Source organism: Acinetobacter sp. AOR14_HL (genome assembly GCF_027855175.1).
Lineage (GTDB): Bacteria > Pseudomonadota > Gammaproteobacteria > Pseudomonadales > Moraxellaceae > Acinetobacter > Acinetobacter calcoaceticus.
The window spans coordinates 115,343-173,013 of the sequence record NZ_JAKTII010000015.1 but is presented as its reverse complement, the minus strand read 5'-3'; the positions used below and the strand labels follow the sequence as shown (position 1 = coordinate 173,013).

Here is a 57,671-nt window from a genome sequence, read left to right as displayed (position 1 = left end):
TAGCTTGTGAATTAGGCATATTTTCTCACTTCGCCACGACCAGTGACGTTCACAATACAACGACCACATAAACCAGGATGATCGGCATGTGTATTTACATCTGGAAGGACATGCCAGCAACGTGCACATTTTTCACCTTCAGCTGCAGATATTTGTACACGTAAGCCTTCCATTTCAGTTGCTTCACCTTGTTCAGCAAATGGATGTACTACTACTTCTGAAGTAATAAGAACAAAACGGAGTTCATCAGCCAGTTGGTTTAAAACTGTTTGTAATGATTCATTTGCCCAAAGTTCAACTTTGGCTGAAAGATTACTACCAACGAGTTTAGCGTTACGCGCTGCTTCAATCTGTTTATTTACTGCAGATTTTACGCTAATCAATGTTTGCCAATCTTCTTCAGAAAGCAAGTTTGCTTTTGATGAAACCGGTAGGTCATACCATTCTGAAGTAAATACATACTTTTCAGTTTGTTCTGGAATCAATGGCCATGCTTCTTGAGCGGTAAAGCTTAAGATTGGGCTCATCCAACGGATAAATGCTTGGACAATATGGTAAAGCGCTGTTTGTGCAGAACGGCGTGCCTGTGAATCCGCTTTAGTGGTGTACTGACGATCTTTGATAATGTCTAGGTAGAAACCACCTAAATCATTAATACAGAAGCTTGTTAACGCACTACACACCACATGGAAGTTCATTTCTTCATAGGCAGTGATAATCGTTTGTTGTACTTCATTCGCACGCTGCAAGATGTATTGGTCGAGAGCGATGAGGTCATCTACTGCCAAAGCATCTGTGCTTGGTTTGAAACCATTTAAGTTAGCAAGCAAGAAACGTAATGTATTACGAATACGACGGTAGCTATCACTTACACGGCTAAAGATTTCTTTAGATGCCGCGATTTCATAGCGATAGTCGCTAGAAGCTACATATAAGCGTAAACCATCAGCACCAAGCTGTTTGATGATTTCTTCAAGCGGAATATAGTTGCCTAAAGATTTTGATAACTTGCGGCCATTTTCATCAACCGTAAAGCCATGGGTTAACAATGCTTTGTATGGTGCACGATTGTGAATTGCCATAGAAGTTAATAAAGAAGACTGGAACCAACCACGGTGCTGGTCTGAACCTTCTAAATATAAATCGGCAGGACTTTCTAGATCTTCACGTTGTTCAAGTACAGCGTAATGCGTTGTACCAGAATCGAACCATACATCGAGGGTATCGCGAATAGCGTTATATTGTTCAGCATCTTCACCAATGAAGTCTTTCGCATCACGTTTGAACCATGCTTCGATACCTTCTTGTTCGATAAGTTTAGCAACTTCTTCGATTAATTCAGGTGTACGCGGGTGTAATTTGTTCGTATCTTTATGAACGAAGAATGGAATTGGCACACCCCAAGTACGTTGACGTGAGATACACCAGTCCGGACGTCCTTCAATCATTGATTCGATACGGTTTTTACCCCAGTTCGGTACAAACTCGATATCATTTTCAATTGCATTAATGGCACCTTCACGTAAACCCTTTTGATCCATGCTAATAAACCATTGCGGGGTTGCACGGAAAATAATAGGGGTTTTATGGCGCCAGCAGTGTGGGTAACTGTGTTTGATTGGTTGATGCGCCCATAAACGGCCTACAGCACCCAAAGCTTCGATAATCTTTGGATTGGCTTTATAGATGTGCTCACCAGCATAGATAGGGGCAGTTGGTAAATAAACACCATTACCACCGACTGGGTTATCTACTGTAAGGTTATATTGAAGACCTACTTTATAGTCGTCTGCACCATGGCCAGGAGCTGTATGTACTGCACCTGTACCGCTTGTTGCGATAACGTGTTCACCTAAAATTACCGGAACTTGACGATCGGTAAGTAAAGGATGTTGTAGTGTAAGGTTTTCAAGCTTGTTACCAGTAAAGTCCGCTAGAACTACTGGATTTTCAAGTTTATAGCGTTCAATTGCTGAAGCAACAAGATCTTTAGCAAGAATGAAGTTTTGCTTACCACGCTCAGTAGTCACTTGTACCAATTGATATTCAATTTCGGCGTGCAAAGCAACGGCTTGGTTCGCAGGCAATGTCCATGGTGTAGTGGTCCAGATCACGATATCAGTTGGATCTTGAACTTCTACGCTTAAACGAGCACTTAAATCTTTTAGATCGACAACGCCAAAACCAACATCAATTGCATCTGATTTTTTATCTTCGTATTCAACTTCAGCTTCAGCAAGCGCAGAACCACAGTCCATACACCAGTTCACTGGCTTTAAGCCTGGCTGGATATGACCATTTTTTTGAATTAAACCTAAAGCACGAACGATATCGGCTTCTTGTTTATAGTTCATGGTGAGATAAGGATTATCCCAGTCGCCTAAAATACCTAGACGCTTAAAGTCATTACGCTGTAAATCAATTTGTTTTAGTGCGTATTCACGACAAAGTTTACGGAAAGTAGCAGCGTCAACTTTTTCGCCAACTTTACCTACTTTTTCTTCAACTTTTAGCTCGATTGGCAAACCATGACAGTCCCAGCCCGGTACATAAGGCGCATCGAAACCTGACAGAGTGCGGCTTTTTACAATAACGTCTTTGAGTACTTTGTTGACCGCATGGCCTAAGTGAATTGTACCGTTCGCATATGGAGGGCCATCATGCAAAATATATTTTTTCTTGCCAATACGCGATGCACGAATCTGCTGATAAATGTTGTCGGTATACCACTCTTCTAACCATTTCACTTCACGTACTGCCAAATTTGCTTTCATTGCAAATTGAGTATCCGGCAGGTTTAGCGTGGCTTTGTAGTCCACTGCATTCTCAGGAGTTTGCTTATCGCTCATGCAAGTTTTCATCCAGTTTAATCAGCTTGGGAGCCGACATGTTTTACAATCAAAATTCGAATTAAAAAGGAAATTGTGTCGTGTCGTTACGATATTGTCGTAACTGATGCACGTCATTATCAATTCCTGCCTTAAGTGCTTCAAGCGAAGGGTAGTTCAATTCACCATGAAGATAGTGAAGAAAAGTCACCCGCATAAATAAGCCATACAGATTAGCAGAAACATCAGGGAAATGTACTTCTAATCTCCACTCTGGATGTTCTTGCTGAATGGCTGGACGTGTACCAACATGACCCGCGCCATACAGGCTGTTTTCATGATATCCGGCAATTCCCGGTTTTTCAGGTGCGTCCTGAAGTACTTTTTGAGTTAACGAAGTTGTTTCGCAAATGACTTCAACCCCATAAATGCCATTTAAACAAGGTTTATGGCGGTTGAGGCGAACGTTAATGGTTGGAAAATCGAGAGTTCGTCCAATCTGGTCGCCATATTGAACACGTCCAGTAATACTGTATGGACGGCCTAATAATTTAGCGGCTAAGGCAAGATTTCCTGCCTGAAGTACCTGACGAATACGAGTTGAACTTACGCGTTCACCTTCGAGTTCAATGGTATGTAAGTTGGTGACCCCAAATCCGTAATCTTTTAAAAATTCGCTATTGCCTTGACGGTCTTTGCCGAAATGGAAATCATCACCTAAAACCAAAGCTTTTGCGTTTAATTTGTCTTTTAATAAATCGGCAAATTCAGTAGCACTCATGCTTCGAAAGTGTTGATCAAATTTAGCAACCGCAATGTAATCTACCTCAAGTTCGGCTAGATATTCGACTTTTTCCCGTAATGAATTAATACGAGGAGGAGCATCGTAGCCTTGAAAGAACTCAAGAGGTTGTGGCTCAAAAATCATGACCAATGTTTTTAAGCCTTGTGCTGCAGCAATTTTTTTGAGTTGAGCAATCATCGCTTGGTGACCTAAATGGACACCATCAAAATTACCAATAGTTACCGCTGTTGGTGGTAACTGAAAATTGGGCGATAACGCATTAAGACGAAGCAGTTTCATGAACTTAAAATATGGCTATTTTTGCAAGGGCTATATATTGCCATAATCTCACAGATTCGTCTTGTTGTTGTGTTTTTACTCAGTTATTTTTCAATATGAATATTCTTTATATTTAAAATATTGATGAATTAAATAAAAATAAATCAATTTTTCTTATTAATTATTTACTCTACTATATTTTCATCCACTCTTTGATTAGAGAATTAAGATGAAAAAACCCTTTTACCAATTAAATCAAAGCAAAGATGTTATACGACATTTTACCCCAAATTGGTTTACAGCGACTATGGGTACTGGTGTGGTAAGTATGATTTTAATTCAGCTTCCTTTTGCTCAATCATTTTTATTCATGCTAGCAACCTTGTTATGGCAATTTAATATTGTCCTATTTAGTGTTTTTTCAGGTCTCTATTTATTACGGTGGTTGCTTTTCCCTCATGAAGCGAAGCAAATATTTAAGCATCCTAATATGAGCTTGTTTTTAGGTGCTATTCCGATGGGGTTAGCTACCATACTAAATGGTTTCTTAAGCTTTGGTGTTGGGCTTTACGGTGAAGTGGCAATCCATATTGCACAAGCTTTATGGTACATCGATGTCTTTTTAGCTCTAGCAATTGCGTGGATTGTACCGTTTTGCATGTTTAGCCGTCAGAACCATCAACTACATACCATGACTGCAATCTGGCTTTTACCTGTAGTTGCATGTGAGGTGGCTGCAAGCTCTGCAGGGATGTTAGTAGCTCATTTACCAGCAGATTTGCATAGCTTTCATTTATTACTGGCTGGTTATGTACTCTGGGGAATTTCTGTTTTACCGGCATTCGCTATTTTGACAATTTTAATGTTGCGTATGGCTTTGCATCAATTACCTGAAAAAGAAGTCGCTATTTCTAGCTGGCTCTCTTTAGGCCCAATTGGTACAGGTGCTTTAGGATTATTGTTGCTAGGGGAGCAGGCGCAAAGAGTGGCGCCAAATGTAGGATTTGACCAATTCGCGAATGTCTTTCAAGCTTTAGGAATCGTGGGCAGTCTGGTGCTTTTAGGTTTCGGGTTATGGTGGCTTGGTCTAGCAATCTTAACAACGCTTCGTCATGCAAAGACAGGTATTCCATTCAACTTAGGTTGGTGGGGCTTAACTTTTCCATTAGGTGTATTTATTCTGGCGCTATTTAATTTAGGACATCAGGTTGAAATTGTATTTTTACAATACGTTGCTGTGGCATTGAGTCTTTTATTATTGGCAATGTGGGGCGTTGTAATGAAGAAAACGCTAGCAGGAGCATATAGTGGTCAACTGTTCTTCTCTCCATGCTTAATCGCCTTACAACAAAAAATGCAGTGATCATGAAAAGGTGCAAAAAGCTTTTGCACCTGATTTATACTTATTTTCTAATTTTATTTAATTTTGATTTGAGCTTTTTGAATGAACACTGATATTGCTTTAATTATGGCACTTCCTAATGAATCTAAAGGTTTATTTGAACAGGCAGGTGTTGAAGTCCATTACAGTGGTATTGGCAAGATTAATGCTGCTTTTAAAGCATTTGAGGTTATTCAAAAAACAGGGTGTAAAACTTTAATTAATTTGGGTACAGCAGGAAGCTCTGCGTTTAATCGCCATGATTTGGTCGAGGTGAAGACTTTTGTACAACGTGATATGGATGTTTCACCGTTAGGGTTTGAAGTAGGTGTAACGCCGTTAGATGATCACTTGCCAGCTGAAATTCACCTTCAACCACATTTTGCTGATTTACCAAAGGGGATTTGTGGTACTGGCGATTCATTTGAAACAGGCCAGCCAAAGGTAGCTTGCGATGTGGTGGATATGGAAGGTTATGCTTTAGCCAAAGTCTGCCATAAGTTAGGAGTTCGCTTGATTTCGGTGAAGTATATTACTGATGGAGCAGATGACACTGCACATCTGGATTGGGAAGAAAATTTATTATTAGGCGCCCAAAAACTTTTGGCCCTTTATCAAAATCATTTCTAAAAAAAGATCGGCAAGTTTGCCGATCTTTTTTTTGGTTTTAACGAGGCAATACACCGTAGAGCATCAGGTGTACTGTGTGCTCAATTGAGCGTTGGAACATGCTTCGGTTACGAAGAGTTTTTCCAGTCACCATTTCCATTTGGGTTGCAAAATCTGCATAGTTTTGCGTAAGGCCCCAAATGTTTAAAATTAATAATTCTGGATCGATATCTGGTGAAATCTTTCCTTCTTCTTGCCAAGTCTGAATGACTTTAGCTTTACGCTTAAATAGTTTTTTTAATGGTCCTTTGAGAATAGGTAAAATATGCGGAGCGCCTTGAATTATTTCTAATGCAAACAATCTAGATGCTTTCGGTTGGCTACGAGACAGTTCGATTTTTTGTATTAAATAGTGAGATAGGGCTTCGGCTGGTTCTAATTCAGATTCTAATGTTTGTAAGGGGGCCAACCATTTTTGTAAAACAGTTGTGAGCACTTCTACATATAAAGACTCTTTATTTTCGTAGTAATAGAAAATATTCGACTTATGCATGTCGGCGAGTTGGGCAATTTCATCCAGACTTGCGCCAGTGAACCCATAGACCGAAAATACGTCAAGGGCGGCAGCAAGAAGCTGATTGCGCTTTTGGGTACTCTTTTTTTGTTCCATCTGCTGCATAATTAAAAAAATAATATTCCCATTGTAAGGGAAATTGTTTGATTTGTGCACAGGTGTCTTGCTTTTTTAATCAAAAAACGGCTAGTTATTTGCGTAATAGATATACTATTGTGCAAAAAATAAAGAATTTAACTAGTTTATTGTTATTCTTAAAAATATTTTTAAAATTTCGCCCTAAAAAAGAGCAATAAAACAGCAGCTTTATTGCTCGTAAATTGGGCATTTTTCGATTGAACGGTTCTTATTACTCATTGCAAACCTAAGTTGCCAAAACAGCATCGAGTACTTGTTGCTCAAGTTGGGCAAAACTAATGCTCTTTTTGCGTGGGCGTGGCAAATTAACTTGGAAACTTTGAGCAATCTGACCTTTATCTAATAAGATAATACGGTCAGCTAATTGCACTGCTTCACTTACGTCATGTGTGACTAAAATGGCGGTAAAGCCTTGTTCTTTCCACAAGCGTTCGATGAGGCTTTGCATTTCAAGACGGGTGAGGGCATCTAATGCACCCAAAGGTTCATCTAACAACAAAATGCGTGGCGTATGTGACAGTGCGCGTGCTAAAGCTGTACGTTGTCGCTGGCCGCCAGAGAGTTGTGAAGGCCATTGTCCTGATTTTTCTTTTAAACCAACTTTTTCTAGTAACTCTTCAGCTAAAGCATGTTGCGATTTTGGTAGTCCAAGTTGAACATTTTGAAGAATATTTCTCCAAGGAAGTAAACGAGGATCTTGGAACATGACTCGAATATCATCATTGGTAATACCTTCACGCAAATGGCGAGCAGACTTAAATTTAATTTCACCAAAACTGGCTTTTTCAAGTTGGGCAATTAAACGTAGTAACGTGCTTTTACCACAGCCACTTCGACCAACAATTGCTAAAAATTCACCAGGTTGGATGTGTAAGTCAAGATCTTCAAGAACCTTAACCTCGCCATAAAATTTATACAGCTGCTCAATCAGAATCTCTGCGCCTAATGTAGGTTCTTGTGATTCTGTTGGCTCTTCAGGAATGAGCTGCACGTCATTCTGATTAATATTTAAATTCAGATTTGTCATGTTTTAAGCTCCCTTATTTCTGATATCCAGAGTGCCAACGTAGTAAATAGCGCTCTAAAATCTGTGCTAAGACATCTGCCAGTTTGCCTAGTAAGGCATAAAGAAGAATACCGACCAGTACCACATCTGTTTGTAAAAACTCACGTGCATTCATGGTCATATAACCAATACCAGCTTGAGCAGAAATGGTTTCAGCAACGATGAGCAATACCCAAACCAAACCTAAAGCAAAGCGTAAACCGACTAAAATAGAAGGCATCGCACCTGGAAGAATAATTTCTTTGTAAAGTTGCCAACGTGAAAGTCCGTAGCTTTTACCCATCTCAATCAATTGAGGATCAACTGACCGAATCCCGTGATAGGTATTGATATAAATTGGGAAAAAAACACCTACTGCGACTAAAAATAATTTTGCTGTTTCATCAATACCGAACCACAAGATGACGAGTGGAATAAGTGCTAATGCTGGAATGTTACGAATCATTTGCAAGGTCGTATCGAGTAGGGTAGAGGCAAATCGCGAAGAGCCATTAAGTAAACCCAATAGCAAACCCAATCCGCCCCCAATTAAAAGCCCAAGCAAAGCGCGACCTGCACTGACCTTAACGTGATGCCATAATTCTCCGCTAACGAGTAAGTGCCAAAAAGCGGAAATGACTGCCGTGGGTGCCGGCAAAATACGGCTTTCTAAAAGACCAGAACTCGATGCAATTTGCCAGACAATCAATAGGATGATCGGGAAAATCCAAGGCAGCAAATGCTGCCCGATTTGTTTTGTTCCACGTGAAACAATACTTTCATCTTTACTCATGCAGGCTCCTTGACGGAACTATTTTGCTTCTTCTCGTCGGGAACATAGTTGTTGGCAATAATTTCACCGAATGGACCGGTTAAATTTGGCTGAGCAAGTTTCGCTCGGGTTTCGATTGGTAGTAGAGGGAATACTAACTCTGCAAAACGGATTGACTCTTCAAGGTGCGGATAGCCCGAGAAAATAAAGGTATCGATACCTAAGTCAGCATATTCCTGAATACGGGCTGCGACTGTTTCAGGGTCACCTACAAGTGCTGTACCCGCACCACCACGGACTAGGCCAATACCTGCCCAGAGATTTGGAGACACCTCAAGCTTGTCGCGATTACCGCCGTGGAGAGCTGCCATACGTTGTTGACCGACAGAGTCCATTTGTGCAAATTTTTTCTGTGCGGCAGCAATGGTCGCATCATCAAGATATTGGATAAGTTCGTTAGCTGCTGCCCATGCTTGTTCATTTGTTTCGCGAACAATGACATGTAAGCGAATACCATAAGTTAATTTACGGCCTTTAGCCTCAGCTTTGGCACGAACATGTTCGATCTTTTGTTTGACTGCTTCTGGTGGCTCACCCCACGTGAGGTACGTATCGACTTGCTCAGCGGCCAAGTCGACAGCGACGTCTGAAGAACCGCCGAACCAAAGTGGTGGGTAAGGCTTTTGAACAGGTGGATAAAGCAGTTTTGCATCATCAACTTGTAAACGCTCGCCGTGAAAGGTAAATGCTTCACCCGTATGTGAGCGCGTCAAAATCTCACGCCAGATTTTCACATATTCGTTGGCTGTTTGATAACGCGTTGAGTGATCTTCATATAATCCATCACCACGTAGTTCGGCTTCATCGCCACCAGTGACTAAGTTGAGTAACACACGGCCATTCGACAAGCGGTCAAATGTTGCAGCCATACGTGCTGCCAAAGCTGGTGTGGTTACACCCGGACGTAATGCGACTAAAAACTTAAGGTGTTGTGTTGCATCAATTAGGCTAGCCGCTGTAATCCAAGGATCTTCACATGAACGACCCGTTGGAATAAGTACACCTTCATAACCTAAATTATCTACTGCCACAGCAATTTGCTTCATATAGGCATGGTCAACCTGACGAGCGCCTTTACTTGTACCTAAATAGCGACTATCACCGTGGGTAGGAATAAACCAGAAAATTTTCATGTGCATTACCTATATGTCTATTGAAATTACTTGGCAATCCAAACAGCTTGTTTGATGCTGATTGGTTTTGGAATGATGCCTTGTTGGGTAAAAATGTCTGCGAGCTGCTGTTGCTCAGCAATAACTTTGCTGTTGAGTGGCGCTGCCGATGATGGACGTGGACGACGTTTAATGAATAAGTCACTAGTCGCAGGCTTAAGGCCTGTGCTTTGCCCAATGGCACTTGCCGTTTCTGCTTGATGGCTTTGAACCCATTTGTCGGCTTGATTGATTTGTTTGATGAGTCCAGAAACCGCTTTAGGATATTGTTTAACAAAATCTGGAGCGGCTAAGTAAAATGTATAGTTCGGACTTAAGCCTTTACCTGATGCAAGAATACGGGCTTGATCTTCTAATTGTGCTGAAGCGAAGTAAGGGTCCCAAATTGCCCATGCATCAACGGCACCTTTTTGGAATGCAGCACGAGCATCGGCAGGAGTAAGCCAAATTGGAGTAATGTCGCTCCAGTTTAGGCCTGCTTTACGTACGGCTTGTACAAGTAAATAATGAGAGCTGGAACCTTTTTGCAGTGCAATACGTTTGCCTTTCAGGTCTTTAAGCTGTTTCAGTTGTGAGTTTTTTGGAACTAAAATTGCCGATGCCAGCGGTTTAGCCGCTTCATAAGCAATGTAATATAAAGGCTTGCCAGCTGCTTGTGCGTAGACTGGTGGGGTATCTCCAGTGACTCCAACATCAAGTGAACCGACAGCTAAAGCTTCTAAAATTTGTGGGCCAGCAGGGAACTCATTCCAAGTAACTTTGGCATTTGGAAATTCTTGTTCAAATAATTTTTGCTGTTTGGCAATCGCAAAATTAATAGAGCTTTTTTGAAAACCAATACGAAGTTCTTTCACAGTTGGATCAATTGCCCAAGCTGGCGCTGCAATTGTTAAACCTAGTACAGTGACTGCGCTAATACGTTTAACTAACTGTACCCACTGACTCTTATTGAAAAATAATTGATGTTGCATATCGATATCCTTGTTCCCCTTGAGGCAAGGCACAGCATTTATATGATTATTTAAGCCGTGCCTATGCTGGGTTTATTTCAGTTTTAAAATGGCGTCTTGAATGGTGAGTTTGTTTGGAATGAGCTTTTGCGCATAAAAGGCATCAGCTACTTGTTGTTGTTCTTTCGCCACCTTGTCAGAGATTGGCTGAACTCCAAAACCCATACGTGAAATGGAAGTTTTGAGTACATCAAACTCAAGTGCTGTAGGTTTTTCGAGTAGCTTGGCAGCTTCATCCTGATGTGTGCTGACCCATTCAGTTGTCTGGTTAAGGGTTTGCACGACTGTGTTGAGAACTTTCGGATTATTTTCTGCAAACTTACGGTCAGCTAAATAGAACTGATGATTGCTTACCAAATTTTCACCTGTTGCTAAAACTCGTGCCTGAATTTGATGTTCAGCCGCTGCAAAGAACGGGTCCCAAATCACCCATGCATCTACCGCACCTTTTTCAAAGGCCGCACGTGCATCTGATGGCGGTAAATAAACAGGTTGAATATCGCTTAAGCTTAAGTTGTTGGCTTCTAGAACTTTCAATAACAGGTAATGAACATTCGAGCCTTTATTAAGAGCAACACGTTTGCCTTTTAAATCTTGAATAGAGTGGATTGGAGAATCTTTTTGTACCAATAGCGCTTCTGCTTTTGGCGCAGCGGGTTGGTTTGCGACATAGACTAAATTTGGATTGGCAGCTTGAGCAAAGATTGGGGGAGCTTCACCTGCTTCACCAAGTGAAACGCTCCCTACATTCAAGCCTTCAAGCAATTGAGGGCCAGCAGGAAACTCAACCCATTTTACTTGTACACCTTGATCTTTTAGTACTTTTTCTAGGTCACCACGGGCCTTTAAAATAGGAAGGATGCCATATTTTTGATAGCCAATATTTAAAGTTGTGGTGGCTTGTTCCTCTTTTTTGGCACAACCACTTAGCATCATCACTCCTGCTAGGCTGGCCGCGATGACTGAATATTTTGCCCATGAAGTGGTGTTGAAAAGTGCCATGAGGTTTCGTGCTCCCCGAAAGAGAAAAGAAAAAATAATTGGGTGAGCAGATACCCTAAAGGGATTTTTATTTCAGAAAAAATAAGTATTCGGTCTTTATTTATGCAAAAAAAAGCTAAACACAATAGGCTATAAACTTATGCAAAAAAATGATTTATCTAAAAGAAATATGTTTAATGAATTGTGATTAAGTTGATGTAAATAAAATAAAAAATATTAAAACATTAAAAACAGAGATTTAAAAAAAGTACAACCATAAATTAATAGCATTTATGGTTGTACTTTTTTAACTAAGCTTATCTGAAATAAGAATATCTTAAAAAGAGCAAAGGCTAAGGGAGCAGCTTTTTAAACACTAAAGAATTCCTTTGGTAGTTATAGAGCGCTTGACGAGCATTGGGCAACTCATCAACACTGACCTGATGAAAACCATGTTCTAAAAACCAGTGAGCGGTACGCGTTGTTAAAACGAATAATTGATGAATACCTTGTTCTTTGGCTTTTTCTTCAAGGAATTGCAGAATTTGGCTACCACGGTTTGATTTACGATAACTTGGATGCACGGCAACACAGGCAATTTCTGCAGAACGAGTTTCGTTAAACTCAGTCGGAATTGGATAAAGTGCAGCACACGCTAGAATCATACCGTCGCGTTCAATGACAGCAAACTGGCTGATTTCTTGCTCTAAACGTTCTCGTGAACGATAAACCAAGATGCCTTCTTCTTCTAAAGGTCGTAATAAATTCATTAAACCACCCACATCTTGAATATGGGCTGTGCGAACTTCTTCATAATGTGCATCGGTAATCATGGTCCCTATACCATCTCGAGTAAATAACTCTTGAAGAAGGGCGCCATCATAGGCGTATGAAATGAGATGTACGCGATGTACGCCAGATAAAGAGGCTTTTTTGGCTTGTTGCAAATGTAAAGTGAGTGTCGGACTAATAGTTTGGTATTGTTGAATATAGTAGTCGAGCTGATGTGGGCTTAACTCACGTAATATTTGTTCATCCTCATTAAGAAGCCCTTGTTGTTCCCCAAGAAAAATGAGTTTATCTGCTTTTAAATAAGTTGCAGTTTTGGTCGCAACTTCTTCTGCTCTTAAGTTAAATACTTCGCCTGTAGTGGAATAACCTGTTGGCCCCAGTAGCACAATATTATGATTATCGAGGTGTCGATCAATCGCATCGGTATCAATAGAACGAACTTCACCTGTGAGTTGGAAATCCATTCCATCACGAATGCCATAAGGTTTAGCAGTCACAAAATTACCCGATATCACATCTATTCGAGCGCCGTACATTGGAGAGTTCGCTAAGCCCATAGAAAGCAATGCTTCAATTTCTAGGCGAATGGAGCCTACGGCACTCATGACACAGCTTAAAGATTCACGTGTAGTAATGCGGCAGTTGTCATAAAAAGGGGTTTCAATTCCTTTTTCTTTAAGATTTTGATTAATTTGCGGACGTGCGCCATGAACTAAGATTAAACGGATACCAAGAGAGTGTAATAAAGCAATATCGTGAATGATATGTTCGAAATTAGGATGACGGACTGCTTCACCACCAAACATCAATACGAATGTTTTATCGCGGTGAGCATTAATGTAGGGTGCTGAGTGTCGAAACCAGTGTACATAATGCTGGGTGTTATTATGCGACTTTTCTAAAGACTTGCTTGGCATACCGATCTCGAATCAACAGCAAAAAGATATAGAGATGATTCTAAACAAAAAAGATTAAAGTCGCATGTTTTAGATAAAAAAACACCCAAATCAGAGTTTGGGTGTTTAAAGAATTTTAGAATTAGTGAACAACTCTAATGATTTTGTGGCTTTGTTCATTTACCAGCACATAATTTCCGTTCACCTTGTACCATTTCTGGTAGCGACCCGGTTTAGTTAATTTTTGATGCTGACGATAGTCAATCACGTAACGTGAGTGTTGATATTCACGGGGTACAACTTGACCTGCTCGCCAAACATTACGATGGTCATCTTTTTTAATTACTTTAACGGTTTTTACTTCATGGTTTTGGTAATTGCCATGGTGATTATGATCGTTAGGTGCTGCCATTGCTGTTGTTGCAACTAAACCACTGAGTGAAAGAACAATTGCTGTTGTTAGTTTTTTCATTGTAAACCTCGAATGATGAATTAAATTTCAATAACTAAAGATTAGTGAACAATTACAGATAAATCGTGGAGGCTACGAAGAATAAATGTGAAAACTAACTATGAAATAAGAAGAAATTAAGAAAATACGAAGTGTAAGATTATAAAAAATCTTTTTATTTTTAAAATATATAAGTAATAAAAAAGGATAAAACCCAGAGGCTTTATCCTTTTTTATTCAGCGATAGCGAGGATCTATCGTTTTAAAAACCACGAATACTAACAATACTATTAGAATCAGTGTCGACTAAAATATAGTCATTATTGATTTTGTACCATTGTTGACTGCGGCCTGGTTTCGGCAAGTTACTGTCTTTATAGTCGACTTTGTAGCCATTACCACGATAGTGCTGTGGCATGACATAGCCAGGCTGCCAGCGATGCTGTTTAAGCCTTTCAAAACCACGTTCTTCGCGCATACGGCGTTCGTCACGGACACGATCTTCATCATGATCACGTCCAAATCCTGGCCCACGATCGTTCCATTCACCGCGTGGTCCTCCTCCTTTAGGACCTTTGTGGCCATGGCCTCGGTCAAAAGGAGGATCAGCAAAGCTCGCCATACTTGTAGTGAGTACGGCTATGGAAAGGGTTAAGATTGTGAACAACTTTTTCATGATGCATCCTCGTTTACATCTGATGTCTCTCATGTTGAATACTCTACGCGCAAAATGCAGAGAAACTGTGAAGATCATTTAATGGTTCAATTAAAATTACGGATAGATCAAGAGTTTTTATCAATAATAAAAAAGGCTTGTATATATCTTTTCAGGTATAGGCAAGCCAGATTTGATGATCGGCTGTAATTTTCTTTAGCTTTTCATCTTTAACTTTTTAATCCTGTGCATCGATACTTTGACCATTGAGCGCCAAGCTATCTTCACCCATTAAATAGAGATAAGCAGGCAAGATCGACTCTGGTGTAGGTAGTGTTTTCGGATCTTCTTGTGGATAGGCTTTGGCACGCATTGCGGTACGTGTCGCGCCTGGATTAATGCAGTTAAAGCGGATATTTGGATAAGTATTCTCCGCTGCAAAAATTTTGCTGACCGCTTCAATTGCAATTTTTGAGACAGAATATGCACCCCATAAGGCACGTGCTTCGCGACCTACGCCAGAGCTGGTAAAGACGACAGAGGCATTTTCTGATTTTTGCAAAAGTGGTAATAACGCTTGAGTCAAAGCAAAAGGGGCGCGCAAGTTAACTGCCATGACATCATCCCATACTTCCGATGGATAATGTGCCAGCTCAACGCGTTCACCTAAAATACCAGCATTATGCAAAATACCGTCAAGACGCCCAAACTGCTTTTCGAGCGTATCGACTAAAAAGTCATAATCACGGTCAGAAGCGCTCGAAAGCTGTAACGGTAAAATTGCCGGTTGCGGTGCACCTAGACTTTCAATTTCATCATAAATAACTTCAAGTTTATTTAAGGTTCTACCATGCAGTACAACGGTTGCGCCATGTAGGGCATAAGTCAGAGCTGCAGCTCGCCCAATTCCATCGCCAGCACCGGTAATTAAAATGATTCGATCTTTGAGTAGATCTGGACGAGGTTGGTATTCTGAATATTTCATTGGTAAACCTCCTTCTTTTTATATTGATAAAACGAATAACTGTTAAAAAAGCCTATAAAACTCTTATGTTAACTTATCATACGCTGATTTTCCTGTAGAGCAGGAAGCTTTTGACGTAACATATCGTGTAATTCTGTCACCGTATTTACAATCGAATCGGCCTGCCATGCAGTGAGATCATCACGGTGTTCGATTGGTAAATAGCCATATGCAGCTAAAATAGTATACATATTGGCATTGCGACCAGCATCAATATCACGTGGGTGGTCACCCACATAAATAATTTCATTTGCTGGGATATTTAACTGTTTAGCAGCCAAATACATTGGTTCAGGGTCTGGTTTAGTTTTACTAACATCCTCAGGACATACCAAAACCGCGCAGCGTTCAGTCAGATTTAACTTCTCTAAGAGAGACTCGCTTAAACCACGAGGTTTATTGGTCACAATACCCCACGGAATTTCTTTAGCTTCTAAAGTTTCTAGAAGCGGATACATGCCTTCAAACAGGTCTGTATCGACCACAATGTTATTGCCGTAAATGTCTAAAAAGTTTTGGCGATGTGCCAAGAAAATCGGATTGGTCACATCCAGCTCTGGATAGACCAATTTAACCATCGCACGTGCACCCTCAGAAACCTGAGTACGAATTAGATCGGCATCAACAACCGGACGTCTTTCATCACGGCACATTTGCTGAATAATACGAATGAAGTCGGCAGCCGTATCGATAAGAGTACCGTCTAAATCAAATAAAACAGCTTTCATCATGCACCTGTATTGATCGTGTGAACCATATAATTAACGTCGACATTTGGCGCTAACCAGTAATGCTTGGTAAGCGGATTGTAGTGCAGTCCAGTCATTTCTTTTAAGGTAAGGCCTGCATTACGAATGTCATGTGCCATTTCAGATGGGCGAATAAATTTATGATAATCATGTGTACCTTTTGGCAACATGCGTAGTACGTATTCTGCGCCAATAATGGCAAATAAATAAGATTTTGGGTTACGGTTAATGGTTGAGAAGAACACATGGCCACCCGGTTTAACCAAAGCCTGACAAGCTCTTACAATAGATGCTGGATCTGGAACGTGTTCCATCATTTCCATGCAAGTGACTACATCGTATTGACCGGCTTGTTCTTGTGCTAATTCTTCTACAGGAATTTGGCGATATTCAATATTTTGAACATTGTCTTGCTGAGCATGCAAACGGCCAACAGCTAGCGGTGCTTCACCCATATCAATACCAAGTACATCTGCTCCTCGACGTGCCATGCTCTCAGCCAAAATACCGCCACCACAGCCGACATCAAGTACTTTTTTTCCAGCAAGTCCGCCTACGCGTTCATCAATCCAATTTAAACGTAGTGGATTAATTTGATGAAGTGGGCGAAATTCAGAATGTTGATCCCACCATTTGGCAGCAAGTGCTTCAAACTTTGCGATTTCTTGTAAATCAACATTCAATTGCGACATGGTGCTACCTCTAAACTTGAGTTATCTTTTTGGATATAGTTCGCCGTTAGTGTAGCGATTATTGGGAAAAAAGCGATAAACCCAATAAAAAACTTCACAGAAGCAAAACGAATTTAGCATATTTGTTTTATATTTAGGGCATAAGCTAATGCATAACAACTTAGAGGAAAAGCTGTAGCAATGAAAAAATTGGTTTTGGGTGGTTTGAGTGCAGCAATTATGGCCGTATCGGGTAGTGCAATGGCAGCAGATTTTGTTGCTGGTAAAGACTACACCGTGATTGCCAATCCAGGCAAAGTGGAAGTTCCGGGGAAAATCGAAGTTCGAGAGTTCTTTTGGTACGGATGCCCACACTGTTTTAAACTTGAACCGCATATGCAAACGTGGTTAAAACAGATTCCTAAAGATGTGCGTTTTGTACGTACACCAGCTGCAATGAATAAAATGTGGGAACAAGGGGCGCGTACCTATTATACATCTGAGGCATTAGGTGTACGTAAACGCACGCATTTACCATTATTCCATGCGATTCAGGTAAACGGTCAGCAAATTTTTGATCAGGCTTCTGCGGCTAAGTTCTTCACACGTTATGGCGTGCCTGAACAGAAATTTAATAGCACTTACAACTCATTTGCTGTGACTGCAAAAGTTGCTGAATCAAATAAACTTGCTCAACAGTACCAATTAACAGGCGTACCTGCAGTTGTTGTGAATGGTAAATATGTTGTGCAGGGTGAAGATGGTAAAGTCACTCAAGTTCTTAATTATTTAATTGAGAAAGAACGTAAAGCAAAATAAGTTGTTTAGGCTTTACTTCAAAAATGGGCTTCATCTGAAGCCCATTTTTATTCACTTAAAATTTATATCGATGTTTAATTTTTTGTTAATTATCACGAAATATTTCAATTAATTTTTTGAGTTTTCATCTTCAATTTGAAAATTTAAAACATCAAAATTAACTGTTTGGGTTGGTAGCGATAAGGCCTGATTAATATATAAATTAATTAATTTTTGGCGAGAACCAATAGAACGCTGGTAATACGTAGAATTTAAAAGTAATGATGCGCCATAAGTGAGTGACCAGATGTAAGACAAATAATCACGAATCGACATATCATAATTTAATGATTTTAAATAATTTTCCGTAATATCTTTAATAGCTAAAATGCGCTGTTGGCGGATTTCATAAAGTTCTTCGAAAAGATGCTTCAACTTAGACTCTGTCATCGTCAGATTTTCTTCAAGTTGATGCAATAGAATCGTTTTTCCAGGCGTAAGCAAATGGTGAAGCATGTAATGAGGAGCATACTCTTTGAAATCTGTATTATATTTTTTAGAAATTTCTAAAATTTGCTTTTCATTTTGAATAATTAACTCAAGTAGAAGCTCATTTTTGCTTCTAAAATGCTTATAAAGTGTGCCTTTAGCAATATCCAGCTCGGCCACTAACTCATCTAGAGTAATTTCCTGATTGTTTTCTAGTAACAATTTTTCTGCCACGCTTAGAATTTTTTCTTTGCGCATCAAAAACTGTGTATGACGATCAAGATTCATAGGTATTCCCACACCAGTTTGGCCTAACTAATAATTTACTTCCTGTAAAAAGAAAAAGACTTTTCTCGAAATTTTTAGCCTTTTTCTTTCTCTCTTTACGTATTACCACATAACCTGTTTTTTGTCATTTGCCGCTTTTACCGTTCCCAGTTTGCAATCCCTCTAAAGAGTAAGCGAACTTGTGTAGAGGCATTTTCGATAAAGGCAGTTTGTTGCTGTTTGAGCTGCTCGTCTTGATATTGTTTAGATAGGTTGAGCCACGTCATTGCCCACGTAAATGACATGTTTGTCAAAATAGTAGACAAGACATTTAAGTCTTGAGGTTGTTGAATATGTTTGAAATTTTCGAGTTTGGTGAGATCTGTAGTCAAATCTTCAATCAGAAATTCGATTTCTCGGGCAATTGCTGAACGAACCGTTTCTGAACCTCCCCAACGTTCGGAAATCATAAATTGCCACTGCTTAGGGCTATGATTTACCGCCTGAACAAATAGCTCAATGCTGGTCTGAGTTTTCGTAGATTTATGTTGTAAATAACTTTGACCCAATTGATGTAAAACACTTTTTAAGTGTAGTGCGACTTGATCAACCAGTTCTTTACCAAGTTCATCCATGTCTTGAAAATGACGATAGAACGCTGTCGGCACCAAACCAACTTCACGTGCAACTTCACGCAAACTGATACTACTGAACGAACGCCCAGACGTGCTCAGATGCAAGGCTGCATCAAGGAGTGCCTGACGACTTTGCTGTTTTCGTTCATCCCGTATCGACATTAAAAGAACCTATTTAAACCGTGAGCCAGAGTCTAACAAAAAAGAGCAAACTTTCATAAAAAAAATAGTGAACAAGTGTTGACTGAGTGAACAGTTATAAATATAGTGTACATATGTTCACTATACGAACATGTGTTCACTCAAATAAATAGCCAGATACAAAAGAGGAACGTATGAACGCAACACTTAGTTATCAGCCACATTTGGTTCGAGAAGATTTCGTTGATTTTGTTTTGCAGAAAATTAACGTGACTTGGGCTTGGAAACGCGTACTTGCAGAAGTTACCGCAGTTCAGTCTCTACATACCGATATGGTGCTTATCAAGCTAAAACCGAATCGTAATTTTAAATTCGATCAGGTATGTGCTGGACAAAGTATTTTATTGACCCTACTTATAGATGGGGTTTACCACCAGCGTAGTTATTCAATTATTGATGTAACGAATGAAGGTGAAATCTCTTTAGGTATTAAAGTACAGGGCTTAGTGTCTAGTGCAGCTCAACTATTACATGTTGGAGAGTGCATTGAGATTTCACAGCCACAAGGTGAATTCACACTACATTCAGGTCAACAGCCAGCTATTTTAATTGCGTCAGGTAGTGGCATTACTGCAATTTATTCACTTTTGCAGCAAGCTTTGAAACAGCAGCTCGAACAGATTCATGTCATTTACTTTAATCGCGCAGAAATTTTTCATGCTGAATTAAAAGCTTTGGCAGAAAAGCATCCAGAGCTTCAATATCATTTTTTTAATACCACTGAGCAAAAGCAGCATTTAGATGCGAAATTGTTGACGAAACTGGTCCCGAACTTTAAAGACCTACAAATGTATGCATGTGGTCATCACGGCATGATGCGTCAGGCACAAGATATTTATAAGCAACATGATGCGTTGGAAAACTTCCATCAAGAGTTTTTCATGCCTGTTCAAATCGAACAATCTAATGAAGCACAACCAATCATATTCCGTCGTTCGCAACAAAACTTTCTTGCCACGACAACGTTATTAAGCAGTGCAGAGCAAGCTGGTTTACGTCCACAGCATGGTTGTCGTATGGGTGTATGCAACCAATGTACGTGTACCAAAGTCAGTGGTGTCACCCAGAATATATTAACAGGTGAAATTGACGATCAACCAAATCGTGCAATTAAGTTATGCGTGAACCAAGCCCTTAGCCCAGTCACGATTGATCTATAAAAACAAACATAAAAGAGATTTGAGGATACCCTTATGAATATGGCAGTGGAACTTAAAGCAACATCAAAATCGGCACATTTAACCCCAGAGCAAACAGAAGCTTTTGGTCGCCGTATTGAAGAAATTCGTCTTGAAGTGATGAAAGATCTCGGGGAAGAAGATTCAAAATATATTTACAAAGTACGTAATTTTGTACGCTACACCGAAATTGCATCACGTGGCATGTTGATGTTTGGTGGTTGGATTCCACCAGTATGGTTGTTGGGTACGGCTATGTTAGGCGTATCTAAAATCGTTGAAAACATGGAACTCGGTCATAATGTGATGCATGGTCAGTTTGACTGGTTAAATGATCCAACGCTTAACGGTGCAACCTATGACTGGGATACGGTGTGTACGGGTGAAGACTGGAAATATACCCATAACTATAAGCATCATACCTATACCAATGTGTTTGGCATGGATCATGATATTAGCGGTTATGGTGTGATGCGCATGAGCCGTGAGCAAAAGTGGGAACCTCGTTTTTTATTCAACGTGCCAATGGGTTTTGTATTGTCAACGGGTTTTGAATGGTTACTGGCTTTGCAACGTCTAGAGATGGAAAAAGTATTGTTTGATGGCACCAAAACTTGGAAAGAAGTGTATGTAGAATCTAAAAATCTACGTAAAAAAATGGTACGTCAGTTTGGTAAAGATTATGTGCTATTCCCACTAATTGCAGGACCAATGTTCTTACCAGTATTGGCTGGTAACTTTTTTGCTAACTTGATCCGTAACTACTGGGCATCGACCGTGATTTATTGTGGCCATTTCACAGAAGACTCTGAAATTATCACTGACAATATTGATAATGAAACCAAAGCAGAGTGGTACTTGCGTCAGATCCGTGGTTCAGCAAACTTTACTGGCGGTAAAATCATGCATTTCTTGAGTGGCAACTTGAGTCATCAAATCGAACATCACTTATTTCCTGATGTGCCTGCCAACCGCTATCAAGAGATGGCACCTAAAGTACGTGAAGTTTGTGCAGAGTTCGGTCAACAGTACAATACCGCGCCCTTTGGATCTCAAATTTTGAGTGTGTATAAACGCCTGGCTGTTCACTCTTTGCCTGACAATGTGGTTGATCGTTTAGTGGCGACCAAGCGGACCTTTGTTGAGGCGGTAAAAGGCATGTTTGGCAAAACTGCTTAATAAAGATAGAGCATTGTTTAAGGTATTCCAAATAGCTCCTTTTAAGGGGCTATTTTTATTTTTGAGTCATTAAAAGTGCAGACTTACATTTGAAAGTAGGGAATAAACTCAACCTGTCAAAATCCTTTGCTATACTATGCCCAGATTTGTATTTAAGAGAAGTTAGGAAGGATTATGCGTATTGACCAACGTGAATTAGACCAGTTACGTGAAGTAAAAATCACACGTAACTATACCCGTTACGCAGAAGGTTCAGTTCTGGTTGAGTTTGGTCACACCAAAGTCCTTTGTACTGCAAGTATCGATAATTCGGTTCCACGGTTTTTAAAAGGAAAAGGACAGGGCTGGGTCACTGCTGAATATGGCATGTTACCGCGCTCAACACACTCACGTTGTGACCGTGAAGCAGCGCGTGGTAAACAGTCGGGCCGGACACAGGAAATCCAACGTCTGATTGGTCGTAGCTTACGTGCTATGGTCGATTTGAAAAAGCTTGGCGAAAATACCATTACTATCGACTGTGATGTGATTCAGGCAGATGGTGGTACGCGTACAGCTTCAATTACTGGTGCTGCTGTAGCATTGGTTGATGCTATGAATGTTTTATTATCTCAAAAGAAAATTAAGCATGATCCGCTTAAAGGATTAGTTGCTGCAATTTCTGTGGGTATGTATCAAGATGAAGTATTGCTTGATCTTTGCTATGAAGAAGACTCGAACTGTCAAACTGACTTAAACGTGGTGATGACTCAAGCAGGTGAATTCATTGAAATTCAAGGTACTGCTGAAGACAAACCGTTTACTCGCGCACAAAGCAATGCCATGTTAGAAATGGCTGAAAAAGGAATTGCCGAGCTCGTTAAAAAGCAACAAGAAGCTTTAGGCTGGTAATTTTAAGTTTTCTAAAAAAGCGCATCTTCGGATGCGTTTTTTTATGCCTTCATCAAATCGACATAAAAACATCACTTGCTTGTCACTTTTACACGTTATTAGTAGTTCGCATTTAAACCGTTTGGAAAAAAATGATGCGAAAACTTTCACTTTTATTAATTACATCTTTAGCACTTATGCTCAGTGCTTGTAACGATGATAACGACTCAGACAATTCATCGCCAACAACACCGCCGACCAGTAATTGCAAAATGCACTGCGCACCATAATAAGAACTCAGGATAGAACTAATGAATCGTCGCGAATTTCTTTTAAATTCTACAAAAACCATGTTTGGGACAGCTGCTTTAGCGAGTTTCCCGCTTAGTATTCAAAAAGCCTTAGCTATTGATGCCAAAGTTGAAAGTGGAACTATCCAAGATGTTAAACACATCTTGATTTTGACTCAAGAAAACCGCTCTTTTGATAATTATTTTGGAACACTAAAAGGCGTACGTGGTTTTGGAGACCGCTTTACCATTCCAATGACCGAAGGCCGAAAGGTTTGGGAACAATATGATGCTAAGAAAAATAAAATATTGCCTTACCATTTGGATAGCCGCTTAGGAAATGCACAGCGTGTTTCAGGTACGCCTCATTCATGGTCGGATGGTCAAGCCGCTTGGGATAATGGTCGTATGAGTGATTGGGTGGCGCATAAAAAGCCACAATCAATGGGATATTATAAAAAGCAGGAAGTGGAATATCAGTTTGCATTAGCCAATGCTTTTACCATTTGTGACGCTTACCACTGTGCGATGCATGCAGGTACCAATCCAAACCGTAAATTTATCTGGACTGGAACGAATGGCCCTACAGGTGCAGGTGTTGCCAGTGTTGTAAATGAGTTTGATGGTATTGGTCCTTCAAATGAGGGTTATGAATGGACGACTTATCCTGAGCGCTTACAACAGGCTGGTGTTAGCTGGAAAATCTATCAAAATATGCCGGATAACTTTACCGACAATCCTCTAGCAGGTTTCAAACAGTATCGCCGTGCGAATGAGCAATCGGGGCAACCTGTAAGTAACGATGCTCTCGTTTGCCCTGCATACGATGAAAAGATTGATGCAACACAGCCGCTTTATAAGGGTATTGCTAACACTATGCCAGACGGTGGTTTTTTAGGAACTTTTAAAACAGATATTGCTCAAGGAAAATTACCGCAAGTCAGTTGGTTAGTCGCTCCTGCAACCTATAGCGAACATCCAGGGCCATCTAGTCCTGTACAGGGTGCTTGGTATATTCAGGAAGTATTAAATGCTTTAACTGAAAACCCTCAAGTTTGGAGTCAGACGGTTTTATTAGTGAACTTTGATGAGAATGATGGTTTCTTTGACCATATTCCTTCACCAAGTGCACCTTCTAAAGATGAAAAAGGTGTAGTTCAGGGGAAAACGACTTTAAGTGATCAACAAGTGTCTTATGAGTACTTTAATCATCCAGCAGTCGCTACAGCAAAATCTCAACCCGCAACAGATGGACGTGTTTATGGACCGGGTGTACGCGTTCCAATGTATGTGATTTCACCATGGAGTCGTGGGGGATGGGTGAATTCACAAGTCTTTGACCATACTTCTATTTTACAGTTCTTAGAAAAGCGTTTTGGTGTGCAAGAACCAAATATTAGTCCATACCGCCGTGCCGTGTGTGGCGATTTAACTACAGCTTTTGATTTTAAAACACCGAACCTTTTGCCTGTAAATGAGTTAGTAGGTAAGAAAACAAAAGCAGAAGCCGATGCTATTCGTGTTGCTCAAGCTTTATTGCCACAAGTTCCGGTTCCAAGCCAGCAACAATTTGCACAGCAGGAAATGGGCATTAGACCTTCACGTGCTTTGCCTTATATTTTGCATACCAGTGCTAAAGTTGATGCAGCACAAAAGACAGTCAAGCTGATGTTTTCAAATACAGGTAAACAGGCAGCGGTTTTCCATGTGTATAACCGATTAGATCTTACAGCGATTCCACGCCGTTATATGGTTGAAGCGGGTAAACAGTTAGATGATGTCTGGAATGCTACAAATGGGCAGTACGATTTATGGGTACTTGGGCCAAATGGTTTCCATCGTGCGTTTAAAGGTAATTTGAGTCAAGTTAATCAGACTCAAGCATTGCCGGAAATTAGAGTGTGTGTGGAAGAATGTGATGCGAATTTATATTTAAAAGTGCGTCATGATGGTAATAAGTCAGCCAAGCTCACAGTCAAGGCAAATGCTTATCTTCCAAATAAGACATGGACTATAGAAACGGATCATTCTGAAAAAGAACTGGTTTGGGATATGTCTGAATTTGGTGGTTGGTACGACTTTACAGTGACCTTAGCTGATGATGCTACTTTTACCCGTCGCTTTGCTGGCCGTATTGAAACCCAAGAAGATTCAATTTCTGATCCATATATGGGTTATTTAGAGTCTTAAGTTGGTAAGTTATTTTCCTTAATGGGGGTATTGGAATTTATTCCTCATTAGCTGGTGCCAAAAGTCATCTGCAACCTGTCTATAATCTATAAGGATCTTATTTTTGCAACAAAATAGGATAGAGGATGAAAGTGGGCAGGTTTTGCAGATGACAATGCCTTTGGTCTTGCATGGCTTTAGTCGCCATTCAGGGCAAAACCAAAGTAACAGAATTAGCTGTTGGCAAAAAATTCTAGACGGTAAAACTCCGTCGCGTAGGTTGATAGAGAAAAACAAGATATCCCTGTCACAATAGTAAATACAGGGTTTAGGCTGTTGATATAAAATTGTATTTGGGGAGAGACTGTTGTACAGATGAATAATAAAAATAAAGACTTACCTTTTGTAACAGAATCTCCTAAGCCTGGTCATATTTATCTTTTATTGTAGGATCTTAATTTTTTAAGAGTGATGGGGAAAATTTATGCTACAAGGTTTTATTGTATTATTAGCAGTAGTGACATTTGTTTTAATGGCTGCTGACCCACGTGATAATGGGGCACAAGCGACTCAGTCAGCATGGCAGAAAACTCAAGCAGCAGACATGACCAAGTCGCAAAAAAATACTAATAACGATGTGGACTTTATTTAAGCATTAAAACGCATTGATAAATCAACAGCTCTAACGTCTTTAGTCAGCACGCCCATAGAAATGTAGTCAACACCTGTGGTGGCAACTTCCCGTAAGTTTTCAATGGTGATATTGCCTGATGCCTCTAACTTACAACGGCCTGCAACATGTTTTACAGCATCAATCATTTGCTGTTGACTAAAGTTGTCTAGCATAACAATGTCTGCACCAGCTTCAAGTGCTTGATTTAGCTCATCCCAAGTTTCAACTTCGACTTCAACAGGTTTACCCGGTGCAATTTGATGGGCTTTGGCAATTGCCTGAGCAATACCACCTGCTGCCATAATATGGTTTTCTTTAATTAAGAAAGCGTCAAATAAACCTAGACGATGGTTTTGACCACCACCGACAGCTACAGCATATTTTTGTGCAATACGTAAGCCTGGCAAGGTTTTGCGTGTATCGAGGAGTTTTGTATTTAAACCTTCGAGTTGTTGAACATATTCTGCTGTTTTTGTTGCAACCGCAGATAAAGTTTGAATAAAGTTTAAAGCAGGGCGCTCTACAGTAAGTAAGCTACGTGCAGAACCAGCAAGTTTTAAAAATGCTTCGTTTGCAGCAACACGCTCGCCTTCTTGTTTTAACCAAGTCACCTGAACGGTATTGTCATAAGCTGAGATGAGTGCATTTACCCAAGGTTGGCCAGCTAAGACCATATCTTCACGGCTAATAATAGTCGCAGTGGCTTGCTCATCTTCGGGTGTGAGCATAGCGGTAATATCACCGTCCCCAATATCTTCTTGTAATGCTTGTTGAATATTGATTTGAATTGATTGTTCAAGCAAAGACTGAGGTATGCTCATACGGTTTCCATTTTGTCGATGACCCTAAAACTTGCGATATATTAGCACCGTCGACTTTAAAAATAAGCTGTTTTATGAGATTAATCGCGATAAACAATCGCATTTACTACTTTGAAAAGTAGATAACTGTTTTAAACTAAAACAATTGGCAAGCAATTTATTGGCATCTCAATGAAGCAAATCACACCGTATGAAGTTATAGATGGACAATTAAAAGGGGCGAGACAAATCCCTTCTCCAAATTTTAACCAGCGTCCGACTGGTACCGAAATTCAAATGATTGTGGTTCATAATATTAGTTTGCCGCCGTCTCAATTTGGAGGTGGATATATTGAGCAGTTTTTTCAAAACAAGTTAGATTGGTCAGTTCATCCTTATTTCCAGACCATTGAAGGGATGCAGGTTTCTACGCATTTGCTGATTTTACGTAGTGGGGAAGTGCTACAGTTCGTTAATTTTAATGATCGGGCATGGCATGCAGGGCGTTCGAGTTATTTAGCCAAAGTAGAATGCAATGATTATTCAATTGGTATTGAGCTTGAAGGAAGTGATGATTTATCTTTTGAAGACGTACAATATGAAGTACTAACTGACGTTGTTACCGCTATCCGTCAGGCTTATCCTGAAATTAAAAACCATATTGCAGGGCATTCAGATGTTGCTCCTGGCCGAAAAACTGATCCGGGACCTTATTTTAAATGGCAGCACTTTAGACAATTGTTGGGTCAGAAAAAAACTTGAGTTTGTTCATCATTTCACAACGAAAAGATTTTCTAGTTTCATTACAATAGCGTCTTTCGAATATAGCTGTAGGTGAGTACGATGGCATTATGGCGATCGACTTTTATTGTCAGTGCAATGACGATGTTGTCACGAGTGTTAGGGTTAGTACGTGACGTCGTATTGCTCAACGTGTTTGGTGCGGGTAAAGATTTCGATACCTTCGTCGTCGCATTTCGTATTCCCAACTTCTTTCGACGATTGTTTGCCGAAGGTGCCTTTTCTCAGGCTTTTATTCCGGTACTGACCGAATATAAAACAGGTCGAGCACACGCTGAAGTGCAGATTTTGATTAGTCGGGTATTTGGCTGCTTGTTAACAGTCATGACCCTACTAACTTTTGTGGCTATGGTTTTAGCACCTGCAATCATTTATATGTACGCACCCGGTTTCCATAGCGATCCTGAAAAGTTCGATTTAGCAGTCAGCATGTTTCGACTGACCATTCCTTATTTACTGTTTATGTCACTGACTGCTTTTGCCAGCAGTATTTTAAATAGTTATGGTTCTTTTGCTTCACCCGCTTTTTCACCAGTTTTGCTGAATGTCGCGATGATTGCCGGAGCATGGTGGCTTACGCCGTATATGGCCGAACCGATCAAAGCATTAGGCTGGTCAGTTGTTGTGGCGGGTGTTTTGCAGTTAGCGATACAAATTCCAGAGCTATGGCGTAAAAATCTGCTGATTCCACCTAAAGTTGATTTTAAACATGAAGGTGTAGAACGCATTTTAAAATTAATGCTGCCGGCATTATTTGGGGTATCTGTTACCCAGATTAACCTATTATTAAATACGATTTGGGCCTCTTTCATGCAAGATGGTTCAGTGTCTTGGCTCTACAGTGCAGAGCGTATGACTGAATTGCCGTTAGGTTTAATTGGAGTTGCGATTGGTACAGTGATTTTACCTTCACTTTCTGCCCGTCATGCAGAACAAGATCAAGCAAAGTTCCGCGGTATGATCGACTGGGCTGCAAAAATTATTGTATTAGTTGGCTTACCAGCAAGTATTGCCTTATTTATGCTTTCTACACCGATTATTCAGGCATTATTCCAGCGTGGCGAGTTTGACCTACGTGATACACAAATGACAGCTCTAGCACTGCAATGTATGAGTGCAGGCGTGATTTCATTTATGCTGATTAAAGTCTTTGCACCTGGTTTTTATGCACAGCAAGATACTAAAACACCCGTACGTGTCGGTTTAATGTCAGTCGCAGCGAATGCTATTTTAAACGTTGTATTTATTGGTTTCTTTAAGCTGATTGATTGGCAGGCAGAGCATATGGCACTTGCATTGGCATCTTCAGGCTCGGCTTTGGTGAATGCAGGTTTACTCTACTTCTATTTACATAAGCGTAATATTTTTCGATTTGGTTCACATTGGAAAAAGTTGTTTCTTCAATATGGTTTAGCGAACCTTGCTATGATTGGAGCACTTTGGTTTGCGTTAAATTGGTACAACGGTGAACTTTCACAGTGGTTACGTGTTGCCGAAGTGGTTGGATTGTGTGTAGTCGGCGTAGTCGCTTATCTGGTTGCTCTCGTCGTTACAGGTTTTCGTCCTAGAGACTTAAAACACTAAAAATAAAAAAGCGATCTTAAATGATCGCTTTTTTTATATCTAATGAATTTATTTCGGTAAAACTTGTAGTAATTCAATATCAAAAATTAAAGTACTGTTTGGGCCAATACTGTCGCCAGCACCGACCTCACCATAAGCAAGATTCGCAGGAATAAAGAAGCGAGTCTTTCCGCCTTCTTTCATGGTCTGTAGACCTTCTGTCCAACCTGTAATCACTTGACTGAGCTGAAACTCAACTGGATGATTACGGGCAATCGAACTATCAAATACGGTCCCATCGAGTAAACGACCTTCATAATTCACTTTAACACGAGATGTGGCTTTCGGCTTTTGACCATTACCTTCTTTTAATACTTGGTATTGAAGACCAGACTTAGTCGTGATTACACCTGATTTTTTTGCATTTTCAGCAAGAAATGCTGTACCTGCTTGGATATTTAGTTGACCTGTTTTTTGAAATTCGACGAGTTGTTTAGCTTCTAAGGTTTTCTTATAGTCATTAATCGCTTTTGCCATTTCTTCATCAGTTAGGCGTGCTGTTTTACTTTGTGCGCCTTCTTGAAGACCTTGATAAAAAGTATCAAGATTTAGATCTGTTAATGCATCAGTATTATTACGACCCATCAAATAGCCATAACTATAGCTAAATTGTTCTTTTGCTGGGCTTTTATTCGTTATAGGAGTTGCAGCAAGAACAGATAAACTCATTGTTGATGTTGCAATAATTAGACCAATTTTTTTCATGCCGTTTTCCAAAAAAAAGGAGAGTAATGTTCTACTCTCCTGAATGTTTTTATTTCACTGAAATGAGTTCTACATCAAAAATCAGTGTACTGTTTGCTGGAATGCCAGGAACTTCCTGAGGGCCATAGGCAAGATTTGATGGAATGAAGAACGTCGCTTTACCACCTTCTTTCATCAATTGAAGTCCTTCAGTCCAGCCTGGAATAACCTGATTGAGTGGAAACTCAACTGGCTCACCGCGTTTATAAGAACTATCAAAAACCTGACCATTAATTAAACGGCCTTCGTAATGTACTTTAACTATAGATTGCGCAGTGGGTTGTTTACCTGTGCCTTCTTTAGTAATGATATATTGCAAGCCAGACGCCGTAGTTTTTACGCCAGCTTTTGTTTTATTTTCTGCAAGGAATTGAGCATCAGCAGACTCAGGAGCAGCACCAGCAGCTTGTTCTGGTTTATTCTGTTGCTGCATTTTTTGCTGTAATTCTTTTTCATAAGCGGTTACAGCAGCTTTTAACTCTTCTTGAGTATAAGCACTTGGCTGCTTGCTACGAGCATCATGAATCCCTTTCACAAATGCTTTTGTATCTAGCTCAGGTGGAGTTTGTTGAGCAACTTCATACCCAAGAACATAACTGATTTTTTCAATTGGAGAGGCATTTTTATTTGCCTTGCTTCCGACTTCTGTGGTCGGATGTTGGCTTGCATAATATACTGGTACAAGTGCAGCACCGCCTAAAACTACAGCGACAGCAATGGGTAAGGCTTTACTCATAAAAGGTTCCAAAAATAATCATTTGAGTCTAAAAAGGCTGCTTTTGATCTTAGCATGCTTAAGCATAGAATGTTTAAGAAAAAAAACGAGTGGTTTTTTATATATTTTAGTTAGTTTTAGTAGGGATATACTTAAAAAAATCTTAAATAAAAAAACCGGATCACTTGGTCCGGTTTTTTTATGACTTTACGTTTAATCTTCTTTTTGTGCTTTATATGCGTAAGCGTAGTTATAGCCGTAACCGTAACCCGCGCTAGCACGTTGAATGTCATTGAGAATAAAGCCGTTGACTTTAACACCTGCTTGTTCAAAGCGATTAAGTGTTAATTCAAGCTCTTTCATTTGTGACTTAGCATAACGAGCTACAATTAAGTTCACACCAGTGTATTGCGAAATAATAATACCATCGGTTACTGCGAGTACTGGTGGAGTATCAATAATAATGTGGTCATATTGACTTTGTAGCTGTTCAAGTAATTCTTTAAATTGGTTTGAGCTTAAAATCTCTGAAGGATTTGTTGGGCTCTTACCACGTGTAATCACATCAAGGTTTGCCACAGGAGTTTTGTGCAAGACTTTTTGTAAGTCAGCTTGTCCACTCAATAATTCAGAAAGACCTGGCTTTACGTCAACATCAAAGTATTTATGCATATAACCACGACGCATATCGGCATCAATCAGTAACACACGCTTATCACCTTGCGCAAAAATTGTTGCAAGGTTAGTCGAAATAAAGGATTTACCTACTTCTGGTGACGGGCCTGCAATCATAATGATATTATTTTTCGCACTCGCCAATGCAAAGTGAATCGCAGTACGGATACTACGTAAGCTTTCAATTGCAATATCATCACTATTTTTAACAGCAAGAATAGGAATACTCTTCTTCTTCTTTAAAATTTTGATGCGACTTTCTTGAATTGGAGAGCGTGGAACTGTTGCATAAACTGGTAAATCCAGTTCATTTTCAATTTGTCCAGAATCTTTAATCCCTGTACGCAACATATTACGAAGTAATGCAATAATTGTCCCAATAAATCCGCCTAAGAATAAAGATAAGATAAGGACTTGTAACTTTTTAGGTTTAATTGGTTCGACTGGTTCAACGGCAGTATCAACTATGCGTACATTTCCGATTTCACCTGCTTTCGCGATACGGAGTTGTTGGTAAGAGTTGAGTAGTGCTGTATAAAGCTGAGTTTTAACTTCAACTTCGCGATACAGCTGTAAATATTGTCGTTGTACATCTGGTAATTGTTTTAAAGTACTGTTGAGTTCACCAATTTGTTTATTGACGGCTGTAAGTTGACCATTAATTTCACGCATTGCAGGATGTTCAGCAGTATACTTTGCAGCCATTTCTGCTTGTTTTTGTTCAAGCTCAGCTTTCTTTGTTTCTAATGTAATACTTTGAGTTAAATATAACTCTGATTCTTTGGTCACATCAACTGTATTATATTGTTGACGGAATTTGTTAAATTGACGTTCTGCATCATCTAATTGCTTTTTAAGATCTGGAAGTTGTTCATCCAAGAACTTTAAAGTTTGAGCAGATTCAGCCGAACGACGTTCAACATTTTGGGCGCCGTAGGTTACTAAAATCGCATTTAAGACCTGAGTAATATGTTCTTTGTCATGTCCTTGGTAATTTAAGCCCAGAATACCTGTTAATTTACCGCGTTCTGCTACAGAATAATTTGAACTTATATTGTCTACAGCTGCTGGAATAGATAGTTTCTCAATATTATATTTTGAACTTAATAGATCTTTAGTAAAGATCGCGACCTTCCATATTCCATTAGCTCCAGTAATTTGATTATTTTGATTTATTGGAGCGGTGAGTACAACTTCATCAGTCTCAGGATCTACTAATTTAAAAGATTTTTGATCAAAGTCTAGTAAAAGATGTTTATCTAAATAATATGGAGGTACTTCAAATTTTCGTATATCAAAACTTTTAGTGCCATCTTTAAATAAAACTGAATTTTTAGTGTATTCAGCTTTATATTCAGTGTCACTTAATAAACGATGAGTAAATGTATTTTCAGTGCTAGAAACATGAATATCTAGATGTAATTCTTTAATAACTGAGCCTAAAACTAACCGAGACTTTAGAATTTCAATTTCAGCTTGAGCAGGAGACTTTTGCTCAATCATCTGTGATAAATCACCCAATAAAGCAGCAGAAGCCCCTTTGCTGTCTTCAACTTGAACCAATGCATCAACCGAATAGGTATCTGGTGTTACACGTAAATAGAGTAGTGCACATACAAGGCTTAAAATAACGCAGAGGGCAATAAGTTTCCACTGAGCAATCAGTGAAAAAAATAATTCCTTTAGATCAATTGTATCTTCGGTATTAGTATTTTGGTTCATAAGCTTAAAATCTGAATGTTAAATATAAGGTTTCCAGTCATCAACACATTGCTGTATGAGTTGGCAAGTTTCATCAAAAATAGTTTGATCATGCTGGTAGGGATCAGGCACATTTTTGTTTTGCCAATGTCCTAAGCGATAGGTTTTACCTTTTGCAAAAGGCCAAGTCTGTTCAAGATGTTTTTGCTGGTTTTGACTCATCACTAAAATCAGGTCAGCTCTCTTGATATGTTCTGCACTAAGTTTACGTGCAACATGCGGCTGCATATCAATACCTAATCGTTGCATACAAAGTTGGGCTTTTTCATCAGCTTGATGACCAATAAGCCCTGAAATACCAGCCGACTCAATATTTAACTGAGGATATTTCTGTTTTAAAAAATACTCAGCCATAGGGCTACGACAGATATTTCCAATACAGACGACTAAAATATTTTTAAACTGCATAAAATTACTGTCCCAAACGGTCTATGTTATATAACGCACTTGAGAAAGGAATAATTTGGTTGACAACACGTTGCCAACGAGTCAAGCCAGTCGCATCAACATAGACTATATCATTACTACGTAGTCTAAACTGATTAGCTAATCCAAAATCACCAATACTCATTAAGTTTAAATGATAGAGTTCAGTTGTTCGGTCATTTGGATTCGTACGTAACACATAAATTCGACTTGCACTAGCAGATAAAGGGTTTAATCCTAAACTTTCACCTAATGCATCACTTAGCGTCATCCCTTGGTCACGCATTGCTAATGCTTGGTTTTTACCGGATTCACCCATAACGTAAATCTTTTGATTTTCGCGAGTGCTGACATAAATGGTATCGTTTGGTTGAACTAATAGCTTATGTAATGAATAACCTGCTTTCTCTAAATCTATAGTATTTAGATTATAGGTTTGGCCATTTCGAATGAGTTGAATATAAGTATTATCACCCTTATCAGTTACCCCTCCAGCAAGACCTAAAGCTGCATAAACGCTTACAGGTTGGTCACTTAAGTAGAACTGGCCACCCTTTATGACACTGCCTTGGACAGAAAAGCGCTGACCTTCATAAGATAATACACGTACTATCACATCTGGATTTTTTAGAAAGCGTGCTAATTGATTATGTAACTCACGGTTCACTTGAGCAAGAGTTTTACCAGCTGCTTTATAGCGACCTACTAAAGGAAATTGAATGTAGCCAGTTTGGTCGATTGGATAACCACTTGCCTGAATCGACTGTTCATTGTTTATATTATTTACTGGTGGAGTAATCTCAGGATATGCCCAAAGCTGGATGGAAAGAACATCACCTGAGCTTAATTTGTATATAGGTTGTTGATTTTTAAATAAAGATTGGTAGTTGTTGCGATAATCAGTTTGCGCAGGTTGGATTGCAGGTAGTGTGTCTTGAGAGATTTTAACAACATTAACTGTAGTTCCGAGATCGGTTCTATACACACCCTCATCTGGAATATCATAAGTTTGTAAACCAGAAGTGACAGCACAACTAGCGACACTTAAACTCAAGGCAAGAACAGAAAAAAACTGACAATATTTCACACGAAACCCTTTGTGTATTTATCTTTAATTGATATCAATTGATATCGTTAATCGTTTAGCACTAAGTGCTTATCTTAGATATAGACGTTGTGATTCTAGCCGAAAAAAAATTAAAAAACACAGAAAAATCGTACAGCTTTGTATGATTAATTTATTTGTATAATTTAGAATTTCTAAGAGAACGGGGATTGGCTTCTTAAAAATTACTTAAATATAACCAGAGAAAAAGCTTGTAAACACTTTTATACAATTGCTTTATAGTTGATGAAAAAAAACTGATATAGTTACGCACGACAATATCCAGTCAAGATATATTTTTTATTATATATACAATTTGTAAGGAATAAGGCTAACTTTTATGCAACTTGCCGATTTAAGAATAGCGATTATAGGTTTAGGTTATGTAGGCTTGCCATTGGCAGTTGAGTTTGGCAAAAAAGTGCCAGTTGTGGGTTTTGATATTTATCAAAAACGTATAAGTGAATTAAAAAACGGTCAAGATCATACCCTAGAGGTTTCACCAGAAGAATTAAAACAAGCAGCTCAATTAAGTTACACTGCAAGTTTAGAAGATTTAAAAGATTGTAATTTTTTTATTGTCACTGTTCCAACTCCAATTGATGATTATAAACAGCCAGATTTAACACCTTTAGTTAAAGCTTCTACTAGTATTGGTAAAATTCTAAAAAAAGGTGATATTGTCGTATACGAGTCTACCGTTTATCCGGGTGCCACAGAAGAAGTTTGTATCCCAGTGCTCGAAGAAATTTCAGGTTTGACGTTTAATCAAGATTTCTTTGCGGGTTATAGCCCAGAACGTATTAACCCCGGCGATAAACTTCACCGCGTTACTAATATTTTAAAAATTACCTCAGGATCGACTCCTGAAATTGCCGATTATGTTGATGAAGTTTACAATTTAATTATTGAAGCAGGAACACATAAAGCAGCTAGTATAAAAGTTGCTGAGGCTGCAAAAGTTATTGAAAACACACAGCGTGACGTTAATATTGCCTTAATTAATGAATTGGCACTTATTTTTAACAAACTGGGTATTGATACAGAAGAGGTACTTAAAGCTGCGGGTACAAAATGGAACTTCTTACCATTCCGCCCAGGTTTAGTCGGTGGGCACTGTATCGGAGTCGACCCATATTATTTAACTCATAAAGCCCAAGCAATTGGATATCATCCAGAAATTATTTTAGCAGGGCGCCGATTGAATGATTCAATGGGGGCATATGTTGTTACTCAACTTGTCAAAGGAATGATAAAAAAGAAAATTCAAGTTGAAGGGGCTAAGGTTTTAGTATTAGGTCTAAGCTTTAAAGAAAATTGTCCAGATATTCGTAATACAAAAATTATTGATATTGTAAAAGAATTACAAGAATATCATGTGGATGTAGATGTATACGATCCTTGGATTGATAGTGAAGAAACTCAACACGAGTACGGTATTACTCCGGTTAGTCAACCTACAGCAGGTCAATATGATGCTGTAATATTAGCAGTTGCTCATAACGAATTTAAAGAAATGGGTATAGAGGCAATTAGATCTTTAGGTAAAACATCTCATGTTCTTTATGATCTGAAATATGTTTTAGCTCAATCTGAATCAGATATTCGTCTATAAATAATATTTGTTGAGAAAAAATATGAGTCAATATGAACAAGTATTGGAACAGCTTAAGGCCACTCCTAAAACATGGTTAATAACTGGAGTTGCGGGTTTTATTGGATCAAATCTGTTAGAAACTTTATTAAAATTAAATCAAAAAGTAATTGGTTTGGATAACTTTGCTACAGGTCATCAATATAATCTGGATGAGGTAGAGGGTTTAGTTACCAGTGAACAATGGAAGAATTTCACTTTCTATAATGGTGATATTCGAAATTTGGAAGACTGCCAAAAAGCATGCGTAAACGTTGATTATGTTTTACATCAAGCAGCCCTAGGTTCTGTTCCTCGTTCAATTGCAGACCCAATACTGACAAATAGTGCCAATATTACGGGTTTTTTAAATATGCTCGTTGCGGCAAGGGATGCTCAAGTCAAAAGTTTTACTTATGCTGCGAGTAGTTCTACCTATGGTGACCATCCAGCATTACCGAAAGTAGAAGAAAATATTGGTAATCCATTATCTCCTTATGCGGTAACTAAATATGTAAATGAGCTTTATGCTGAAGTTTTTGCTCGTACATACGGTTTTAAAGCAGTAGGTTTGCGTTATTTTAATGTATTCGGTAAACGTCAAGATCCGAATGGAGCTTATGCGGCAGTTATTCCAAAATGGACGGCAGCTATGATTCAAGGAGACGATGTATTTATCAATGGCGATGGTGAGACCAGTCGTGATTTTTGTTATATCGAAAATACAGTACAAGCCAATATTTTAGCGGCCGTCGCAAATGATGAAGCTAAAAATCAAGTCTATAATGTGGCAGTAGGGGATAGGACAACCCTAAATGATTTATTTATGGCTATTAAATCTGCTTTAAACGAAAATGGAATCTCTTGTGACAAAGAACCTGTTTATCGTGAATTTAGGGCGGGTGATGTAAGACATTCTCAAGCAGATGTAACTAAAATCAAAACATTACTAGGATATGATCCAAAATTTAGAATTTTTGAAGGTATCTCACAAGCAATGGTTTGGTATAAGCATTTCTTAAATTAAATCGTATGTTATCTCTATTAAATAAGGCAAAGTTCTTACTAAGTGGGAATATTTTATTTGCTTTTTCTCAATGGCTAATATTAATTTTTATTAGCCATTTTTCTGATAATCAGGCTGTAGGTGCGTATACATATGCATTAGCATTAGTGACACCTGTTTTTATGCTCACTAACTTACAGCTCCGCCCGATTGTTGTAGCTGAGTTTAATCTCAATCCAAATTTTAATTATAAGTCTTATTTTGCTTTGAGATTTTATAGTATATTTTTAGCTATATTACTTTCCTTTTTATTATCTTTTTTATCTAGTAGTAATGTTTGGAAGGTGGTCTTATTACTAGGATGTATTAAAGCTTTAGAAGGGATCTCAGATATTATTTATGCATATTATAATGCTCAAGGAAAAACGAAATTAATTAGCTTATCTCTTACAGTAAAATCTTTAGCTTTAATCTTGATTTTTGGAAGTTTGCTATATTTTTATAATTTATTAAATATTGGTTTGATGGGTATAATACTAATTTATGTATTAACCCTACTGTTGATTGATTTTCGCAATATCGGTTTAAATAAGAAATACTTTTATTTAAATGTGGTGGACTTTAAAAATATTATTATTTTAGCATTACCTTTAGGAATATCTGTAATGCTAGTTGCTTTACAAAGCAATATACCTCGCTTTTTTTTAGAAAAATTTTTTAATTTGGAGTATGTTGGTGTTTTTTCAGTTTTTTATTATTTCATTATCGTGGGTGGGATAGTAATAAATTCAATATGCCAGTTTATTAGTCCAAGATTCTCTATTCTTTTTAAAGAAAATAAAATGCATGAGCTAAGTAAATTAACTATGCAGGCGTGGAGTGTAGCAGCTTTTTTAGGGATAAGCGGTTTAATCGTTTCCATCACTTTAGGTGATTTTTTCGTTAATATTCTTTATGGTTCGCATTATTTGGTTTGGATAGATATACTAAATATTGTTATGTTTGCGGGATTATTTACTTACTTGTCAGTAGTGAATGGATATTTAATGACAAGCTTAGGTCTAATCAAAATACAACTTCCATTATTTCTATTTTTAACTATTTTTACCTTAGTTTTATGCTGGATTTTAATACCTGCTTATGGTTTGTTAGGTGCAGCTTGGGCTACTGTTGCATCATCTGCTGCTCAGTTTATTTTGAGTACATTAATTTTATATATGAATATGGTGAGAAAAGTAGATGCGTAAAAAAGTATTGCATGTAATTACTAACTTTTCAGCACTTGGCGGTGCAGAAATGATGTTGCAGAAGCTTATTCTTGCTCAACCAGAATATGATCACTACCTTATTTCACTTATTAACCTTTCAGATATTTATGAAGAAAGTTTAAAGCAAGTTAAATTGTCAAAAGCTTTAAATTGGAAAATTACGAATACAGCAAAAACAATATCTAGATTAGCTAAAGAAGTTGATCGTATTCAACCAGACGTAATTCAAAGTTGGATGTATCACGCCAATTTCATGGTAACTATTGCTAACTCTTTTTGTAGGCAGAGCTATCCAATATATTGGGGTATACATCATTCTTTAAATTCAATTTCAGAGGAGTCCTTGAGTACAAAAGTTGCTATATATTTAAATAAATATTTATCAAAGAAAGCCACAGGAATTGTTTATTGTGCACAATCTTCATTAAAGCAACATAAGCAATTTGGTTTTGAAAATAAAAATCAGGTTTTTATTCCAAATGGAATTGATTTGGAAAAGTTTAGATTTGTTGAAAGAGACTTTAGTAACCCCATTACAGTTGGTTTTGTTGGCAGAAATCATAAAGCAAAAGGAATTCCCTATTTATTTGAAGTGATGTCTGCTTTTAAAGATGACCCTAGAATAGAGTTTAGAGTTGCTGGTAAAGGCCTGTCCCTGTCAGATAAAGAGATTGAAGACTTATCTAAAAAATTTGTAATTGGACCTAATGTTACTTTGCTCGATGCCGTCAAAGAAATGGAAGCTTTCTACCATGGTATTGATGTCTTATTAATGACTTCTATTACAGAGGGTTTTCCAAATGTTTTAATTGAGGCTATGGCAACAGGTGCTATTTGTATCTCTACAGATGTGGGGGATGCTAGATATATTATTAATGATGATGACTATATTGCTGATGTATTAAGTACTAGTGATTTAATTGATTGTATCAATAATTATCTTAAATTATCAATGGTTGAAAAAAAGCAAAAAATGAATGAGGCGTTTAACTTAACTATCAATAGATTTAATATAAACATAGTCACTAATAAATATAAAAATTTTTGGAATATTAGATAAGGTTGGTGACATATGATTTATATACTTATTACAATATTATTCTTATTTTTCTTAATAGCAACTATTTATGAATTTAAGAAAAATGGTTTTACTGTAGTATTTATGTCTTTGGTTTGGATGTTTGTTATATATTGTATTAGTCCACTTATGTTGCTCATTTCTTATGATGAGGTAGTTAGTGCTAGATTCATCGGTAACTTTTATGACTTAAACTCGATAATTCCAATTATAATAATTTTTATTTTTTTAGGTGTTTTTTTGTTAGGTTCTAAAGTTTCTTTAGGAACTAAAAAATATATTTACTTAGAAAAAACTAATGACACTCGAATTGCTTTTTATCTATGGGGGATTGGCATATTATCTTTAAGTTTTTATATATATAGTTATGGCGGCTTGACGTATTTTTTACAGAATATGTCTCAGATACGCAGTGGTACAGCAGATGTAAAAAATTATTTTGCAGCTTTTATTTTTAGTTTTGCAAAGTATTTAAATCTCGCCTTTTTAATAATTTTCATAAAATTCTTAAAGAAAGAGTTTTACACTCTAAAACAATATGTATTATTAATAATAATTTTAATTTCTTGTTTTTTTTCGCTATATTTAAGTGCGGGGCGAGAAGACGCAATTAGTTTTGTTGTTTCTGGTTTGGCTGCTTATTATTTTGTTAAAAGAAAAATACCACTTATAAGTGGTATGTTGGTTGGTCTTTTTTCAATATTTTATATTGTATTTGGTAAGACATTTTTATTTGCTATGAATAATGAGGACTTTGATACACAAGATTTTATAGAAAATAAAATGTTTGATGATTTAGAAAATTCATTTAACTTGGTTATTTATGAATTTACACATCAATATTTATCTTTGGTTAATTTTTTACAAAATGAATTTAGCTTTAGATATTTTGGTGATTATTTATATTGGATTTTTAAACCTTTTAAATTGTTGGGATTGGATATACCAGACTCTATATCTTATTATAATACTTATCTGGTTTATGGTGTATGGGATAGTGAAATTCCACCTGGAGCTGTAGCTTTTGGATATATTAGTGGGGGAGTTTTTGGTGTAATTGTACATGCTTTTATATTGGGAATTATAATTGGTGCTTTTGATCGTTTCTTTAACCCAAAGAAACAAGATAATACCACTCTTCTAGCTTATTATGCTTTTATGGTTTCATCATTAACATATTTGATATCTAATTCTGATCCAGCACTTTTTTTACAAAACAGGTTGCCACATTTTCTATTCATTGTTTTTATAATGTTTATTTATAATGTTAAGTTTAAAAATAGATAGTCTTAATTGATTTAAGGATAAGGTGTTTTAATGGCTAGAAATATATCTTTAGATATACTGAAATTATTTTTAGCTTTAGCTATTATAGCATTGCATGGAAAAGTTTTTTTGGACTTAAATAATTTACTCTATTTTTTCACTGTTAATGGTATATTTAGAATAGGTGTTCCTGTTTTTTTATTAATAACAGGATACTATTTATTTTTGTTAAAAGATTTTAAAACATGGTTTTTAAGATTATTTTCTTTGTATGTTTTTTGGATGATCTTTTATAGTGTGTTTTATGTAAATTATTTAAAATCTTTAGGAAAAATTTTTGAAATATTTTTTTTAGGTTATCATCATTTATGGTACCTAGCTGGCACAATTGGGGGTGGGATTTTTCTCTATTTTACAAAAGGATTGAATACGATAGTACAAATATCATTGGCATTTTTTTTGTTTATCCTAGGCTGTTTTTTACAATATATGGGTAATTTTCATTTATTTCCAAAAAAAATTGATTTCTTACTTAACTATTATCCTTTTTATAGAAATTCTTTTACAGTCTGCTATCCTTTCTTGATGTTCGGTTTCCTTATTCATAAGCTTAATTTAACTGCTAAATATAAAAAAATTGCTCCATTTGCTGTAATAATATCTTTAATTCTTTTATATGTCGAAGTCTATATTAATTACTTCTTTATAAGCAAAAAAGATCCATTGGATCTAATGTTTTCGTTAATGTTATTATGTCCTTTCATCTTTATATTTGTTTTTAATTTAAATATTAAAGGTGAAGGTAAGATGTTGGCACTCTTTTCAACAGCTTTATATCTGATACATCCTTTATTTCAAAATTTACTTAAATCTTTTAATATCAATTCAATTGAATTATTTTTCATAACGGTTTTTCTCAGTTGTTTAGCTTCTATCATATTGATTATGTTAAACAAAAAAATTAAGGTTATTTTGTGAGTGAAGTTGAAAACAAAATGAAATTTTTAATGATTAGTAGTTTTTTACCTTCAGTTTTAAATTTTCGTGGAAAATTACTAGAGGCTATTCATCATCAAGGCCATGAGATCCATATCATTGCCCCTGATCTTGAGCTATTTCAGCCTGAAGTGGATAAGCTAAAATCTCTTGGTTACTCCGTTTATTCTGTTGAAATGCAAAGAACTGGAACTAATCCTATTGCGGATATAAAAACACTATTTGAAATCTATAAAATTACAAAGAAGATTCAGCCAGACTATGTCTTATCATATACGATTAAACCCGTGATCTACGGTACGCTTGCTGCTTATTTCGCAAAAGTGCCAAATCGTTTTTCACTCATCACAGGGTTGGGATATGCTTTTCAGAATGTAGACAGTACTAGTAAAAGAAGTACGTTTCAAAAAATAGTACATTGGCTTTATAAACAAGCATTAATAAGATCATCCAAGGTTTTTTTTCAAAACCCTGATGATCTTGCTTTATTCCAACAATTAAATTTATTAAGTAATAAGGTGCCAGCAGTAGTTGTCAACGGGTCTGGTGTTAATGTGACTGATTTTGAAATTGTAAGTTTGCCTCGTGCTTTAAATGGTGAAATTAAGGTTTCATTTTTATTAATTGCTCGGTTATTAGAAGATAAAGGTATCAGAGAGTATGTAGAAGCAGCCAAATTAATTAAAAAAGAATATCCTCAAATTGAATTTAATTTAGTGGGGTGGATAGATGAAAATCCAACCGCAATAAAACAACAAGAATTAGATTCATGGGTCGATGAAAAAATTATTAAATATTGGGGGAAGCTTTCTGATGTTCGACCTGCTATTGCTGAAAGTTCAATTTATGTATTACCTTCATACAGAGAGGGCACACCTCGTACGGTCTTAGAAGCAATGTCTATGGGACGAGCTATTATTACAACAGATGCTCCTGGATGTAGAGAAACTGTAGAGCACGATGGAAATGGTTATTTGGTTGAAGTAAAGTCTGTCACTAGCTTAGAGGCGGCAATGAAAAAGTTTATTCAGAATCCTGAATTGGCTGAAATTATGGGAACACGCTCTAGAGAAATTGCATTACATAAATATGATGTACACCGAGTGAATCATCATATGATGACAGAAATGGGAATTAAATAAGTGTTAAAACGTTTACTTGATATCATTATTGCTTCTATAGCCTTAATTTTGCTCTCACCATTATATTTCTATGTTGCATATAAGGTGAAAAAAAACTTAGGCTCGCCAGTATTGTTTCGCCAAGTTCGGCCAGGTTTACATGGGAAGCCGTTTGAAATGATTAAATTTCGAACAATGAAAGATGCAGCAGATGCACAGGGTAATCCTTTACCAGACAGTGAACGCCTAACGCCATTTGGTAAAATGCTTCGTTCTACCAGTTTGGATGAAATGCCTGAGCTTTGGAACGTGATTAAAGGTGATATGAGTATTGTTGGCCCACGACCTTTACTGATGGAGTACTTGCCGCTTTATAATAAAGAACAGGCAAAGCGTCATGATGTACGTCCAGGAATGACTGGTCATGCTCAGGTTAATGGACGTAATGCAATTGGCTGGGAAGAAAAATTTAAGCTTGATACATGGTACGTTGAAAATAGATCGCTTTGGTTAGACTTTAAAATTATGCTACAAACCGTTAAAAAAGTAATCGCTAAAGATGATATTAATGAAGCGGGTGAAGCGACGATGACCAAGTTTACAGGTTCAAAGTCGGAAGCAGATAAATGAGTAACCAGATCTATGCGATTTATGGTGCTTCAGGCTGTGGTCGCAGTCTGATGCCTGTTGCAAGACAACAGCTCCAACGTCAGGGTATTGCAGCAGAAATTTATTTTATTGATGATAGTTTACAAGAAGAAAAGATAGTAAACGGGCATACAGCTGTGAACTATCAAACTTTTAAATCAATAGAATGTTCTAATAAGTATGTATTAATTGCTATTGCGAATAGTCAAATTCGTGAAAAAATTGCTAATCAGTTGATTGCTGATGGTATTAAACTTTGGTCCGTACACGCTGATAATTCAGTAATTATGGATAACGTTGAAATTAGTGAAGGGGCAGCCTTAAGTCCTTTCGTTTCAATTACATCAAATATAAAAATCGGTAAATGTTTTCATGCTAATTTATACAGTTATGTTGAGCATGACTGTGTGATTGGTGACTACGTTACATTTGCTCCAGGCGTTAAATGTAATGGCAATATTCGTATTGAAGATCATGCTTATATAGGTGCTGGAGCCGTCATTAAACAAGGTACACCTGACAAGCCTTTAGTAATTGGTAAAGGTGCTGTTGTTGGTATGGGTGCTGTAGTGACTAAAAGTGTACCAGCTGGTGTAACAGTTGTCGGCAACCCAGCCAGAATTTTAGAAAGAAAGTAAGAAGTATTTTTTTATTAGGAAATCATAATGTTAAACACTGCATTTGAACCATGGCCAAGTTTTACTACAGAAGAAGCTGACGCAGTCAAAAATGTATTACTATCAAATAAAGTAAATTATTGGACCGGTCAAGAATGTAGAATTTTTGAAAAAGAATTTGCCGAGTTTTCTGGTACAAAATATGCGGTAGCTTTGGCAAATGGAACTGTTGCGTTGGATGTTGCATTAAAAGCTTTAGACATTGGTGTAGGTGATGACGTTATTGTGACGTCTCGTACTTTTCTTGCTTCAGCAAGTTCCATTGTAACGGCGGGCGCTAATCCTGTTTTTGCAGATGTAGAGTTGGACTCTCAGAATATTTCACGACGTACGATTGAAGCTGTAATTACACCCAATACTAAAGCGATTATTTGTGTACATTTGGCCGGTTGGATGTGCGATATGGATCCGATTATGCAACTTGCTGCTGAGCGCGGCATCTATGTTATTGAAGATTGCGCACAGGCTCATGGTGCAAAATATAAAGGGAAAGCTGCTGGGTCAATCGGTCATATTTCTGCTTGGTCTTTTTGCCAAGATAAAATTATGACAACTGGTGGTGAGGGCGGGATGGTCACCACAAATGATGAGGCGCTTTGGAAAAAAATGTGGTCATATAAAGACCATGGTAAAAGCTACGACAGTATTTATAATAAACAACATCCTCCAGGTTTCCGCTGGTTGCATGACTCATTTGGTACAAACTGGCGCATGATGGAAATGCAAGCAGTTATTGGTCGAATTCAGTTAACACGTATGACTGAATGGACACAAAAGCGTACTGAAAATGCAGAAAAGATTTTAAAAGCGTTTGAAAACTCTCCTTACTTTAACGTTCATATCGCTTCAGATGATTATGTTCATGCGCATTATAAATGTTATGTGCAAGTAAATTTAGAGGCGTTACCAGCTGGCTGGTCACGTGATCGTATAATGCAAGAAATTAATGCGCAAGGCGTACCTTGCTTCAGTGGCTCTTGTTCAGAAGTTTATTTAGAGCATGCATTTGATGGTACCCCATGGCGTCCAGAAAAACGTTTGGAAAATGCACAGCAATTAGGTGAAACAAGCTTAATGTTTTTGGTGCATCCGACTTTGAGTCCAGACAGTATAGAAAAAACAATTCTTGCAATTAATGCTGTTAGTAGAGCTATACAATCATAAAAATGTGAAGCTATTCACATAGCTTTCTTTTGAATTATGATCTGATTTAAAGTTATGTAACCGCTGCGTAAATTTTATTTCTAGTTATATGAGAAATGAGTATAAAGATCGCACGGTTACTAGAACGATTAGAAGAGTATTGTGAAAAAGATTATTTATCAGTTTGCGTCTGCCCCAAGACTCACCAAACAATGTTTTTTGGTTCTTGTAGACCTTTTTGCGTTTCCTGTTATTTTGTGGCTATGTTATGCCATTCGACTGTTTGATTTAGGTGCTGAAGTTATCCCAGGGATTAACTATGGAGTAGCAATCGTTACTATCGTTGCTATTTTAAGTTTAATGGTAACTGGGGTATATCGCTTTATTGTTCGTACTTTTAACGAAGCCTTTATTGCAAAATTAGCACTTGCTGTTGCACTGATGGTGGTTGTTTTATATAGCCTAAATGCATTCTCGGCAGCTTTTGTTCCAACATCAATTCCATTGATGTTTGGTTTCTTAATGTTTAGTTGGGTTTGGTGTAGCCGTGCATTTATCCGATTTATTGTAAAGTCTGCATTACTCACAGGGGAAGAGAGAAAGCGTATCGCAATTTATGGTGCAGGTGATGCTGGTCAGCAAATTGCAGCTGTGCTTTATCGTTCTGGCAACCATTTACCTGTCTTCTTCATTGATGATAATAGTTCTTTGCAAGACCATATGGTTGGCGGTTTGAAAGTACTATCTTTAGAAAAAGCTTTACAACGTTTTGAAAAATATAAAACTGATGAAATTTTATTAGCATTACCTTCAGTAGGTCGCGTACGCAAAAGTGAAATTATTCAACAGTTAGAACCTGCACATCTTAAAATTACGGAACTTCCTGGCCTTACTCAGCTGGTCGATGGTGAACTAAAAGTTGCTGATATTCGTGAAGTAGACATTGTTGATTTATTGGGACGTGACCCAGTACCACCTGTAGATCATCTACTTGCAAAAAATATTCATAATAAAATCGTAATGGTAACAGGTGCCGGTGGTTCTATTGGCTCGGAGTTATGTCGACAAATTATTAAAAATCAACCTAAAATGTTGATCATTTATGAAATTACGGAATTTGCTCTTTACAGCATAGATAGAGAATTACGTCTAAGCGCTCAATGTGAAATTGTTCCAATTTTAGGTACTGTTCAGGATCAACAAAAATTAGAGCGTATTATTGAGCAATATAGCGTACAGACTGTTTATCATGCCGCTGCCTATAAACATGTACCTTTAGTAGAATGTAACCCGATTGCTGGCCTCAAGAACAATGCGATTGGAACAGCGAATAGTTTAAATGCAGCTGTGAAAAAGGGTGTTGAGACATTCGTTCTAATTTCGACTGATAAAGCAGTACGCCCAACCAATGTTATGGGTGCATCAAAACGCATGGCTGAGCTTTATTGTCAGGCAATGGCTGAAGCTCAAAAGCAAACTCAAATTAGTATTGTACGTTTTGGTAATGTATTAGGGTCTTCAGGCTCTGTAGTTCCCTTATTTAAAAATCAGATTGCAAAAGGTGGTCCTATTACTGTGACCCATCCAGATGTAACACGCTACTTCATGACGATTCCTGAAGCATCTCAGTTAGTTATTCAAGCTGGTGCCCTAGGTAAAGGTGGAGATGTCTTTTTACTTGATATGGGCGAACCTGTCCGTATTCAGGATTTAGCTCGCCAAATGATTTCTTTAAGTGGTTTAACTGTGCGTGAACATGATTCAGAGCAAGGGGATATCGCAATTCACTACAGTGGATTACGCCCAGGTGAAAAACTTTATGAAGAATTATTAATTGATCAAGAAAATACTGAATATACCGAGCACAGTAGAATTCTTCGATCATTTGAAAAGTTTTATCCTCTTACAGAGATTCAAGAGGTTTTTGAGCGGGTTAATAATATGACTGCTGTTCAAAAAGATATTGATTGGGCTCTTTGTCAACTCGAACACTATGTCGATGGGTATAAACGTAGCAAAGATATTATGGTTAATTAGAGAGTGAATCTGTGATTAAAAAGGCAGTTTTACCTGTAGCTGGATTAGGTACACGTTTTTTACCAGCAAGTAAGTCAATTCCCAAAGAAATGGTCACAGTGGTAGATCGTCCTGCAATTGAATATGTAGTGCGTGAAGCTGTAGAGGCTGGAATTGAGCAAATTATTTTGGTAACTCATTCATCTAAGGCATCAATTGAAAATTATTTTGATCGAAACTTTGAACTAGAAACGACTCTAGAGCAAAAGAAAAAGTTCAATTTACTTGAAGAAATTACACAGATTATTCCATCTCATGTGAGTGTGGTAAGTGTAAGGCAGCCTCAACCTTTGGGTTTGGGGCATGCTGTTTTATGTGCAAAAAGTATTGTTGGGCAAGATGATTTTGCTGTGTTGTTACCAGATGTATTGGTTCAAGATAACTCAGGGAAAAATGATCTATCGCGTATGATTTCACGCTATGAAGCAAGTCAAGCTGCTCAAATCATGGTTGAGGCAGTACCAGATCATCTTGTAGATCAATACGGAATTGTTGATGTGAAGCAGAGCCCGAATGAGGGTGAAAGTATTGCTATGCAGGGAATTATCGAAAAGCCTGCTATAGGTTCTGCGCCTTCTAATTTATCCGTGGTGGGGCGTTATATTTTACCTGCTAAGATTATGCAGCTTTTGGAAAATACACCCAAAGGTGCGGGTAATGAAATACAGTTAACTGATGCTATTGCGATGCTTCAAGAAACTGATACCGTTGAAGCCTACCGGATGCAAGGCCAAACTTTTGACTGTGGCAGCAAGCTTGGCTATTTGAAAGCTGTACTACACTATGGTGTTGCACACCCTAAGTTAGGATTGGAATTTAAACAGCTGATTCAAGAACTTAAATTATAAAGTTTTGTAGTTCTGCTTAAGCATTTGTAAAAACTACTGAATATAGTAGCTGAGCAGTATATTCTCTTCCTGTAAAGGGAAGAGAAATCTATAAAATACGAAAAAATCAGGTGTGCAATGAAAATCGCAGTATTTGGAACAACGTTACATGCCGGCGTGATGGCAGCGTTATTAGCTGAATATGGTAATCAAATTTACTGGTGTACAAGTGTCACCTGTGAAGAAAATATTTCTGTACTTTCGTATCAAGATCAAGACGTAAATAATTACTTAAATAAGCAGCGAAAAGCGGGTTTCTTAAAAGAGAGCCCTTTTTCTGAGATTCCTTTAGATATTGAAGTTTATTTCTTCTGTTTTAGCCCAACACAAATTGAACTTGCATTAAAAACGGTTGAAAAATTGGGTGAACGACCAATTGTTCACCCACGGTTAATGATTAATGGTTCTACTTTTGGTTTGCACGGTACAGAAAAATTAAAACAGCATTTGCCAAAAGATGAGTGGGTTTACTTCCCTGATGTGATTCAGGAAGGTAATGCTATCAACAGCGTATTGAATGTAAAACATGTCATTATTGGTGTGGAATCTAGAGATGCAAGTGAAACCATGCAAGAGTTATTGCGTCCTTTTTTCCAATTTAGTTATCAATATTTATTTATGCCGATTTTAGATGCTGAGTTCACCAAACTTAGTATTTCAGGCATGTTGGCTACCCGCATTAGTTATATGAATGACTTGGCTATGGTCGCCGAAAAGTTAGGTATTGATATTGCGAATGTAAAACATGGTATCGCTGCTGACACACGTATTGGTGCTGCATATTTATCACCAGGTGTAGGATTTGGCGGTGAGAATTTTTCGCATGATATTTTAACACTTTCAAGCACTGTATCTGAGACTGGAACAAAAAGCCGCCTTTTGGAACAAGTTTGGGCTATTAATGAGCAGCAGAAAGAAATTTTATTCCGTAAGTTATGGAATTATTATCACTGTAGCCTAAATGGCAAAACAGTTGCGATTTGGGGTGCTTCTTTTAAAGAAAATACTTCGAATATACATAACTCACCGATTCATATTTTATTAGCTGCATTATGGGCACAAGGTGTAATAGTACGGCTACATGACCCTCAAGCTTTGGATGAAATAGCAGCAGCTTATGGGCATCGTGAAGATTTAATTTTATGTACTGATCAATATGAAGCGGTACAAGATGCTCATGCACTATGTCTAGTCACTGCATGGAAGCAATATTGGAGTCCTGACTTTAAGCAACTACAACAATTAATGAAGCATCCTTTAATTTTAGATGGGCGTAATATTTATGATCCTGCTTATGTAAAGGCGAAAGGTTTTGCTTATGAAGGAGTAGGTCGCTTATGAGCAAATCAATTGAGCAGTTTCCAAAGGAATTAGTTTCACCTCTAGCTCATCTGCAAACTTTAGGTGAAAAAAACTCGAAATTACATATAAAAGAGCTATTTGCTTTAGAGCCAGATCGTTTTCAAAATTATTCTGTAAAATTTGATCAATTATTTTTTGATTATAGCAAGCACCGCTTAACCAAAGATATTTTAGAACAATTAGTAGCTCTTGCGAATACTAAAAACTTAACTGAATGGATTAATCGTCTTTTTTCACAAACTAAAATTAACTGTACTGAGCAACGTGAAGCAATGCACTGGGCATTGCGTTTACCTGCTGACTATTCGAAGTTCCCAGATTTAACAGAACAAGTTCATAACCAGTTACAACGTATGTATGCCTTAGTGGAAAAAATCCATGCAGGGCAATATCGTGGCTCAACTGGTGAAGTGATTCAGGACGTTGTGAATATTGGGGTGGGTGGTTCTGATTTAGGACCGCAAATGGTTACTCATGCGTTGTCTGATTTCAAGGTGAAAACGGCTAAGCCTTTAAATGTTCACTTTGTTTCGACTATGGATGGTAGCCAGTTATCTGAGTTACTCCATCAACTTCGTCCTGAAACAACTTTATTTATTATTTCATCTAAGTCTTTTGGTACGATTGATACTTTATCAAATGCTCAAACGGTGCGTCAGTGGCTTGAAAAAGTCTTAGGAACACATGCTCGTGTATTAAAAAGTCACTTTATTGGTATATCTACAAAAGCTGACAAAATGTCAGAATGGGGAATCGCGCCTGAAAACCAGTTACTGCTTTGGGATTGGGTAGGTGGACGTTATTCTCTATGGTCTTGTATAGGATTGCCTATAGCATTGACGATTGGTGTGGAAGGCTTCCAGCAACTTTTAGCAGGGGCTCATGCAGTCGATGAACATTTTCAAAATACGAGTTTTGATCAAAATATTCCGGTTTTAATGGCACTGTTAGGAATCTGGAATAATAACTTTTTAAATATTCAGACTCATGCCGTATTACCCTATGATGGACGATTAAAGTATTTTGCAGCTTATCTGCAACAACTAGAAATGGAATCTAATGGGAAGTCAGTACAGCGTAATGGTTTAAAAGTTGAGCTTGATACTTGCCCTATTATATGGGGTGAGGTTGGACCAAATGCTCAACATGCCTTCTATCAATTGTTACACCAAGGAACGCAAGCTGTAAGTTGTGACTTTATTGCCCCAGTCCAACGTTATAATGCAGATCATTTTACCTATGTGGAAAATGCAGAAGCTCTGGTCGAACAACATCATCTTGCACTTTCAAACTGTTTAGCACAATCAAGATTACTAGCCTTTGGTAATGAAGCTTTAGACTCGGCTGAATTAGAGAATTTACCAATTTATAAGCAATATGAAGGTAATCAACCAAGTTCTACATTATTATTGAAAGAATTAAATCCCTATAGTTTAGGAATGTTGATTGCTTTATATGAGCATAAAGTTTTTGTGCAGTCTGTGATCTGGAATATTAATCCATTTGATCAGTGGGGAGTTGAGAAAGGTAAGCAGATTGCTGATCAGCTACTTCCGATTTTAAACGGTGTTCAAAATGACCTTTCAACACTTGATGCTTCAACGCGCGGATTAATTAAAATATTGTTAGGAAAAGTAGATGGCTAAAATTCTAGTCACTGGTGGTGCAGGTTATATTGGTTCACACACATGTGCTGAGCTTTTGCAGGCTGGTCATGAAGTTATCGTTTTTGATAACCTTTCGAATAGTTCAGAAGAATCTCTAAATAGAGTTCAAGATATCGCTCAAAAAAGTTTAACTTTTGTGCAGGGCGATATTCGTAATGCAGATGAGCTTGATCGCATTTTTCAGGCTCATTCAATTGACGCCGTCATCCACTTTGCCGGTTTAAAAGCCGTAGGTGAAAGCCAAGAAAAACCGCTCATTTATTTTGATAATAATATTGCGGGTAGCATTCAACTGGTTAACTCGATGGAAAAGGCTGGTGTTTATACACTTGTATTTAGCTCCTCTGCAACAGTGTATGACGAAGGCAATATATCGCCATTAAATGAAGACATGCCAACAGGTATGCCAAGTAATAACTATGGTTATACTAAGTTGATTGTTGAACAATTATTGCAAAAGTTGTCGGCATCTAATCCAGAATGGTCAATCGCATTGCTTCGTTATTTTAACCCAGTAGGTGCACATAAGAGTGGACGTATTGGTGAAGATCCACAAGGTATTCCAAATAATTTAATGCCGTATGTGACTCAAGTTGCTGTGGGTCGCCGTGAAAAATTGTCCATTTATGGCAATGACTATGACACAGTAGATGGCACTGGTGTACGTGATTATATTCATGTGGTTGACTTGGCGAATGCGCATTTGTGTGCTCTAAATAACCGTTTACAGTCGAAGGGTTGCCGAGCATGGAATATCGGCACAGGTAATGGTTCATCTGTTTTGCAAGTTAAAGACACCTTTGAACAAGTTAATGGCATACCTGTAGCCTTTGAGTTTGTAGCACGTCGAGCTGGCGATGTTGCGACTTCTTTTTCAGACAATAGCCGTGCAGTTGCTGAGTTGGGTTGGCAACCGCAATATAGTTTAGAGGATATGCTCAAGGATAGCTGGAATTGGCAGAAAAAAAATCCTAATGGATATAATTAAATACCAATAAAAAAGGAGCGAATCGCTCCTTTTTTATTATGGATTAGCCTTGAATCAATCCTGTCAATTCATCTACATAATGCTGCATTGGCTGGGCTTGACGGTCTGCACGGCTTTCAATGTTTAAACGTAGCAATGGCTCTGTGTTTGACGCACGTACATTAAAACGCCATGCGCCAAAGTCCAGACTTACACCATCGGTACGGTCAATTTGTGGGTTTTGATCAGCATAGAAATCGAAAATCTTTTGAATAGTGGTCTGTGTATCAGCCACTTTAAAGTTGATTTCACCACTACAAGGGAATTTGGCAATCATATTTTCAACGAGGGTTGAAAGAGATTGTCCAGTTTCAGAGAGTAGGGCAATGGTGAGTAACCACGGGATCATGCCGCTGTCGCAGTAAGCAAAGTCACGGAAGTAGTGATGAGCACTCATTTCGCCGCCATATACTGCATTGTGTTCACGCATTACATCTTTAATAAAGGCATGACCAGACTTTGACTGTACGGCAATGCCTTTATATTCATCGACTATATCAAAGGTGTTCCAAACCAAACGTGGGTCATGAACAATTTTTTCGCCAGGTTGCTTAATCAAGAAAGCTTGAGCCAATAGGCCAACAATATAGTAGCCCTCAATGAACTGACCCTTTTCATCAAACAAGAAGCAGCGGTCAAAGTCGCCATCCCAAGCAATACCCATATCTGCTTTATGCTCAAGTACAGCATTACGGGTACTGTCGCGGTTTTCAATTAAAATTGGGTTAGGAATCCCATTTGGGAAGGTGCCGTCTGCTTCATGATGAATTTTGATAAATTCAACAGGAAGATTGAGCGCTTTGAATTTTTCTTCAATGGCATCAATGACATGACCCGCAGCACCATTACCAGCATTTACGACCAGTTTTAATGGGCGAATTTTTGCTGGGTCAATATAAGTGACTAAATGTTCGACAAATTCAGGCAAGATGTTATAGCTTTGAGTAGTACCTTTTTGACTAACTTCTTCAAAGTGATCTGTTTCTGCTAAAGCCTGAATTTCTTTTAAACCCGTATCTGCACTAATTGGACGAGCATTTTCTCGTACCAGTTTCATACCGTTATAGTCCATTGGGTTATGACTAGCGGTAACTTCAATACCACCTTGTACATCTAAATGAAAAGCAGCGAAATAGACCTCTTCAGTACCCGTCATGCCTAAGTCAAGCACATTCACACCAGCATCATTTAGGCCGCGAATGGTCGCTTGTTTTAAAGACTCACTGCTTAGACGAATATCGCAACCTACAACTACAGTCTTTGGTTTATAGATTTGTCCGTAAGCGCGGCCAATTTTATAGGCGATTTCTTCATTCAATTCGGTGCCGAGTTTACCTCGGATATCATAGGCTTTAAAACACGTTAAAGTAGTCATTATTCAGTTCAATACAAATGATTTGAGTTTTGAGCATTATTATACATTTATCAATTAATGGTTATGTTTATAGTTTTTATATTCAAGTTCTACGCTTCATTTCTGTAGTTTATATTTAAGTTTATAAGAAAGTATTTTTACGACTTTAGTCTAATAAATAAATTTATGAATTAGAAATAGCTTGATTTTACTTGGTACTATTGGTCATACCAATTGTGTTAATTATTTAATGCTTGAACTTGCTAATGCCGGTGTTTATGATGCTATCTGTGGTTTAAGGAATAACATTTGCACGTAAATTTTAATTGGTCATACCAATTGTGCTAAATGTTTAAAATTTTAAGGTACAAAAAATTCGCCCCAGCATTTCAAGGAGATGACAATGCTCAATATGTGGCAACAACTTTATGACCCTTTAAATAATATTTGGCTGTCCAGTGCAGTTGCATTAATCCCGATTATTTTCTTCTTTTTGGCTCTGGCGGTTTTTCGTTTAAAAGGCAGTATTGCGGGTACGGGCACAGTCATTATTGCATTGTTGATCGCTCTCTTTTTCTATCAAATGCCGGGTCAAATGGCCTTTGCATCCATCATTTATGGTTTCTTCTACGGTCTATGGCCAATTTCATGGATCATTATTGGGGCAGTCTTTCTATATAAAATTTCGGTGAAAACAGGCCAGTTTGAGGTGATTCGCTCAAGCATTTTGTCAATTACCGAAGATCAGCGCCTACAAATGTTACTGGTTGGCTTTGCTTTTGGTACGTTCCTTGAAGGGGCTGCCGGTTTTGGTGCTCCTGTCGCAATTACCGCTGCATTACTGGTTGGTTTGGGTTTTAAACCACTTTACGCTGCCGGCTTATGTTTGATTGTGAATACTGCGCCAGTTGCATTTGGTGCGATGGGTATTCCAATTATTGTGGCGGGGCAGGTTTCTGGTGTAGATACCATGGAAATTAGCCAAATGGTTGGTCGTCAGTTGCCATTTTTAGTCATTATTGTCCTGTTTTGGATTATGGCGATTATGGATGGCTGGCGTGGTGTTAAGGAAACTTGGCCTGCGGTGTTGGTGGGTGGTGGCGCTTTTGCGATTGCACAATATTTAACATCTAACTTTATTGGTCCTGAATTACCGGATATTACAGCGGCAATTGCTTCATTGGTCAGCCTGACTGTGTTGTTCCGTTTTTGGAAACCAAAACATATTTTCCGTTTTGAACCTGAAGCTGGTCAAACTCTAACTCAGCAACCTACAACAATTCAGCGTTATAGTATTGGGAAAATTGCTAAGGCGTGGTCTCCATTTGCCATCTTAACGGTCATGGTGACGATCTGGAGTGTTAAGCCGTTTAAAGCATTATTTGCAAAAGATGGGGCACTGGAACATTTAATTTTTAAACTTGAAGTGCCGTACTTACATAAATTAGTCGAAAAAATGCCGCCGATTGTCTCAGAGATGAAGCCATATGAAGCGATTTATAAGTTTGACTGGTTCTCTGCGACAGGTACTGCAATTTTTATTGCTGCAATCATCACTGCTATTTTCTTGAAAATGAAAGCGAGTGAGGCAGTAACGACCTTTGGTGAAACACTAAATGAGTTAAAAACACCGATTTACTCTATTGGTATGGTGTTGTCTTTTGCTTTTATTGCGAACTATTCAGGGTTATCTGCAACTTTAGCTTTGGCTCTATCGCATACGGGTCATGCTTTTACTTTCTTCTCGCCATTCTTAGGTTGGCTTGGTGTGTTTCTTACGGGTTCAGATACATCTTCAAATGCTTTGTTCTCCGCATTACAGGCAACAACAGCTCAGCAGATTGGTATTCCGGAAGTATTGCTTGTAGCAGCGAATACCAGTGGTGGTGTGACAGGTAAGATGATTTCTCCACAGTCAATTGCAATTGCTTGCGCAGCGGTGGGATTGGTTGGAAAAGAATCTGACTTGTTCCGTTTCACGGTAAAACATAGCATCATATTCACTGTCTTTGTTGGCATCATTATTACGGTTCAGGCTTATCTAGTTCCGTGGATGATTCCATAACTCGAGTGAAGGAAACGCGATGAGAATCTCCGATCAAGTGGTCATGAAATTGCAGGCATTAATTGAAGAGCGTCACATGAGAAAAGGTGACCGTTTGCCTGCCGAGCGCCAGCTTGCAACTAGCTTGGGGGTTTCTCGTCCTTCTTTGCGTGAAGCGATTCAACAGCTCAATAGTCAAGGTGTGCTTATTAGCCGTCGGGGTGATGGTACTTATATTCAGCAGTTACCTGAACAGTGGCCACAGCAACTCATTGTGAACCCGATTAGCAACCTGATTGAAGAAGATCCGTTATATCGTTTTGATGTGCAAGAGGCGCGGTTATTACTTGAGGGGGGTACTGCGTGGTATGCCGCATTACGCTCAACGCCCGAAGACCGCGCCAAAATTCATCATTATTTTAATGAAATTAGTCGCCATCAAAATGCGGGTGACTCAGCGCAGGCTGCGGTGGCGGATGCTGAATTCCACTTGGCGATTGCAGAAGCATCGCACAATGTGGTGCTGATTCAAATGATGCGTAGCCTGTTTGATTTACTGCAATACAACGTCTTGTTGGGACGTAAAAAAGTTTATAACGATCCAATAAATAGTGACTTGCTGAGTGAACAGCATTTTCAGGTCATGGATGCGATCGATCGTAAAGATCCCGAGGCCGCACGCCAAGCTGTCTGCGGTCATATTGAATTTGTGATTAATCATGTGCGTTCTCTGAATGAAGACGAAGCTCGTCAGAAACGTGCAAACCGTTTAAATAGAGTTGATTCAAAATGATTATTTCTTCTGGCAATGATTATCGTGCTGCGGCACAGCGTCGCTTACCCCCGTTTTTATTTCATTACATTGATGGTGGAGCGTATTCGGAACATACCTTAAAGCGTAACGTACAAGATTTGTCAGAAATTGCATTGCGTCAACGTGTGCTCAATGACATGTCAGCGTTAAGTTTAGAGACAAAACTGTTTAATGAAACTTTATCGATGCCAGTTGCGTTGGCACCAGTTGGTTTAACAGGCATGTATGCACGCCGCGGCGAAGTGCAGGCAGCGATGGCAGCCGATAAAAAGGGTATTCCATTTACGCTTTCAACGGTTTCGGTCTGCCCGATTGAAGAAGTTGCACCTGCAATTAGCCGACCAATGTGGTTCCAGCTTTATGTATTACGTGACCGTGGTTTTATGCGTAATGCTTTGGAACGTGCAAAAGCGGCAGGCTGCTCAACACTGGTGTTTACGGTAGATATGCCTGTACCGGGCGCACGTTACCGTGATGCACACTCAGGTATGAGTGGGCCAAATGCTGCGATGCGCCGTTATATGCAGTCCATGTTCCATCCACACTGGTCGTGGAATGTCGGCTTAATGGGACGTCCGCATGACTTGGGTAATATCTCTAAATATTTAGGCAAACCGACTGGACTTGAAGATTATATTGGTTGGTTGGGTTCAAACTTTGATCCATCAATTTCATGGAAAGATCTTGAATGGATCCGTGAATTTTGGGATGGCCCGATGGTGATTAAAGGCATTTTAGACCCAGAAGATGCCAAAGATGCTGTGCGTTTTGGTGCGGATGGCATTGTGGTGTCGAATCACGGTGGTCGTCAGTTAGATGGCGTAATGTCGTCTGCTCGTGCATTACCTGCAATTGCTGATGCAGTTAAAGGTGATTTGGCTATTTTGGCAGACTCTGGCATTCGTAATGGTCTAGATGTGGTGCGTATGCTGGCACTCGGTGCCGATACAGTTTTACTCGGCCGAGCATTTGTGTATGCCTTGGCAGCAGCAGGTGGGCAAGGGGTATCGAACTTGCTTGATTTGATTGATAAGGAAATGCGTGTTGCGATGACGCTTACAGGTGCTAAGTCGATTCAGGATATTAATGCGGATTGTTTAGTACAGGCGATGAAGCAAGGTTTTTAAGAAATAACTTTTTAAGTGAAGCAGTAAGCGCAGCCTTAAAATTTGGTGATTTGCTAATGTTTTGCGTATAGGCATTTGTCACTTTTGAAAGGTCAAAAGTAACCAAAAACCTTTTGTTGAGCAAACAGTACTTCCTTGTACAGTTGCTCAACAGGCGGCATCCATGCCGCCAACCGAGATAGTAAATATAGGGCTGATTCGAATTAG

At 38.3% G+C, this 57,671-nt stretch carries 52 protein-coding genes (1 of these 52 cut by a window edge); 28 read left to right on the top strand and 24 right to left on the bottom strand.

Annotated features, from left to right (window positions below; genetic code table 11):
• The 3 genes from lspA to ribF all read right to left on the bottom strand — a co-directional run.
• A protein-coding gene (gene lspA, locus MKL38_RS15205; protein WP_004640312.1) for a signal peptidase II crosses the window boundary here: on the bottom strand, positions 1 to 19 show its 5' end (the start). It extends 512 nt beyond the left edge of the window; 19 of the gene's 531 nt are visible here — the first part of the coding sequence; it begins with the start codon at positions 17 to 19; its stop codon lies off the left edge, out of view.
• On the bottom strand, positions 12 to 2,849 hold the full coding sequence (gene ileS, locus MKL38_RS15200) for an isoleucine--tRNA ligase (protein ID WP_270903671.1): 2,838 nt from the start codon (positions 2,847 to 2,849) through the stop codon (positions 12 to 14). Before ileS ends, lspA begins: the two co-directional genes overlap by 8 nt.
• 61 nt (positions 2,850 to 2,910) lie before the next feature.
• Positions 2,911 to 3,912, bottom strand: coding sequence for a bifunctional riboflavin kinase/FAD synthetase (gene ribF / locus MKL38_RS15195; protein WP_270903670.1), 1,002 nt, complete (start codon positions 3,910 to 3,912; stop codon positions 2,911 to 2,913).
• Positions 3,913 to 4,120: 208 nt separating this feature from the next.
• Between ribF and MKL38_RS15190 the strand changes: the two genes are divergently transcribed.
• Both MKL38_RS15190 and MKL38_RS15185 read left to right on the top strand, forming a co-directional pair.
• Positions 4,121 to 5,254 (top strand): TDT family transporter, encoded by a 1,134-nt coding sequence (locus MKL38_RS15190; protein WP_270903669.1) that lies wholly within the window; start codon positions 4,121 to 4,123, stop codon positions 5,252 to 5,254.
• Between the two features lie 81 nt (positions 5,255 to 5,335).
• Positions 5,336 to 5,902 carry a 5'-methylthioadenosine/S-adenosylhomocysteine nucleosidase family protein gene (locus MKL38_RS15185; protein WP_004640319.1) on the top strand — a complete coding sequence of 189 codons (567 nt, stop codon included), beginning with the start codon at positions 5,336 to 5,338 and terminating at the stop codon, positions 5,900 to 5,902.
• A gap of 37 nt (positions 5,903 to 5,939) precedes the next feature.
• Here MKL38_RS15185 and MKL38_RS15180 read toward each other — a convergent pair whose 3' ends face one another.
• The 12 genes from MKL38_RS15180 to ubiG all read right to left on the bottom strand — a co-directional run bounded on the left by MKL38_RS15180 (position 5,940) and on the right by ubiG (position 16,892).
• A complete protein-coding gene (locus MKL38_RS15180) occupies positions 5,940 to 6,560 on the bottom strand; it encodes a TetR family transcriptional regulator C-terminal domain-containing protein (protein ID WP_003655809.1) in 621 nt (206 codons plus the stop codon).
• A gap of 259 nt (positions 6,561 to 6,819) precedes the next feature.
• Complete coding sequence (locus tag MKL38_RS15175; RefSeq protein WP_003655806.1) at positions 6,820 to 7,620, bottom strand: ABC transporter ATP-binding protein; 801 nt, start codon at positions 7,618 to 7,620, stop codon at positions 6,820 to 6,822.
• A 13-nt stretch (positions 7,621 to 7,633) separates the two neighbouring features.
• Entirely contained in the window at positions 7,634 to 8,431 is a 798-nt protein-coding gene (ssuC, locus tag MKL38_RS15170) for an aliphatic sulfonate ABC transporter permease SsuC (protein ID WP_003655804.1), read from the bottom strand.
• Positions 8,428 to 9,603 (bottom strand): FMNH2-dependent alkanesulfonate monooxygenase, encoded by a 1,176-nt coding sequence (gene ssuD / locus MKL38_RS15165; protein ID WP_005071784.1) that lies wholly within the window; start codon positions 9,601 to 9,603, stop codon positions 8,428 to 8,430. Before ssuD ends, ssuC begins: the two co-directional genes overlap by 4 nt.
• A 26-nt stretch (positions 9,604 to 9,629) precedes the next feature.
• Positions 9,630 to 10,613, bottom strand: a complete 984-nt coding sequence (locus MKL38_RS15160; RefSeq protein ID WP_270903668.1) for a sulfonate ABC transporter substrate-binding protein — start codon at positions 10,611 to 10,613, stop codon at positions 9,630 to 9,632.
• A 72-nt stretch (positions 10,614 to 10,685) separates the two neighbouring features.
• Complete coding sequence (locus MKL38_RS15155; protein WP_198078005.1) at positions 10,686 to 11,654, bottom strand: sulfonate ABC transporter substrate-binding protein; 969 nt, start codon at positions 11,652 to 11,654, stop codon at positions 10,686 to 10,688.
• A 332-nt stretch (positions 11,655 to 11,986) separates the two neighbouring features.
• Positions 11,987 to 13,342, bottom strand: coding sequence for an amino-acid N-acetyltransferase (argA, locus tag MKL38_RS15150; protein ID WP_017389268.1), 1,356 nt, complete (start codon positions 13,340 to 13,342; stop codon positions 11,987 to 11,989).
• A 121-nt stretch (positions 13,343 to 13,463) separates the two neighbouring features.
• Positions 13,464 to 13,793 (bottom strand): RcnB family protein, encoded by a 330-nt coding sequence (locus tag MKL38_RS15145; RefSeq protein ID WP_004640333.1) that lies wholly within the window; start codon positions 13,791 to 13,793, stop codon positions 13,464 to 13,466.
• A 241-nt stretch (positions 13,794 to 14,034) separates the two neighbouring features.
• On the bottom strand, positions 14,035 to 14,448 hold the full coding sequence (locus tag MKL38_RS15140) for an RcnB family protein (protein WP_005037684.1): 414 nt from the start codon (positions 14,446 to 14,448) through the stop codon (positions 14,035 to 14,037).
• A 217-nt stretch (positions 14,449 to 14,665) separates the two neighbouring features.
• Positions 14,666 to 15,412, bottom strand: a complete 747-nt coding sequence (locus MKL38_RS15135) for a YciK family oxidoreductase (protein ID WP_005037682.1) — start codon at positions 15,410 to 15,412, stop codon at positions 14,666 to 14,668.
• 68 nt (positions 15,413 to 15,480) lie between these two features.
• On the bottom strand, positions 15,481 to 16,182 hold the full coding sequence (locus tag MKL38_RS15130; RefSeq protein ID WP_080026059.1) for an HAD family hydrolase: 702 nt from the start codon (positions 16,180 to 16,182) through the stop codon (positions 15,481 to 15,483).
• Complete coding sequence (gene ubiG / locus MKL38_RS15125) at positions 16,179 to 16,892, bottom strand: bifunctional 2-polyprenyl-6-hydroxyphenol methylase/3-demethylubiquinol 3-O-methyltransferase UbiG (protein ID WP_003655787.1); 714 nt, start codon at positions 16,890 to 16,892, stop codon at positions 16,179 to 16,181. Before ubiG ends, MKL38_RS15130 begins: the two co-directional genes overlap by 4 nt.
• A 180-nt stretch (positions 16,893 to 17,072) precedes the next feature.
• On the opposite strand from ubiG, the gene MKL38_RS15120 reads away from it, so the two are divergent.
• Positions 17,073 to 17,690: a thiol:disulfide interchange protein DsbA/DsbL gene (locus tag MKL38_RS15120; RefSeq protein ID WP_002120747.1), complete on the top strand. Its 618-nt coding sequence runs from the start codon at positions 17,073 to 17,075 to the stop codon at positions 17,688 to 17,690.
• Positions 17,691 to 17,798: 108 nt separating this feature from the next.
• Here MKL38_RS15120 and MKL38_RS15115 read toward each other — a convergent pair whose 3' ends face one another.
• Positions 17,799 to 18,446: a TetR/AcrR family transcriptional regulator gene (locus MKL38_RS15115; protein ID WP_270903667.1), complete on the bottom strand. Its 648-nt coding sequence runs from the start codon at positions 18,444 to 18,446 to the stop codon at positions 17,799 to 17,801.
• A gap of 137 nt (positions 18,447 to 18,583) precedes the next feature.
• A complete protein-coding gene (locus tag MKL38_RS15110; protein ID WP_270903666.1) occupies positions 18,584 to 19,222 on the bottom strand; it encodes a TetR family transcriptional regulator in 639 nt (212 codons plus the stop codon).
• A 173-nt stretch (positions 19,223 to 19,395) separates the two neighbouring features.
• On the opposite strand from MKL38_RS15110, the gene MKL38_RS15105 reads away from it, so the two are divergent.
• The 5 genes from MKL38_RS15105 to MKL38_RS15085 all read left to right on the top strand — a co-directional run bounded on the left by MKL38_RS15105 (position 19,396) and on the right by MKL38_RS15085 (position 25,599).
• On the top strand, positions 19,396 to 20,421 hold the full coding sequence (locus tag MKL38_RS15105; RefSeq protein WP_270903665.1) for a ferredoxin reductase: 1,026 nt from the start codon (positions 19,396 to 19,398) through the stop codon (positions 20,419 to 20,421).
• Between the two features lie 33 nt (positions 20,422 to 20,454).
• Positions 20,455 to 21,618: a fatty acid desaturase family protein gene (locus MKL38_RS15100; RefSeq protein ID WP_270903664.1), complete on the top strand. Its 1,164-nt coding sequence runs from the start codon at positions 20,455 to 20,457 to the stop codon at positions 21,616 to 21,618.
• A 174-nt stretch (positions 21,619 to 21,792) separates the two neighbouring features.
• Positions 21,793 to 22,509 (top strand): ribonuclease PH, encoded by a 717-nt coding sequence (gene rph / locus MKL38_RS15095; protein WP_005037670.1) that lies wholly within the window; start codon positions 21,793 to 21,795, stop codon positions 22,507 to 22,509.
• Positions 22,510 to 22,799: 290 nt separating this feature from the next.
• A complete protein-coding gene (locus MKL38_RS15090; RefSeq protein ID WP_270903663.1) occupies positions 22,800 to 24,968 on the top strand; it encodes a phosphocholine-specific phospholipase C in 2,169 nt (722 codons plus the stop codon).
• Positions 24,969 to 25,431: 463 nt separating this feature from the next.
• Positions 25,432 to 25,599 carry an ABZJ_00068 family colistin stress protein gene (locus MKL38_RS15085; RefSeq protein WP_004640355.1) on the top strand — a complete coding sequence of 56 codons (168 nt, stop codon included), beginning with the start codon at positions 25,432 to 25,434 and terminating at the stop codon, positions 25,597 to 25,599.
• Here the strand turns inward: MKL38_RS15085 and nadC are convergent.
• Positions 25,596 to 26,441, bottom strand: a complete 846-nt coding sequence (gene nadC, locus MKL38_RS15080; protein ID WP_005049254.1) for a carboxylating nicotinate-nucleotide diphosphorylase — start codon at positions 26,439 to 26,441, stop codon at positions 25,596 to 25,598. The two genes, MKL38_RS15085 and nadC, sit on opposite strands and share 4 nt — an antisense overlap.
• A gap of 171 nt (positions 26,442 to 26,612) precedes the next feature.
• On the opposite strand from nadC, the gene ampD reads away from it, so the two are divergent.
• Positions 26,613 to 27,182 (top strand): 1,6-anhydro-N-acetylmuramyl-L-alanine amidase AmpD, encoded by a 570-nt coding sequence (ampD, locus tag MKL38_RS15075; protein WP_270903662.1) that lies wholly within the window; start codon positions 26,613 to 26,615, stop codon positions 27,180 to 27,182.
• A 72-nt stretch (positions 27,183 to 27,254) separates the two neighbouring features.
• On the top strand, positions 27,255 to 28,805 hold the full coding sequence (gene murJ, locus MKL38_RS15070) for a murein biosynthesis integral membrane protein MurJ (RefSeq protein ID WP_231762189.1): 1,551 nt from the start codon (positions 27,255 to 27,257) through the stop codon (positions 28,803 to 28,805).
• 48 nt (positions 28,806 to 28,853) lie between these two features.
• Here murJ and MKL38_RS15065 read toward each other — a convergent pair whose 3' ends face one another.
• The 5 genes from MKL38_RS15065 to MKL38_RS15045 all read right to left on the bottom strand — a co-directional run bounded on the left by MKL38_RS15065 (position 28,854) and on the right by MKL38_RS15045 (position 34,252).
• Positions 28,854 to 29,549: an FKBP-type peptidyl-prolyl cis-trans isomerase gene (locus MKL38_RS15065; protein ID WP_270903661.1), complete on the bottom strand. Its 696-nt coding sequence runs from the start codon at positions 29,547 to 29,549 to the stop codon at positions 28,854 to 28,856.
• Between the two features lie 49 nt (positions 29,550 to 29,598).
• A complete protein-coding gene (locus tag MKL38_RS15060; protein ID WP_003656168.1) occupies positions 29,599 to 30,324 on the bottom strand; it encodes an FKBP-type peptidyl-prolyl cis-trans isomerase in 726 nt (241 codons plus the stop codon).
• Positions 30,325 to 30,516: 192 nt separating this feature from the next.
• On the bottom strand, positions 30,517 to 32,700 hold the full coding sequence (locus MKL38_RS15055; RefSeq protein WP_270903660.1) for a polysaccharide biosynthesis tyrosine autokinase: 2,184 nt from the start codon (positions 32,698 to 32,700) through the stop codon (positions 30,517 to 30,519).
• 18 nt (positions 32,701 to 32,718) lie between these two features.
• Complete coding sequence (locus MKL38_RS15050; RefSeq protein WP_270903659.1) at positions 32,719 to 33,147, bottom strand: low molecular weight protein-tyrosine-phosphatase; 429 nt, start codon at positions 33,145 to 33,147, stop codon at positions 32,719 to 32,721.
• 4 nt (positions 33,148 to 33,151) lie between these two features.
• Positions 33,152 to 34,252 (bottom strand): polysaccharide biosynthesis/export family protein, encoded by a 1,101-nt coding sequence (locus MKL38_RS15045; protein WP_270903658.1) that lies wholly within the window; start codon positions 34,250 to 34,252, stop codon positions 33,152 to 33,154.
• 358 nt (positions 34,253 to 34,610) lie between these two features.
• Here MKL38_RS15045 and tviB point away from each other — a divergent pair, with 358 nt between their 5' ends.
• From tviB to galE, 15 genes are all read left to right on the top strand, one after another.
• The gene (gene tviB / locus MKL38_RS15040; protein WP_270903657.1) at positions 34,611 to 35,885 is read left to right on the top strand and encodes a Vi polysaccharide biosynthesis UDP-N-acetylglucosamine C-6 dehydrogenase TviB; all 1,275 of its coding nucleotides are present in this window, start codon (positions 34,611 to 34,613) and stop codon (positions 35,883 to 35,885) included.
• Positions 35,886 to 35,907: 22 nt separating this feature from the next.
• Positions 35,908 to 36,930 (top strand): NAD-dependent epimerase/dehydratase family protein, encoded by a 1,023-nt coding sequence (locus tag MKL38_RS15035; protein ID WP_270903656.1) that lies wholly within the window; start codon positions 35,908 to 35,910, stop codon positions 36,928 to 36,930.
• Between the two features lie 5 nt (positions 36,931 to 36,935).
• On the top strand, positions 36,936 to 38,156 hold the full coding sequence (locus MKL38_RS15030) for a polysaccharide biosynthesis C-terminal domain-containing protein (RefSeq protein WP_270903655.1): 1,221 nt from the start codon (positions 36,936 to 36,938) through the stop codon (positions 38,154 to 38,156).
• Positions 38,149 to 39,237, top strand: a complete 1,089-nt coding sequence (locus MKL38_RS15025; protein WP_270903654.1) for a glycosyltransferase — start codon at positions 38,149 to 38,151, stop codon at positions 39,235 to 39,237. Before MKL38_RS15030 ends, MKL38_RS15025 begins: the two co-directional genes overlap by 8 nt.
• Positions 39,238 to 39,249: 12 nt before the next feature.
• Positions 39,250 to 40,542, top strand: coding sequence for an O-antigen polymerase (locus MKL38_RS15020; protein ID WP_270903653.1), 1,293 nt, complete (start codon positions 39,250 to 39,252; stop codon positions 40,540 to 40,542).
• A 30-nt stretch (positions 40,543 to 40,572) separates the two neighbouring features.
• Positions 40,573 to 41,499 (top strand): acyltransferase family protein, encoded by a 927-nt coding sequence (locus MKL38_RS15015; RefSeq protein ID WP_270903652.1) that lies wholly within the window; start codon positions 40,573 to 40,575, stop codon positions 41,497 to 41,499.
• A 17-nt stretch (positions 41,500 to 41,516) separates the two neighbouring features.
• Positions 41,517 to 42,659, top strand: a complete 1,143-nt coding sequence (locus MKL38_RS15010) for a glycosyltransferase family 4 protein (RefSeq protein WP_270903676.1) — start codon at positions 41,517 to 41,519, stop codon at positions 42,657 to 42,659.
• Entirely contained in the window at positions 42,660 to 43,268 is a 609-nt protein-coding gene (locus MKL38_RS15005) for a sugar transferase (protein WP_270903651.1), read from the top strand.
• Positions 43,265 to 43,924: a NeuD/PglB/VioB family sugar acetyltransferase gene (locus MKL38_RS15000; RefSeq protein WP_270903650.1), complete on the top strand. Its 660-nt coding sequence runs from the start codon at positions 43,265 to 43,267 to the stop codon at positions 43,922 to 43,924. Before MKL38_RS15005 ends, MKL38_RS15000 begins: the two co-directional genes overlap by 4 nt.
• A gap of 27 nt (positions 43,925 to 43,951) precedes the next feature.
• Complete coding sequence (locus tag MKL38_RS14995) at positions 43,952 to 45,127, top strand: DegT/DnrJ/EryC1/StrS family aminotransferase (RefSeq protein WP_270903649.1); 1,176 nt, start codon at positions 43,952 to 43,954, stop codon at positions 45,125 to 45,127.
• 141 nt (positions 45,128 to 45,268) lie between these two features.
• Positions 45,269 to 47,143: a polysaccharide biosynthesis protein gene (locus MKL38_RS14990; protein ID WP_270903648.1), complete on the top strand. Its 1,875-nt coding sequence runs from the start codon at positions 45,269 to 45,271 to the stop codon at positions 47,141 to 47,143.
• 11 nt (positions 47,144 to 47,154) lie between these two features.
• On the top strand, positions 47,155 to 48,030 hold the full coding sequence (gene galU / locus MKL38_RS14985) for a UTP--glucose-1-phosphate uridylyltransferase GalU (protein ID WP_270903647.1): 876 nt from the start codon (positions 47,155 to 47,157) through the stop codon (positions 48,028 to 48,030).
• A gap of 117 nt (positions 48,031 to 48,147) precedes the next feature.
• On the top strand, positions 48,148 to 49,410 hold the full coding sequence (locus MKL38_RS14980; RefSeq protein WP_270903646.1) for a nucleotide sugar dehydrogenase: 1,263 nt from the start codon (positions 48,148 to 48,150) through the stop codon (positions 49,408 to 49,410).
• Positions 49,407 to 51,077: a glucose-6-phosphate isomerase gene (gene pgi / locus MKL38_RS14975; protein WP_270903645.1), complete on the top strand. Its 1,671-nt coding sequence runs from the start codon at positions 49,407 to 49,409 to the stop codon at positions 51,075 to 51,077. Before MKL38_RS14980 ends, pgi begins: the two co-directional genes overlap by 4 nt.
• Positions 51,070 to 52,086, top strand: a complete 1,017-nt coding sequence (galE, locus tag MKL38_RS14970; RefSeq protein WP_270903644.1) for a UDP-glucose 4-epimerase GalE — start codon at positions 51,070 to 51,072, stop codon at positions 52,084 to 52,086. Before pgi ends, galE begins: the two co-directional genes overlap by 8 nt.
• Positions 52,087 to 52,129: 43 nt before the next feature.
• On the opposite strand, the gene MKL38_RS14965 is transcribed toward galE, so the two are convergent.
• Positions 52,130 to 53,500 (bottom strand): phosphomannomutase CpsG, encoded by a 1,371-nt coding sequence (locus MKL38_RS14965; protein ID WP_270903643.1) that lies wholly within the window; start codon positions 53,498 to 53,500, stop codon positions 52,130 to 52,132.
• Positions 53,501 to 53,876: 376 nt separating this feature from the next.
• On the opposite strand from MKL38_RS14965, the gene lldP reads away from it, so the two are divergent.
• Genes lldP through lldD form a run of 3 tightly spaced genes read left to right on the top strand, consistent with a single transcriptional unit; the run spans position 53,877 to position 57,464 of the window.
• On the top strand, positions 53,877 to 55,544 hold the full coding sequence (lldP, locus tag MKL38_RS14960) for an L-lactate permease (protein ID WP_270903642.1): 1,668 nt from the start codon (positions 53,877 to 53,879) through the stop codon (positions 55,542 to 55,544).
• 19 nt (positions 55,545 to 55,563) lie between these two features.
• The gene (lldR, locus tag MKL38_RS14955) at positions 55,564 to 56,316 is read left to right on the top strand and encodes a transcriptional regulator LldR (RefSeq protein ID WP_005049187.1); all 753 of its coding nucleotides are present in this window, start codon (positions 55,564 to 55,566) and stop codon (positions 56,314 to 56,316) included.
• Entirely contained in the window at positions 56,313 to 57,464 is a 1,152-nt protein-coding gene (gene lldD / locus MKL38_RS14950) for an FMN-dependent L-lactate dehydrogenase LldD (RefSeq protein ID WP_042898379.1), read from the top strand. Before lldR ends, lldD begins: the two co-directional genes overlap by 4 nt.
• The last annotated feature ends 207 nt before the right edge of the window (positions 57,465 to 57,671 follow it).

Bases quoted from the DNA above. Each gene is read 5' to 3' on its own strand.
- ileS (WP_270903671.1), bottom strand. From the start codon at position 2,849: ATGAGCGATAAGCAAACTCCTGAGAATGCAGTGGACTACAAAGCCACG.
- ribF (WP_270903670.1), bottom strand. From the start codon at position 3,912: ATGAAACTGCTTCGTCTTAATGCGTTATCGCCCAATTTTCAGTTACCA.
- MKL38_RS15190 (WP_270903669.1), top strand. From the start codon at position 4,121: ATGAAAAAACCCTTTTACCAATTAAATCAAAGCAAAGATGTTATACGA.
- MKL38_RS15185 (WP_004640319.1), top strand. From the start codon at position 5,336: ATGAACACTGATATTGCTTTAATTATGGCACTTCCTAATGAATCTAAA.
- MKL38_RS15180 (WP_003655809.1), bottom strand. From the start codon at position 6,560: ATGCAGCAGATGGAACAAAAAAAGAGTACCCAAAAGCGCAATCAGCTT.
- MKL38_RS15175 (WP_003655806.1), bottom strand. From the start codon at position 7,620: ATGACAAATCTGAATTTAAATATTAATCAGAATGACGTGCAGCTCATT.
- ssuC (WP_003655804.1), bottom strand. From the start codon at position 8,431: ATGAGTAAAGATGAAAGTATTGTTTCACGTGGAACAAAACAAATCGGG.
- ssuD (WP_005071784.1), bottom strand. From the start codon at position 9,603: ATGAAAATTTTCTGGTTTATTCCTACCCACGGTGATAGTCGCTATTTA.
- MKL38_RS15160 (WP_270903668.1), bottom strand. From the start codon at position 10,613: ATGCAACATCAATTATTTTTCAATAAGAGTCAGTGGGTACAGTTAGTT.
- MKL38_RS15155 (WP_198078005.1), bottom strand. From the start codon at position 11,654: ATGGCACTTTTCAACACCACTTCATGGGCAAAATATTCAGTCATCGCG.
- argA (WP_017389268.1), bottom strand. From the start codon at position 13,342: ATGCCAAGCAAGTCTTTAGAAAAGTCGCATAATAACACCCAGCATTAT.
- MKL38_RS15145 (WP_004640333.1), bottom strand. From the start codon at position 13,793: ATGAAAAAACTAACAACAGCAATTGTTCTTTCACTCAGTGGTTTAGTT.
- MKL38_RS15140 (WP_005037684.1), bottom strand. From the start codon at position 14,448: ATGAAAAAGTTGTTCACAATCTTAACCCTTTCCATAGCCGTACTCACT.
- MKL38_RS15135 (WP_005037682.1), bottom strand. From the start codon at position 15,412: ATGAAATATTCAGAATACCAACCTCGTCCAGATCTACTCAAAGATCGA.
- MKL38_RS15130 (WP_080026059.1), bottom strand. From the start codon at position 16,182: ATGATGAAAGCTGTTTTATTTGATTTAGACGGTACTCTTATCGATACG.
- ubiG (WP_003655787.1), bottom strand. From the start codon at position 16,892: ATGTCGCAATTGAATGTTGATTTACAAGAAATCGCAAAGTTTGAAGCA.
- MKL38_RS15120 (WP_002120747.1), top strand. From the start codon at position 17,073: ATGAAAAAATTGGTTTTGGGTGGTTTGAGTGCAGCAATTATGGCCGTA.
- MKL38_RS15115 (WP_270903667.1), bottom strand. From the start codon at position 18,446: ATGAATCTTGATCGTCATACACAGTTTTTGATGCGCAAAGAAAAAATT.
- MKL38_RS15110 (WP_270903666.1), bottom strand. From the start codon at position 19,222: ATGTCGATACGGGATGAACGAAAACAGCAAAGTCGTCAGGCACTCCTT.
- MKL38_RS15105 (WP_270903665.1), top strand. From the start codon at position 19,396: ATGAACGCAACACTTAGTTATCAGCCACATTTGGTTCGAGAAGATTTC.
- MKL38_RS15100 (WP_270903664.1), top strand. From the start codon at position 20,455: ATGAATATGGCAGTGGAACTTAAAGCAACATCAAAATCGGCACATTTA.
- rph (WP_005037670.1), top strand. From the start codon at position 21,793: ATGCGTATTGACCAACGTGAATTAGACCAGTTACGTGAAGTAAAAATC.
- MKL38_RS15090 (WP_270903663.1), top strand. From the start codon at position 22,800: ATGAATCGTCGCGAATTTCTTTTAAATTCTACAAAAACCATGTTTGGG.
- MKL38_RS15085 (WP_004640355.1), top strand. From the start codon at position 25,432: ATGCTACAAGGTTTTATTGTATTATTAGCAGTAGTGACATTTGTTTTA.
- nadC (WP_005049254.1), bottom strand. From the start codon at position 26,441: ATGAGCATACCTCAGTCTTTGCTTGAACAATCAATTCAAATCAATATT.
- ampD (WP_270903662.1), top strand. From the start codon at position 26,613: ATGAAGCAAATCACACCGTATGAAGTTATAGATGGACAATTAAAAGGG.
- MKL38_RS15065 (WP_270903661.1), bottom strand. From the start codon at position 29,549: ATGAAAAAAATTGGTCTAATTATTGCAACATCAACAATGAGTTTATCT.
- MKL38_RS15060 (WP_003656168.1), bottom strand. From the start codon at position 30,324: ATGAGTAAAGCCTTACCCATTGCTGTCGCTGTAGTTTTAGGCGGTGCT.
- MKL38_RS15055 (WP_270903660.1), bottom strand. From the start codon at position 32,700: ATGAACCAAAATACTAATACCGAAGATACAATTGATCTAAAGGAATTA.
- MKL38_RS15050 (WP_270903659.1), bottom strand. From the start codon at position 33,147: ATGCAGTTTAAAAATATTTTAGTCGTCTGTATTGGAAATATCTGTCGT.
- tviB (WP_270903657.1), top strand. From the start codon at position 34,611: ATGCAACTTGCCGATTTAAGAATAGCGATTATAGGTTTAGGTTATGTA.
- MKL38_RS15035 (WP_270903656.1), top strand. From the start codon at position 35,908: ATGAGTCAATATGAACAAGTATTGGAACAGCTTAAGGCCACTCCTAAA.
- MKL38_RS15030 (WP_270903655.1), top strand. From the start codon at position 36,936: ATGTTATCTCTATTAAATAAGGCAAAGTTCTTACTAAGTGGGAATATT.
- MKL38_RS15025 (WP_270903654.1), top strand. From the start codon at position 38,149: ATGCGTAAAAAAGTATTGCATGTAATTACTAACTTTTCAGCACTTGGC.
- MKL38_RS15020 (WP_270903653.1), top strand. From the start codon at position 39,250: ATGATTTATATACTTATTACAATATTATTCTTATTTTTCTTAATAGCA.
- MKL38_RS15015 (WP_270903652.1), top strand. From the start codon at position 40,573: ATGGCTAGAAATATATCTTTAGATATACTGAAATTATTTTTAGCTTTA.
- MKL38_RS15010 (WP_270903676.1), top strand. From the start codon at position 41,517: ATGAAATTTTTAATGATTAGTAGTTTTTTACCTTCAGTTTTAAATTTT.
- MKL38_RS15000 (WP_270903650.1), top strand. From the start codon at position 43,265: ATGAGTAACCAGATCTATGCGATTTATGGTGCTTCAGGCTGTGGTCGC.
- MKL38_RS14995 (WP_270903649.1), top strand. From the start codon at position 43,952: ATGTTAAACACTGCATTTGAACCATGGCCAAGTTTTACTACAGAAGAA.
- MKL38_RS14980 (WP_270903646.1), top strand. From the start codon at position 48,148: ATGAAAATCGCAGTATTTGGAACAACGTTACATGCCGGCGTGATGGCA.
- pgi (WP_270903645.1), top strand. From the start codon at position 49,407: ATGAGCAAATCAATTGAGCAGTTTCCAAAGGAATTAGTTTCACCTCTA.
- galE (WP_270903644.1), top strand. From the start codon at position 51,070: ATGGCTAAAATTCTAGTCACTGGTGGTGCAGGTTATATTGGTTCACAC.
- MKL38_RS14965 (WP_270903643.1), bottom strand. From the start codon at position 53,500: ATGACTACTTTAACGTGTTTTAAAGCCTATGATATCCGAGGTAAACTC.
- lldP (WP_270903642.1), top strand. From the start codon at position 53,877: ATGACAATGCTCAATATGTGGCAACAACTTTATGACCCTTTAAATAAT.
- lldR (WP_005049187.1), top strand. From the start codon at position 55,564: ATGAGAATCTCCGATCAAGTGGTCATGAAATTGCAGGCATTAATTGAA.
- lldD (WP_042898379.1), top strand. From the start codon at position 56,313: ATGATTATTTCTTCTGGCAATGATTATCGTGCTGCGGCACAGCGTCGC.